Origin of the sequence: Azospirillum melinis (assembly GCF_013340935.1) — a bacterium.
In the GTDB taxonomy this organism is placed as follows: domain Bacteria; phylum Pseudomonadota; class Alphaproteobacteria; order Azospirillales; family Azospirillaceae; genus Azospirillum; species Azospirillum melinis.
Map to the genome: position 1 here is coordinate 1 of NZ_WHOS01000026.1, position 57,122 is coordinate 57,122.

General features: G+C 67.1%; 51 protein-coding genes and 3 tRNA genes (1 of these 54 running past the window's edge). 33 read left to right on the forward strand and 21 right to left on the reverse strand.

The genetic code is table 11. The features are described 5' to 3' along the window. Positions 1-225: 225 nt before the first annotated feature. Positions 226-2,553: a hybrid sensor histidine kinase/response regulator gene (locus GBZ48_RS19295; protein ID WP_343049603.1), complete on the reverse strand. Its 2,328-nt coding sequence runs from the start codon at positions 2,551-2,553 to the stop codon at positions 226-228. A gap of 199 nt (positions 2,554-2,752) precedes the next feature. Between GBZ48_RS19295 and GBZ48_RS19300 the strand changes: the two genes are divergently transcribed. Continuing rightward, positions 2,753-3,331 (forward strand): hypothetical protein, encoded by a 579-nt coding sequence (locus GBZ48_RS19300; protein ID WP_174472489.1) that lies wholly within the window; start codon positions 2,753-2,755, stop codon positions 3,329-3,331. Positions 3,332-3,335: 4 nt separating this feature from the next. Here GBZ48_RS19300 and cbiB read toward each other — a convergent pair whose 3' ends face one another. Beyond that, positions 3,336-4,298 (reverse strand): adenosylcobinamide-phosphate synthase CbiB, encoded by a 963-nt coding sequence (gene cbiB, locus GBZ48_RS19305; protein WP_174472490.1) that lies wholly within the window; start codon positions 4,296-4,298, stop codon positions 3,336-3,338. A gap of 65 nt (positions 4,299-4,363) precedes the next feature. Here cbiB and cobD point away from each other — a divergent pair, with 65 nt between their 5' ends. The 4 genes from cobD to GBZ48_RS36950 all read left to right on the forward strand — a co-directional run bounded on the left by cobD (position 4,364) and on the right by GBZ48_RS36950 (position 8,701). Then, positions 4,364-5,497, forward strand: a complete 1,134-nt coding sequence (cobD, locus tag GBZ48_RS19310; protein ID WP_246307310.1) for a threonine-phosphate decarboxylase CobD — start codon at positions 4,364-4,366, stop codon at positions 5,495-5,497. A 295-nt stretch (positions 5,498-5,792) separates the two neighbouring features. Next, a complete protein-coding gene (locus GBZ48_RS19315) occupies positions 5,793-7,094 on the forward strand; it encodes a GGDEF domain-containing protein (RefSeq protein ID WP_246307311.1) in 1,302 nt (433 codons plus the stop codon). Positions 7,095-7,195: 101 nt separating this feature from the next. Beyond that, positions 7,196-7,501 (forward strand): STAS domain-containing protein, encoded by a 306-nt coding sequence (locus GBZ48_RS19320; protein ID WP_174472491.1) that lies wholly within the window; start codon positions 7,196-7,198, stop codon positions 7,499-7,501. Positions 7,502-7,504: 3 nt separating this feature from the next. Next, positions 7,505-8,701, forward strand: a complete 1,197-nt coding sequence (locus GBZ48_RS36950; RefSeq protein WP_174472492.1) for a SpoIIE family protein phosphatase — start codon at positions 7,505-7,507, stop codon at positions 8,699-8,701. Here the strand turns inward: GBZ48_RS36950 and GBZ48_RS19330 are convergent. Both GBZ48_RS19330 and GBZ48_RS19335 read right to left on the reverse strand, forming a co-directional pair. Continuing rightward, a complete protein-coding gene (locus GBZ48_RS19330; RefSeq protein WP_246307312.1) occupies positions 8,664-9,632 on the reverse strand; it encodes a response regulator in 969 nt (322 codons plus the stop codon). The genes GBZ48_RS36950 and GBZ48_RS19330 overlap by 38 nt on opposite strands. Positions 9,633-9,705: 73 nt before the next feature. Beyond that, positions 9,706-13,074, reverse strand: a complete 3,369-nt coding sequence (locus tag GBZ48_RS19335) for a response regulator (RefSeq protein ID WP_425486004.1) — start codon at positions 13,072-13,074, stop codon at positions 9,706-9,708. Between the two features lie 490 nt (positions 13,075-13,564). Between GBZ48_RS19335 and GBZ48_RS19340 the strand changes: the two genes are divergently transcribed. After that, entirely contained in the window at positions 13,565-14,374 is an 810-nt protein-coding gene (locus tag GBZ48_RS19340) for a substrate-binding periplasmic protein (RefSeq protein WP_246307313.1), read from the forward strand. A 111-nt stretch (positions 14,375-14,485) separates the two neighbouring features. Then, on the forward strand, positions 14,486-15,112 hold the full coding sequence (locus tag GBZ48_RS19345) for a glutathione S-transferase family protein (RefSeq protein WP_174472493.1): 627 nt from the start codon (positions 14,486-14,488) through the stop codon (positions 15,110-15,112). A 49-nt stretch (positions 15,113-15,161) separates the two neighbouring features. Here GBZ48_RS19345 and GBZ48_RS19350 read toward each other — a convergent pair whose 3' ends face one another. The 3 genes from GBZ48_RS19350 to GBZ48_RS19360 form a co-directional block, all read right to left on the reverse strand. Beyond that, positions 15,162-15,488 carry a DUF1244 domain-containing protein gene (locus tag GBZ48_RS19350; protein WP_149233625.1) on the reverse strand — a complete coding sequence of 109 codons (327 nt, stop codon included), beginning with the start codon at positions 15,486-15,488 and terminating at the stop codon, positions 15,162-15,164. A gap of 133 nt (positions 15,489-15,621) precedes the next feature. Next, on the reverse strand, positions 15,622-16,860 hold the full coding sequence (locus GBZ48_RS19355; RefSeq protein WP_174472494.1) for a DUF2478 domain-containing protein: 1,239 nt from the start codon (positions 16,858-16,860) through the stop codon (positions 15,622-15,624). 48 nt (positions 16,861-16,908) lie between these two features. Next, on the reverse strand, positions 16,909-17,151 hold the full coding sequence (locus tag GBZ48_RS19360) for a sulfurtransferase TusA family protein (RefSeq protein ID WP_209798139.1): 243 nt from the start codon (positions 17,149-17,151) through the stop codon (positions 16,909-16,911). A gap of 203 nt (positions 17,152-17,354) precedes the next feature. Here GBZ48_RS19360 and GBZ48_RS19365 point away from each other — a divergent pair, with 203 nt between their 5' ends. Further along, entirely contained in the window at positions 17,355-18,395 is a 1,041-nt protein-coding gene (locus tag GBZ48_RS19365; protein WP_174472496.1) for an SDR family oxidoreductase, read from the forward strand. A 107-nt stretch (positions 18,396-18,502) separates the two neighbouring features. After that, complete coding sequence (locus GBZ48_RS19370; protein WP_174472497.1) at positions 18,503-19,753, forward strand: Hsp70 family protein; 1,251 nt, start codon at positions 18,503-18,505, stop codon at positions 19,751-19,753. Positions 19,754-19,792: 39 nt separating this feature from the next. Here the strand turns inward: GBZ48_RS19370 and apbC are convergent, their stop codons facing one another. Further along, a complete protein-coding gene (gene apbC, locus GBZ48_RS19375) occupies positions 19,793-20,959 on the reverse strand; it encodes an iron-sulfur cluster carrier protein ApbC (protein ID WP_174472498.1) in 1,167 nt (388 codons plus the stop codon). Positions 20,960-21,131: 172 nt separating this feature from the next. Between apbC and hflK the strand changes: the two genes are divergently transcribed. The 3 genes from hflK to GBZ48_RS19390 all read left to right on the forward strand — a co-directional run bounded on the left by hflK (position 21,132) and on the right by GBZ48_RS19390 (position 25,185). Beyond that, positions 21,132-22,385 (forward strand): FtsH protease activity modulator HflK, encoded by a 1,254-nt coding sequence (hflK, locus tag GBZ48_RS19380; RefSeq protein WP_174472499.1) that lies wholly within the window; start codon positions 21,132-21,134, stop codon positions 22,383-22,385. 13 nt (positions 22,386-22,398) lie between these two features. Beyond that, positions 22,399-23,334, forward strand: coding sequence for a protease modulator HflC (gene hflC, locus GBZ48_RS19385; protein WP_174472500.1), 936 nt, complete (start codon positions 22,399-22,401; stop codon positions 23,332-23,334). Positions 23,335-23,706: 372 nt separating this feature from the next. Beyond that, entirely contained in the window at positions 23,707-25,185 is a 1,479-nt protein-coding gene (locus GBZ48_RS19390) for a DegQ family serine endoprotease (RefSeq protein WP_425486005.1), read from the forward strand. A gap of 90 nt (positions 25,186-25,275) precedes the next feature. On the opposite strand, the gene GBZ48_RS19395 is transcribed toward GBZ48_RS19390, so the two are convergent. After that, positions 25,276-25,449 (reverse strand): hypothetical protein, encoded by a 174-nt coding sequence (locus GBZ48_RS19395; protein ID WP_174472501.1) that lies wholly within the window; start codon positions 25,447-25,449, stop codon positions 25,276-25,278. A gap of 524 nt (positions 25,450-25,973) precedes the next feature. Between GBZ48_RS19395 and GBZ48_RS19400 the strand changes: the two genes are divergently transcribed. Continuing rightward, the gene (locus tag GBZ48_RS19400; protein ID WP_098739703.1) at positions 25,974-26,663 is read left to right on the forward strand and encodes a LuxR C-terminal-related transcriptional regulator; all 690 of its coding nucleotides are present in this window, start codon (positions 25,974-25,976) and stop codon (positions 26,661-26,663) included. 147 nt (positions 26,664-26,810) lie between these two features. Here GBZ48_RS19400 and GBZ48_RS19405 read toward each other — a convergent pair whose 3' ends face one another. Next, positions 26,811-28,211, reverse strand: a complete 1,401-nt coding sequence (locus tag GBZ48_RS19405; protein ID WP_174472502.1) for an ATP-binding protein — start codon at positions 28,209-28,211, stop codon at positions 26,811-26,813. Beyond that, complete coding sequence (locus GBZ48_RS19410) at positions 28,208-28,909, reverse strand: response regulator (RefSeq protein WP_098739701.1); 702 nt, start codon at positions 28,907-28,909, stop codon at positions 28,208-28,210. The genes GBZ48_RS19405 and GBZ48_RS19410 overlap by 4 nt, the downstream gene beginning before the upstream one ends. Before the next feature lie 168 nt (positions 28,910-29,077). Here GBZ48_RS19410 and GBZ48_RS19415 point away from each other — a divergent pair, with 168 nt between their 5' ends. After that, on the forward strand, positions 29,078-29,353 hold the full coding sequence (locus GBZ48_RS19415; protein WP_246307315.1) for a hypothetical protein: 276 nt from the start codon (positions 29,078-29,080) through the stop codon (positions 29,351-29,353). 21 nt (positions 29,354-29,374) lie between these two features. Here GBZ48_RS19415 and GBZ48_RS19420 read toward each other — a convergent pair whose 3' ends face one another. Together GBZ48_RS19420 and mbfA are read right to left on the reverse strand one after the other, a co-directional pair. After that, entirely contained in the window at positions 29,375-29,887 is a 513-nt protein-coding gene (locus GBZ48_RS19420; RefSeq protein WP_098739700.1) for a MarR family winged helix-turn-helix transcriptional regulator, read from the reverse strand. Positions 29,888-30,000: 113 nt separating this feature from the next. Then, positions 30,001-30,957 (reverse strand): iron exporter MbfA, encoded by a 957-nt coding sequence (mbfA, locus tag GBZ48_RS19425; RefSeq protein ID WP_174472503.1) that lies wholly within the window; start codon positions 30,955-30,957, stop codon positions 30,001-30,003. Between the two features lie 305 nt (positions 30,958-31,262). Here mbfA and tpiA point away from each other — a divergent pair, with 305 nt between their 5' ends. From tpiA to GBZ48_RS19475, 10 genes are all read left to right on the forward strand, one after another. Further along, on the forward strand, positions 31,263-32,018 hold the full coding sequence (gene tpiA, locus GBZ48_RS19430; RefSeq protein WP_174472504.1) for a triose-phosphate isomerase: 756 nt from the start codon (positions 31,263-31,265) through the stop codon (positions 32,016-32,018). Positions 32,019-32,205: 187 nt separating this feature from the next. After that, positions 32,206-32,538 carry a preprotein translocase subunit SecG gene (secG, locus tag GBZ48_RS19435; RefSeq protein WP_174472505.1) on the forward strand — a complete coding sequence of 111 codons (333 nt, stop codon included), beginning with the start codon at positions 32,206-32,208 and terminating at the stop codon, positions 32,536-32,538. Between the two features lie 221 nt (positions 32,539-32,759). Continuing rightward, positions 32,760-34,391, forward strand: coding sequence for a CTP synthase (pyrG, locus tag GBZ48_RS19440; protein WP_174472506.1), 1,632 nt, complete (start codon positions 32,760-32,762; stop codon positions 34,389-34,391). A gap of 165 nt (positions 34,392-34,556) precedes the next feature. Continuing rightward, entirely contained in the window at positions 34,557-36,389 is a 1,833-nt protein-coding gene (locus GBZ48_RS19445; RefSeq protein WP_174472507.1) for an autotransporter domain-containing protein, read from the forward strand. A 74-nt stretch (positions 36,390-36,463) separates the two neighbouring features. Next, a complete protein-coding gene (locus tag GBZ48_RS19450) occupies positions 36,464-37,159 on the forward strand; it encodes a dienelactone hydrolase family protein (RefSeq protein WP_174472508.1) in 696 nt (231 codons plus the stop codon). A gap of 127 nt (positions 37,160-37,286) precedes the next feature. Then, positions 37,287-38,114 carry a 3-deoxy-8-phosphooctulonate synthase gene (kdsA, locus tag GBZ48_RS19455; RefSeq protein ID WP_174472509.1) on the forward strand — a complete coding sequence of 276 codons (828 nt, stop codon included), beginning with the start codon at positions 37,287-37,289 and terminating at the stop codon, positions 38,112-38,114. A 115-nt stretch (positions 38,115-38,229) separates the two neighbouring features. Then, positions 38,230-38,673, forward strand: coding sequence for a DUF192 domain-containing protein (locus GBZ48_RS19460; RefSeq protein WP_343049605.1), 444 nt, complete (start codon positions 38,230-38,232; stop codon positions 38,671-38,673). Between the two features lie 92 nt (positions 38,674-38,765). Beyond that, the gene (locus GBZ48_RS19465; protein ID WP_174472510.1) at positions 38,766-40,412 is read left to right on the forward strand and encodes an efflux RND transporter periplasmic adaptor subunit; all 1,647 of its coding nucleotides are present in this window, start codon (positions 38,766-38,768) and stop codon (positions 40,410-40,412) included. After that, complete coding sequence (locus tag GBZ48_RS19470) at positions 40,402-41,133, forward strand: ABC transporter ATP-binding protein (protein ID WP_281362444.1); 732 nt, start codon at positions 40,402-40,404, stop codon at positions 41,131-41,133. The genes GBZ48_RS19465 and GBZ48_RS19470 overlap by 11 nt, the downstream gene beginning before the upstream one ends. Further along, positions 41,130-42,362, forward strand: a complete 1,233-nt coding sequence (locus GBZ48_RS19475) for an ABC transporter permease (protein WP_174472511.1) — start codon at positions 41,130-41,132, stop codon at positions 42,360-42,362. Before GBZ48_RS19470 ends, GBZ48_RS19475 begins: the two co-directional genes overlap by 4 nt. Here the strand turns inward: GBZ48_RS19475 and GBZ48_RS19480 are convergent. Further along, positions 42,331-42,735 (reverse strand): hypothetical protein, encoded by a 405-nt coding sequence (locus tag GBZ48_RS19480; protein ID WP_174472512.1) that lies wholly within the window; start codon positions 42,733-42,735, stop codon positions 42,331-42,333. The two genes, GBZ48_RS19475 and GBZ48_RS19480, sit on opposite strands and share 32 nt — an antisense overlap. A gap of 155 nt (positions 42,736-42,890) precedes the next feature. Between GBZ48_RS19480 and GBZ48_RS19485 the strand changes: the two genes are divergently transcribed. The 3 genes from GBZ48_RS19485 (at position 42,891) to GBZ48_RS19495 (ending at position 43,481) form a co-directional block, all read left to right on the forward strand. Next, positions 42,891-42,968 (forward strand) — tRNA-Pro (locus GBZ48_RS19485). 75 nt (positions 42,969-43,043) lie between these two features. Next, positions 43,044-43,340 carry an ETC complex I subunit gene (locus GBZ48_RS19490; RefSeq protein WP_109050332.1) on the forward strand — a complete coding sequence of 99 codons (297 nt, stop codon included), beginning with the start codon at positions 43,044-43,046 and terminating at the stop codon, positions 43,338-43,340. A 64-nt stretch (positions 43,341-43,404) separates the two neighbouring features. After that, positions 43,405-43,481: transfer RNA gene (locus GBZ48_RS19495), tRNA-Arg, on the forward strand. A gap of 76 nt (positions 43,482-43,557) precedes the next feature. Here the strand turns inward: GBZ48_RS19495 and GBZ48_RS19500 are convergent. The 5 genes from GBZ48_RS19500 to GBZ48_RS19520 form a co-directional block, all read right to left on the reverse strand. Then, positions 43,558-45,249: a methyl-accepting chemotaxis protein gene (locus GBZ48_RS19500; RefSeq protein ID WP_174472513.1), complete on the reverse strand. Its 1,692-nt coding sequence runs from the start codon at positions 45,247-45,249 to the stop codon at positions 43,558-43,560. 207 nt (positions 45,250-45,456) lie between these two features. Next, positions 45,457-45,532 (reverse strand) — tRNA-Lys (locus GBZ48_RS19505). Between the two features lie 140 nt (positions 45,533-45,672). Further along, positions 45,673-46,236: a pantetheine-phosphate adenylyltransferase gene (gene coaD / locus GBZ48_RS19510; protein ID WP_109050033.1), complete on the reverse strand. Its 564-nt coding sequence runs from the start codon at positions 46,234-46,236 to the stop codon at positions 45,673-45,675. Between the two features lie 23 nt (positions 46,237-46,259). Beyond that, positions 46,260-49,061, reverse strand: a complete 2,802-nt coding sequence (gene gyrA, locus GBZ48_RS19515; RefSeq protein WP_174472514.1) for a DNA gyrase subunit A — start codon at positions 49,059-49,061, stop codon at positions 46,260-46,262. Between the two features lie 137 nt (positions 49,062-49,198). After that, positions 49,199-50,557 carry an MATE family efflux transporter gene (locus tag GBZ48_RS19520; protein ID WP_174472515.1) on the reverse strand — a complete coding sequence of 453 codons (1,359 nt, stop codon included), beginning with the start codon at positions 50,555-50,557 and terminating at the stop codon, positions 49,199-49,201. Between the two features lie 304 nt (positions 50,558-50,861). Between GBZ48_RS19520 and GBZ48_RS36360 the strand changes: the two genes are divergently transcribed. Together GBZ48_RS36360 and GBZ48_RS19530 are read left to right on the forward strand one after the other, a co-directional pair. Continuing rightward, entirely contained in the window at positions 50,862-51,047 is a 186-nt protein-coding gene (locus tag GBZ48_RS36360; protein ID WP_098739779.1) for an entericidin A/B family lipoprotein, read from the forward strand. Between the two features lie 49 nt (positions 51,048-51,096). Next, a complete protein-coding gene (locus tag GBZ48_RS19530; RefSeq protein ID WP_014247578.1) occupies positions 51,097-51,285 on the forward strand; it encodes a hypothetical protein in 189 nt (62 codons plus the stop codon). 69 nt (positions 51,286-51,354) lie between these two features. Here the strand turns inward: GBZ48_RS19530 and GBZ48_RS19535 are convergent, their stop codons facing one another. Then, positions 51,355-53,340, reverse strand: coding sequence for a lytic transglycosylase domain-containing protein (locus GBZ48_RS19535; RefSeq protein ID WP_211105813.1), 1,986 nt, complete (start codon positions 53,338-53,340; stop codon positions 51,355-51,357). A 36-nt stretch (positions 53,341-53,376) separates the two neighbouring features. Between GBZ48_RS19535 and dapA the strand changes: the two genes are divergently transcribed. Genes dapA through GBZ48_RS19550 form a run of 3 tightly spaced genes read left to right on the forward strand, consistent with a single transcriptional unit; the run spans position 53,377 to position 55,783 of the window. Further along, complete coding sequence (dapA, locus tag GBZ48_RS19540; RefSeq protein WP_174472517.1) at positions 53,377-54,252, forward strand: 4-hydroxy-tetrahydrodipicolinate synthase; 876 nt, start codon at positions 53,377-53,379, stop codon at positions 54,250-54,252. Positions 54,253-54,282: 30 nt separating this feature from the next. After that, positions 54,283-54,756, forward strand: a complete 474-nt coding sequence (gene smpB / locus GBZ48_RS19545; protein ID WP_042704640.1) for an SsrA-binding protein SmpB — start codon at positions 54,283-54,285, stop codon at positions 54,754-54,756. A gap of 4 nt (positions 54,757-54,760) precedes the next feature. Then, on the forward strand, positions 54,761-55,783 hold the full coding sequence (locus tag GBZ48_RS19550; protein WP_174472518.1) for a methyltransferase: 1,023 nt from the start codon (positions 54,761-54,763) through the stop codon (positions 55,781-55,783). Positions 55,784-55,842: 59 nt separating this feature from the next. Here GBZ48_RS19550 and GBZ48_RS19555 read toward each other — a convergent pair whose 3' ends face one another. Continuing rightward, complete coding sequence (locus GBZ48_RS19555; protein ID WP_174472519.1) at positions 55,843-56,826, reverse strand: aldo/keto reductase; 984 nt, start codon at positions 56,824-56,826, stop codon at positions 55,843-55,845. Positions 56,827-56,921: 95 nt separating this feature from the next. Here GBZ48_RS19555 and GBZ48_RS19560 point away from each other — a divergent pair, with 95 nt between their 5' ends. After that, positions 56,922-57,122, forward strand: the start of a protein-coding gene (locus tag GBZ48_RS19560) for a TetR/AcrR family transcriptional regulator (protein WP_174472520.1). Its footprint extends 450 nt past the window's final position; only the first 201 of its 651 coding nucleotides appear in the window; it begins with the start codon at positions 56,922-56,924; its stop codon lies beyond the right edge, outside the window.

Below are 57,122 nucleotides of genomic sequence, written 5' to 3' on the forward strand. Positions count from 1 at the left end.
GGCGGCGCGGAGTTGGAAAGCGCAGGTCTCGCCGGCGCGGATCAGGGAACGGCGCAGCATCACGGTCCGTGGAAGAGAAGGGGGCGGCGACGGGCGGGGGCCGCCGGGAGGCTCGGTCGGGCGGCGGATGCTAGTCTTCCGGCCGCCGGCCCGTCCAGGGGTGCTTCGGTGCAGTCGGGCGCTTTTTCGCACTCTGCCGCCGGTTCGGGTGGAGGATCTGCCGCCTTATGCAGCGGTGGTCAGGATCTCGCGCAGCATCGGGGCGGAGACGGGCTTGTGAATCAGCCGGTGGCCGCTGCGCTGGACCTCGGCGATGCGGGCGGGGTCGGTGTCGCCGGTCAGCACCACGGCGGGAACGCGCACGCCGCAGACGCCGTAGATGTCGCGGATCGCCTCCACCCCCGTCCGTCCTTCGCGCAGGCGATAATCGGCGACGATCATCGCCGGCTGCCGGCCGAGGTTCAGCAGCGAGGCGATGGCCTCGTCGGCGGAGACCGCGGCGACCACCTCGTATCCCCATTCCTCCAGCATCGCCCGCATGCTCAGCAGGATGATGGTGTCGTCGTCGACGACCACGATCAGCCCCTTGGCGTCCGGCAATTCGGCGGGAACCCGCACAGGCTTCGGGATCGGGCGTGGAACCGCTGTCGGCACATCGAGGAAGAAGCCGCTGCCGCGTCCGGGAGCGGATTGCACCGTTACCCCATGCTCCAGCAGCCCGGCCAGGCGCCGCACGATGGCGAGCCCCAGCCCAAGTCCCTTGCGGCGGTCGCGCTCCGGATTGGCGAGCTGGGTGAATTCTTGGAAGATGTCCTGGGTCTTGTCGGCGGGGATGCCGATACCTTGGTCCAGCACCGCCAGCCGCAACGCGCCGCCACGGTGCCGGCAGCCGACCAGGATGTCGCCGCGTTCGGTGTAGCGGATGGCGTTCTCGATCAGGTTGCGCAGGATGCGCTCCAGCAGGGCGGGATCGCTGCGGGTCCAGGCGGATGTCGGGACATGGCGCAGAGTCAGGCCCGACTCGGCGGCGCGGACGCGGTATTCCTCCGCCAGCCGCTCCAGCAGGGGACCGAGCGCGAAGTCGGTGACGCTGGGCTTCACCACCCCGGCATCAAGGCGGGACACATCCAGCAGGCTGTCCAGCATCACCCGCAGCCCGTTCAGCGAATCGGTCATGCTGGCCAGCAGGGGAGCGGCCGGATGATCCTCCAGCTTGTCCGACAGGGCGTGGGCGAAGAAGAACAGCGATTGCAGCGGCTGGCGCAGGTCGTGGCTGGCGGCGGCCAGGAACTTGGTCTTGGCGCGGTCGGCGCGCTGGGCATCGTCGCGGGCCTGCAAGGCCTCGACCCTCGCAGCCTCCGCCTCGTCGCGGGCGCGCAGGATCGCTTCCTCCGACGCCCTGCGGGCGGTGATGTCGCGCATGATGCCGGTGTACATGCGGCGCTTGCCGACATGCCATTCGCCGACCGAGAGGTCAAGCGGGAAGCTGGTTCCGTCTTTGCGCAGCCCGTCCACCTCGCGGCCAATCCCGACGATCCGCCGCTCTCCCGTCCGGCGGTAGCGGTCGAGATACCCGTCATGGGCGCTGCGGTACGGTTCCGGCATCAGCATGCTGATGTTGCGCCCGATCACCTCCTCGGCCAGGTAGCCGAAGGTCTTCTCCGCCGCGTGATTGAAGGACTCGACGATGCCCTGGTCGTCGATCAGGACGATGGGGTCCACCGCGGTGTCGACGATGGCACGGTAGCGCGCTTCCTGCTCCGCCGACCGTTCCGCCTGCTGCCGGCGGTCGAGCAGCGACGACAGCATCGCCAGCGACAGCAGAAGCAGCGTTCCCATCCCGGTCATGATCGCCAGCAGGGACGAGGACAGCGCGATGCCCTGGCCGGAGTGGGACGCCGCATGGGGAAGGGCGGTCCGGTTGGCATCCGCGCTTCCGACGGACGCGGCGCTCAGTTCCGTTATCGGTTCCATACCGGCTGCGGCCATGCCGGTGTAGTGCATCGTGACCACGCCCAGTCCCAGCAGCACGGCGCCGGCGGCGCGTTGCAGCGGGCGGCTGTTGCGGAAGGCCAGCCATAAGGCCGCGGTGGAGGCGACGATGGCGACGATCACCGAAACAGTGACCAGAACCACGTCATAGGACAGGTCCATGTCCATGCGCATGCCCGCCATTCCCACATAATGCATGCTGACGATGCCGAGCCCGGTCAGGGTCCCTGCGATCGGCAATTTAAAATAGTTGGTATGGCGGCTTCGCGCTACCGCAAACAGGCCGGCTCCCGAAACGCCGACGGCCAGCACGAAGGACAGCGCGGTCAGCCCGGCGTCATAACCGATGGGCATGTCGCTGCGGTAGGCGAGCATGCCGATAAAATGCATCGACCAGATTCCGGCACCGAGCGCCAGCGCCGCACCGGCCAATCGCCGTTTGTCGCCCGGCCCATTTCCGGTCGCGTTCCGCAGGTCCGACGCGAGGGATTGGCCCGCCGTGCCGCCGCGGGAGTGATGGGCGAGATCCAGCGCCACATAACCGCCGAACACGGCGATCACATAGGATAATGCGACGAGGAGGGGGTCGTAATGGCCTGGCACGGTCGATTCGGCTGTTGTGTGGGGTCGTTCGGGGAGGGAGCAGACTCGATTGTGCGTTTAGAGAAACAATTTGGGTGAAGGTGCCAGCCCCTTCCCACGAACGAAAGGCTCGCCTTCGTGGTAGAAGGGACCTAAGACCTCCGGCAGAATATTTCCAATGAACAGCACTCCCCCACCCGGGGCGCAGAACCGTCCCGCCTCCCCCGAACCGCCGTCGCCGCGCAGTCTGCTGTCCCGCCTGCTGCGTCCGGTCGCGACACTGTTCGCGGTCGCGTATTTCCTGCTGGACGCGCTGGCCTATTGGGTGGTGCGGCCGGTCGCCCGCCGGATCGCGCGGCTGCCGCTGTTCGCGCGATTCGGGCAATGGGCGGCGAGGCTTGGACCTTATCCGTCGCTGGTCCTCGTGCTGGTGCCTTTGGCCCTGCTGGAGCCGGCGAAGCCGGTCGGCGCCTGGCTGTTCGCAACAGGCCGCCCCATGGCCGGCGCCGCCGTGATCATCGGGGCGGAACTGGTCAAAATCACCCTGGTGGAGCGGCTGTTCCACATCGCCAAGCCGAAGCTGCTGACCATCGGCTGGTTCGCCTGGGGTTATGTGCGGGTGACGGCCTGGATCGCCTGGCTGAAGGAAACCGCTCCCGTCCGCGCCGCGCGCAGGCTGCTGATTGCGGTCCGTCAGTTCGCGCGCCGGGTCGGCCGGCGCCTGTCCTTGATGGTACGGCGGGCGGGGCGGGGGTGACCGGTCACCCCAGCACGGTCAGCACCAGCGCCCCGGCGATCAGCAGCACGCAGGCGCGGCGGTAGAGCGCCAGTGCCCGGCCGATGTCGTCTGGCGTGGCGGCGGTGCGTCCCGCGCCGAGCCAGACATCCTCGATTCGGGTGTCGCCATAGACCCGCGGCCCGCCCAGCCGCAGGTCGAGTGCACCGGCCATCGCCGCCTCCGGCCAACCGGCGTTGGGGGAGCGGTGGCGGTGGGCGTCCTGCCTCACCGACGCCCAGGCCTGCCGCGCGTCCGCCCCTCCCGTCATCCAGGCGGCACCCACCAGCAGAAGGGCGGTCAGGCGCGATCCCGGCAGGTTGACCAGATCGTCCAGTCGTGCCGCCGCCCAGCCGAAGGCTTCGTGCCGCGGGGTGCGGTGGCCGATCATGCTGTCCGCCGTATTGATCGCCTTGTAGAGCGCCAGACCCGGCAACCCGCCCACCAGCAGCCAGAAGGCCGGCGCCACCACCCCGTCGGAAAAATTCTCGGCAAGGCTCTCGATGGCGGCACGGGCGACGGCGGGTTCGTCCAGCGTGGCCGGGTTGCGGCCGACGATCATCGATACCGCCTTGCGCGCGCCCTCCAGCCCGGCGGTGCGGAAGCCCTTGGCGACCGCCGCCACATGATCGTGCAGGCTGCGCTGAGCCAGCAGGGTGGACGCCAGCGCCGCCTCGACCAGCCAGCCGAAGGGCAGGAGCCGGCAGGCCCAGGCCACCGCCACAGCGACTCCGCCCACCGTCAGCAGAAGCACCAGCACGGCCAGGACGCCGAACGCCTTGCGGCGGTCGAAGCTGTCCGTCTCATGGTTGAGTGCACCGTCCAACTGGGCGATAAGCGCTCCGATCCATACGACCGGGTGACGGATGCGGGCGTAGAGTGGATCGGGATAGCCGACAGCCGCCTCGATGATCAGCGCGGTGGCGAGCAGGAAGGGATGCAGCGGCACGGCAGGGACGTTCCAGGATTGGGGCGGCCCGCTGGCCGCGCGATGGGAAAATGAGGAGCGCGATCATGGCCGAAGACAGCCCGGCGACCAAGCTGCACATGGCGGATGTGCTTGGGGCGGATGTGCTTGGGGCGGGTCCGCTTGGGGCGGGCCCTCAGGGGCAGGGTGACGCGACCGGCGGCGCCCTTCTGCACGGCGGCGACCTGGACGGTGCCCGCGCCGCCTTTCCCGGTGCGCCGCTACCGTGGGTCGATCTGTCCACCGGCATCAACCCTTGGCCCTATCCGCTGCCGCCGGTGCCGCAGGATGCCTGGACCCGGCTGCCCGGCCGGAGCGAAGAGGCGGCGCTGCGCGCGGCGGCGGCCGATTGCTATGGCGCGCCATCGGCGGAGCTGGTTGCCGCGGCATCGGGTTCGCAAGCGCTGATCCAGCTGTTGCCGCGACTGCGTGCGCCGGGCAGCGTGGCCGTGCTGGGGCCGACCTATGCCGAGCATGCCCGTTGCTGGGCGCTGGCCGGCCATGACGTGCGGATGGCGGCGGACGTGGCGGAGGCCGACATTCTGGTCGTCGTCAACCCCAACAACCCCGATGGCCGGCGCTGGCCCGTCGCCCGGCTGCTGGAGCTTGCCGCGGCACAGGCCGCGCGCGGTGGCTGGCTGGTGGTGGACGAGGCCTTCGCCGATATGCGGCCGGAAGACAGCACCGCTGCGCATGCCGGCCGGCCGGGGCTGGTCATCCTGCGCTCCTTCGGCAAGTTCTTCGGGCTGGCGGGGCTGCGCCTGGGCATAGCGCTCACCCCGGCCGATCTGGCGGCGGCATTGCGCGAGGCCATCGGACCCTGGGCCGTGTCCGGTCCGGGGCTGAGCATCGCCACGGCGGCCCTCGGCGACCGCGGCTGGATCGCTGCCACGCGCAACCGCCTGACCAGTGCCGCGGCAAAGTTGGACCGGCTGCTGGCGGGGGCCGGATTGCGGGTGGTTGGCGGGACGGACCTGTTCCGTCTTGTCGAGGACGATCGGGCACCGGCGCTCTATCGTGCTTTGGGCGAGTCCGGGATCCTGGTGCGCCGGTTCGAGCACCGGCCGGATTGGCTGCGATTCGGACTGCCGGGAGACGATGCGGCATGGCGTCGTCTTGATGACGCGCTTGTCCGGAAACAAGTTTGGGCGATGCAACCTTGTAAAATGTCCGCATCTTGAACAATCGCCGAAAATTTTATACGCTCAACCGTTCTTAGAAGTCCGGCCCTTCCAGTTCGACCTTGTCGGAAACCACCGGCGCTGCGAGGAATCAAAAGTCAATGAGACACTCTCGGCCATGCCGGTTCCGGGTTGCATGGCAATGATCTCAGGCCGTGATGCGCATGACGGACGCGATGCCGCGTTGTCGATCCTCGATCGCCTTCCGGTCGGGGTTTGCGTCGTCGCGGCTTCGGGGATCATTCATCATGCGAATCCGGCGCTCCATACGCTGCTGGCCTGCGAACCGGGTGGTTTGCCGGGACGCAGCCTGTGCGAGTTCGGGCTGGACACCTGCGATGGCGGCGGTCCGGTCGCCGATCCGGCGCGGGCGCACCGGGCGCTGCGGAACGACGGTACCGTCTGCCGGGTGACGGTGGCTGAGGCACCCTGGACCTCGCTTCCGTCCGGCGCGAAGGCCGAAGGAGGGGCGGAAAGCCTGCGGCTGGTGACGGTGACGGTGACGGACGTCGATGCGGTGTATCGGCAGACAGTGCTTGCGGACGACGATGAATCGCAGGCCGGGAGTCCGGCTGCCGGCACGCTGCTGGAATATGGCGGCAATGTCGGGTACGAGGCACCGGTTCTTGTGGCGAAGGGTGCGACCCGCTTCCCGGCCAAGGATGCTTTCCGTGACGAGTCGGGCATTGCCGGTGTCACCCGGGATTTGGATGACCTGCATCCGAACGAGGGGCGGCTTGAAGCCATCCTCGAACAGAGCCCTATCGGCGTTTCGGTGTCCCGCCGCGACGACGGCTGTATCATTTTCGTCAACACCCGCTTCGCCGAGCTGATCGGCCTGCCGCGCGAGAAGCTGATCGGCAGCCGCGCCCGTGATTACTACCTCGACAGCCACCAGCGCCTGCGCGTGCTGGAGCGGCTGCGCGGCGGCGGCGGCGTCACCAACATGGAGGTTCAGTTCAGGCGGGCCGACGGGTCGCCCTTCTGGACCCTGTTCACGGTGAATCAGGCGGTGATCCAGGGCACGGCGGTCAATCTGGCCTGGATCTACGACTACACCGAACGCCGCAGCATGGAAGAGGCGCTGCGCGACATGGCGTCGCGCGATCCGTTGACCGGCATTTTCAACCGGCGTTCCTTCATGGACATGGCCCGCGCCCAGCTGGCCCGCGCCCATCGCTTCCACGAGCCGCTGTCGGTCTTCGTCCTCGACGTTGACCATTTTAAGCGCATCAACGACAGCTTCGGCCATGCCACCGGCGACGATGCGTTGCGCATGGTGGCGGCCGGCTGCCAGGCCATCCTGCGGGAATACGACATCCTCGGCCGGTTGGGTGGGGAGGAGTTCGTGGTGGTCCTGCCCGGTGCGACCGCCGATGAAAGCCGCGTGGTGGCCGAACGGGTGCGCCGCCATCTGGCCCGCATGCCCATCGAGGCCCCGGACGGCACCTTCCGTCTGACGGTCAGCATCGGTATCGCCGGGCTGGAGGGGGCGACCGACACGCTGGAACGGGCGATCCATCGTGCCGACCTCGCGCTTTATCGCGCCAAGCATCTCGGCCGCAACCTTGTAGCGGTGTTTGAGCCTGGAATGTAGCCTCAAGGCTGGTTCCTGTTCTTCGCTATGCTATCCTGGGTCGTGGGGGCGCTCCGATACCCGTGCCGTCCGGTTGACGGCTGGCAACGTGGGACGTGGCGATGGACTACACGGTGCATGACAGCGGCAACCTGCGCGAACTGGAGATGCGCGGACAGATCACCTTCGAAGCCGACTCCGATTTCCGGGCTATCCTCGCAGGATGGGAGAAGGCAGGCATCGCGGATTGCGTCCTCAACCTGTCTGCCGTCGATTACATGGATTCCGCGGGGCTGGGGCTTCTGGTGATGGCGAACAACGCTGCCAGGCAGTCGGGCATCACCTTCCGCCTGAAGCATCCGCGCGGTCAGGTCCGCGACCTGATCGAGATTTCCGAGTTCCACACCATCATTCCCTGCGAGTTCTGAGCGGTGAGCGGCGGTCCGCCGGTCGTCATCGGCCATCCTCGCCCATCCGCCACCGGGCCACTGAGCGATGTCCTGGGCCGGCTGGGGGTTCGCCGCGTCACGGTGGTGGACGGCGACGGGCTGGTGCAGGCCGTTGCCGATGCCTCGGCCGAGCCCCCTCAGCTTCTCCTTCTGCATGACGGGCTGCCCGGCTTTGGCCCGCATCTCCTGGTGGGATTGCGGGAGATGGCGCGGCTGCGCGACGTGCCCATCCTCGTCCTTGGCCGATTCGCCAGTGGCTCCCGCCGGGCAGAACTGATGCGGGCAGGGGCGACCGACCTGCTGGCGCGTCCGCTGACCCTGGCGGAACTGTCTGCCCGCCTGTCGGTGTATCTTGAGAAGCGCCGCCTCGACCGCTCCCTTCAGGAGGTTATCCGCAGCCTGCACAGCTACCATCACGGCGCCATGCAGCGGATGGCGCTGGCGCGGCAGATGCAGTTGGGACTGCTGCCGGACGCCGCTGCCTGCCGGTCGTTGGAGGGGCGCTATGGCATCGCGATGGACAGCCACTTCGAATCGAGTTCGGAGTTGGGCGGCGATCTGTGGGGGGCGCGTCCGCTCGATGACCGGCGCTTTGCCCTGTTCCTGTGCGACTTCACCGGCCACGGGGTGGCGGCCGCGCTGAACACCTTCCGGCTGCACACGCTGCTGGCCCGCACCGACCTGCCGGCCGACGATCCGGCCGAGACGTTGCGCACGCTGAACGGTCTGCTGGTCGGGCTTTTGCCGGAGGCGCAGTTCGCCGCGATGATCTATGCCGTGGTCGATGTCGGTGCCGACAGGCTGGTCTATGCCACCGCCGGCGCGCCGAAGCCGCTGATCCGCCAGAGGGACGGCGGGCTGGGGGTGGGGCCGATTTGCGGTTTGCCCTTGGGCTTGGCGGGCGAGGCGCGATACCGCAACCACTGCCTGGATTTCCCGCCCGGCTCGACTCTGCTGCTGTTCAGCGACGCGCTGTACGAGGCGCGTGGCTGGGACGGCGAAATGTTCGGCTATGACGGCGTGACCGATCTGGTGCAGGGGCTCGGCGACGATGGGCTGGAGCGGCCGCTGGGCCGTATGCTCGACCGCTATTTCGCGACCGTGCCCCGGCTGCTCGCCGACGATCTGACGGTGCTGTGGATCAGTCGGAGCGTCCGTCCGCGGTCCGGTCCAGATTGACGATGCCGACCACGCGGTTGCCGTTGCCGACAAAGGTGAGCTGGTCGAAACCGACCATGCGGGCCAGCGCGATGCCGCGGCCGTGGGTGGCATCCGACTGCGAGGCATCGACCGACAGGTAGCGGTTGAAATCGAAGCCGGACCCCATGTCGGTGACGGTGAAAATGACGCGGCTGTCGGTGCGCTCCACATGCAAGGTGGCGTATTTTTCACGATGTTCGGCCGAGGCCAGCCGCGCCTCGATCTCGCGCGCCAGCATGCCGCTGGCCTTCAGCCGCCCCTTCGCCTCGAATCCGATGCCGAGGTTGCCGTGTTCCACCGCGTTCACCAGTATCTCCGACAGGCCGAAGGTCAGGCTGTGAGCGGTGGCGGCGACCGACGACAGGGTGATGGCAAGATTCTGCGCCTCCTGCGGGGTGCGGAAGCGGAAGCGGCCGTCGCGCAGCAGGCCGATGGCGTCGGAGCGTGACCGCAGGTCGCCTTGCAGGCTCTTCAGCCTTCCGGTGGTCTCCTCCGCAGCACGGACGACGGAGCGCAGCAGGGCGCCGTCATAAGGCTTGATCAGGTAATAGAAAACGCCGGCACGGATCGCCGCGGCGATTTCGGAACTGCTGTCGGAGATGGTCTGGACGATGACGGGGATGTCGGCCAGATGCGGCGCGCGCTTCATCCGCTCGTATAGTTCCAGCCCGTCGCCGTCTGACAGCCGGCGGTCGAGCAGCACGACATGGATTGTCGATCCGCTGGCCGACAGGATCTCCCAGGCCTGCGCCTTCGTCTCCGCCTCCAGCGTTCGATAGCCGATGCGGGACAGATAGCCAGCGACGATGGCGCGGGTCATTTCCTCGTCATCGACGACCAGAGCGGTGACGGCATCGGCCATGGTCGGCGTGTACTCCAGCGGTTCGGGGCGCGATTGGGGAAATTCCATGGCATTTTACTGAAAACGCCGCAATCGCACAATCACCGGCGGCACTGCGTCGCAGCATTGCCAGTTGTGGACATCAATCGGCAGTCGTGACAAGCGCCACAGCTGCTTTCCGTGCCGCCGACAGTTCATCGGCGACGCGTTCGCCCGCAGTGGCGGTCAGGGCGTCGAGGTCGCCACGGCGGGCAGCGTCGACCAGATGATGGGCGGTCTCCGCCATCCGGTCGAAGCCGACATTTGCGGCCGAGCCCTTCAGGATGTGGGCTTCCCGCTCGATTCCGGTGCGGTCGCCGCGTGCAATGGCCGCGCGCAGCAGATCGAGATGCTGCGGGCTGTCGCCGAAGAAGGTTTCGAGAAGCAGGGCGAAGCCGTCCCTGCCCAGCGCATCGCGCAGTTCCTCGATCTTCTCGGTGTTGACGGTGGCGGGTCCGGAGTCCGCCTTCGGTGGCGAGGCGGCTTGGCCGGCGTCGTCGCTCTTGTCGTCCGCGGCCGGAGGGAGGAAGCGGGCGATGGTGTCCAGCAGCTTGCGGGCGTTGATCGGCTTGGACAGATAGTCGTCCATGCCGGCCTCCAGACAGATGGCGGCATCGCCCTGCATGGCATTGGCGGTCAGCGCCACGACGGGAATCCGGGCCACCGCTCCAGACAGCCGGCGGATCCGCCGCGTCGCCGCCAGCCCATCCATCACCGGCATCTGGACATCCATCAGGACGAGGTCGTAGGGCCGGGCGGTCACCGCCTCCACCGCCTCCTCGCCGTTGAACACCGCTTCCGCGCTGACGCCGGCCCGGCGCAGCAGGGCCAGCGTCAGCTGCTGGTTGACCGGATTGTCTTCCGCCACCAGAACGCGGACACGCGGCGTCGGCTGGCCGTTGGGGGCCGGATCGATTTTTGCGGCAGTCGGTCGCACCGCTGCGGGGCTGTCGATCCGATGCGGAATGACATTCCCAGTGACCGGACCGCTCCCCGGCGCAGCATCGGGCCAGGACGCAGCCGGGGCACCCGCCAGCGACAGCGCAGGCCGTTCCAGCAGGCGGGCGAGGCATTGGCACAGGGTGCTAAAACGGATCGGCTTGGGCAGGTGGGTGTCCACCGGCGCCGGCTCCTGCTCCTGCCCTTCCAACCTTTGCGAGGAGGCGAGCGCCAGCCGGATGCCGGCCAGTTCCGGGATCGCGCGGATACGCCGTGCCACCTCCGGTCCGGTCAGGCCGGGCATGCGGTGATCGAGGATCGCGGCATCGAAGGGCGCGCCGAGACGGGCGGCGGCGACCAGCCGGTCGAGCGCCTGCTCTCCGGTCTCCGCCGTCTCGACGACGATGCCGAATCCGTCGATCTGCCGGGTCAGCAGATCGCGGTTGACGGCGATGTCATCGACCAGCAGAAGGCGGCGCCCCGCCCAGTTGCCGATGGGGGCCGGCGGATGGGCGCTGCCGACACCGCGCTTCAGCGGGACGGACACCCAGAAGACGCTTCCCGTCCCCGGCTCACTGTCCACGCCGATCCGGCCGCCCATCAACTCGGCCAGCCGCTTGCAGATCGCCAGCCCCAGACCGGTGCCGCCATGGCGGCGTGCGGGAGACGAATCGACCTGGGTGAACATGGCGAACAGGCGCGGCCGCTCCTCCTCCGGGATGCCGATGCCGGTGTCGCGCACCTCGAACCGGACGCGGACGCCGTCTTCGGCCTTGCCGGCATCGGGACCGTCCGCCTCCTGCCGCTCGTCGGGCTCCTCGCTCAACAGGATGGTGACGCTGCCGGTATCGGTGAACTTCACGGCGTTGCCTGCAAGGTTCAACAGGATCTGCCTCAGCCGCCCGGCATCGCCCAGCAGGGGGCCGCGCAGCCCCGGCGGCACGAAGCTGGCGAGGTCCAGTCCCTTGGCAGCGGCGCGCGGCGCCAGAATTTCCGCGACGCTCTCGACCATCGGCACCAGTTCGAACTCTCCAACCTCCAAATCCAGCCGGCCGGCGTCGATTTTCGAGAAGTCGAGGATGTCGTTGATGATGACCAGCAGCGATTCGGCGGAATCGCGGATCGTCTCGGCATAGGTGCGCTGTTCGGCTTCCATCGGCGTGTCGAGCAGCAGCCCGGCCATGCCGATCACCCCGTTCATCGGGGTGCGGATCTCGTGACTCATCGTCGCGAGGAATTCCATCTTGATGCGCTGGCCGTCCTCCGCCCGCTCCTTGGCGTCGCGCAACGTATGCTCCAGCCGCTTCTCCTCGGTCAGGTCGCGCAGGATGGCGGCATAAAGCGGGCCGGCGGCGGTCTTCACCAAGGCCATGGAATAGGCCAGTGGGAAGCTGTCCGTCCGGTCACCGGCATCGTCGGTCGCCACACGCAGCGCCATGGTCTCGCCGCGGGTGGCAAGGTCCATGGCGCGGCCGCCGCGGGCGATCTCTTCCAGCGCGCGGGAAACGTCGGCCCGTTTGTCGGTCGGCAGGAAATCCTCCACCGGCCGGCCGACAAGCTCGCCCGGTGCGCAGCGGAAGATGGCATGGGCGGCCGGGTTGGCCGCTTCGATCACGCCGTCCGGCCGCGCGGTGACGATGCCCTCCGCCGCGGTATCGACGATGGCGGACAGGCGGGCATTGGTCTCTTCCAGCTCCTTGCCCTGTTCGCGCTGTGCCGCAAGGGAGCGGGCCAGCAGCAGCCCGAACAGGCTGAGCAGCAGGATCATGCCGGCGGACAGCAGCGATGCCATCCGCAGATTGTCGCGCCAGGGGGCCAGAACCGTGTCTGTGCGCACGCTGACCGTCAGGACCAGCGGCCAGACCGGGGTCGTCCGGTAGGCGACGATTCGCGTTCCCGGGCCGGCGCCGACATCCGTCCCGGAATGGCGGAACACGCCATATTCCACCTGCGGCAGATAATGGCGGAAGAGCGGGGTGGCGGCGAAGGATTTGGCGATCTCGTCCCCGGTCTGCGGCTGGACGGTCAGCAGCGTGCCGTCATAGCGGTACAGCGCGATCCGGTCGCCCATTCCCCCGCCGGTGCCGCCCTGTACCGCCCGGTACAGGCCCTGGAAGTAATCCGGATTGACGGTGGCGACGACGACCGCCTGCAGCGTGCCGTCGGCCTCGCGCAGGGCACGGCTCATCGGCAGCAGCCAGCGGCCCGACCGTTCGCCTGCCGGGGTGCGGTCGATCAGGCTGCGTCCCGGGCGCGGATCGCCGATCACCAGCCCGTTGCCCTGGGCGGCCGCTTGCAGGCGGAACACGTCCAGTTCCGTCAGGTAGGTGGCGGCGGGGTAAGGACCTTCGGTGGTGGCGACGATCCGGCCGGTGCGGTCGAGCAGGGTCAGCCCGCGCAGGTGGGGCGACCGGCGCAGCCGGTCCGTCAGCATGGCCGTCACGTCGGGACCGGGTGCGCCGTCCTCCCCCGTCCAGTTGGCGTCCGACAGCGCATCGACGATGGAGGACAGGGTCACATCGACCGATTGCACCGTGCGGGTGGTCGAGACCTCCAGCGCCGCTGCGAGGCTGGCGAGGCTGGCCTCGGCCGAGTCGAGGGCCGCCTGGCGCGCGGTGATCAGCTGCTGGCCCTGGTTGATCAGCAGGGCGAAAACCGCAAGAAGGGCGAAGGCGATGATGCCGCCCCGCTTCTCGAAGAGACCCTTCAGATCCGCTTTGACTGGGGACGGGGACAGGGCGTTCGTTCCGGACGGTCAGATGTGGTGGAGCGACCAAGCCGCAGGGTGCATGGGTCCGAAGCCGTCCGTCATCTGCGGTCCGCGGTCGGATCGCAGTCGGATCAATGCGCTGGGCCCAAGCTCTTGGTCGAAGTTTGCGCCTGGGACAATAGCAGCTACACACACCCGACGCCAAGCATCCGCTGCCTTTGCGAACCGGTCGATGATAAGATACCGCTGCGGTTTTGCGATCTTGCTTCCAGGTCGCAAAGAACAGAGATGGTTGGTTAACGAAAGGTGTGACATGGCGACGCGCGGCTTTTGGGCGGTCAGCTTCTCAATTCTGTCGGTTCTGTCGGTCGGAATCGTGGCGCCGACCATGGCGGCGGACGGGAGACTTCAGAAAATTGCAGAACAGAAGCAACTTCGTGTCTGCTCGTGGCCCGATTACTATGCGATCTCGTTCCGGAATCCACGCACCGGCGCGCTGGAGGGGCTGGATGCGGAGTTGGCGCAGGAATTCGTCAAGGATCTGGGCGTTCGCCTGACGGTGGTGGAAAGCAGCTTTCCCCGTTTCATCGAGGATTTGCTGGCCGACCGCTGCGACATAGGCATGTTCGCCATCGGCGCCACCCCGGCAAGGGCGCAGCATGTCACCTTCAGCCAGCCCTATCTGCGCAGCGGCATCTATGCGGTGACCACCCAGACCAACAGCGGCATCCAGCGGTGGGAGGATCTCGACCGCACCGGCAATGTCGTGGTGGTGCAGAAGGACACCTACATGGACGGCTACGCCCGCTCCGCTATGAAGGCCGCGCGCATCGTCGCCGTGACCCGCCCGCAGGAGCGGGAGGAGGAGGTGCAGTCCGGCCGTGCCGACGCCTTCCTGACCGATTATCCCTATGGACAGCGCATGCTGGCCTTCCACCCCTGGGCGCGGCTGATCGTGCCGGACGTGCCGGTCCAGCCGACCCCCTACGCCTATGCGGTAGCGCCGGGCGATGCAGCCTGGTTGGACCGGGTCAACGCATTCGTTGCGGCGATCAAGGCGGATGGACGGCTGGAGAGCATCGCCGCCCGCTACAAACTGACCCCGATCGTGGCGCGGGACTGAGCCGCGTTGCATGAATGCGGCAGCGGGATAAATCCGGTCTAGGATGAGTGGAGAGGGCCATCCATCAACCCATCCATCAGCAGGGCCCATCCATCAGCAGGGATTACGTCGATGATTCTGATCGGACAGTATGATTCGCCCTTCGTGCGCCGCGTCGCCGTTGCTCTGCGCCTCTACGGCATGGCTTACGAGCATCGGCCCTGGTCGGTCTTTTCCGACGCGGCGGAGGTCGCACGATTCAACCCGCTGAAACGGGTGCCGACGCTGGTTCTGGCGGATGGCGAGGTGCTGATCGAAAGCGGCGCCATCCTCGATCATCTGGACGAGATCGCCGGACCGGACCGCGCGCTGATCGCCCGCCAGGGGACGGAGCGCCGACGGTCGCTGAAGCTCTCAGCGCTGGCGACGGGATTGGCCGACAAGGCGGTCAGTCTTGTCTACGAACGCGTCCTGCACAAGGAACGGTCCGATCTGTGGATGGAGCGCTGCACCGGCCAGATCGGTGCCGTTCTCGACGTGCTGGAGGCCGACCGCGCCGCCGCTGCCGGTCCCTGGTGGTTCGGCGACCGCATCGGCCATGCCGACATCGCCGCCGGCTGCGCCCTGCGCTTCGTCGGCGAAGCCCACCCGGCCGTGTTCGACCGCTCCCGCTGGCCGACGCTCGCCGCCCATTCCGACGCCTGCGAGGCGATGGCTGAGTTCAAGGCGGTGGTGCAGCCCTTTTCGGTGAACGCCTGAGGCGTTGCCCCCTTCTGCATGCATCGGCGCGGGAAGGGGGCATGCGGCCTTACCGGTGGCCGCTGATCTCGGCGTGCAACGGCTTGGTATCCTCGAACGTCTTCTGCTGTTCGGGGGTGGCTTCCTTCTGGTGCTTCTGCTTCCATTCGGAATAGGGCATGCCGTAGACGGCGATGCGGGCATCCTCGTCGGACAGTTGGACGCCGCGTTCCTTGGCGGCGGCCGCGTACCATTTCGACAGGCAGTTGCGGCAGAAGCCGGCGAGGTTCATCAGGTCGATGTTCTGCACGTCGGTGCGCTTGCGCAGATGTTCGACCAGACCGCGGAAGGCGGCAGCTTCCAGTTCGATGCGGGTCTGGTGGTCCAGATCGGCCATGGGGTCTCAACTCCTCCGGTATTCTTGTTCAGTTATAGCTCCATGCGTTTAATATGAAACGCATGGAGCTATAGCTTTAAGTTTGACGATCGGATTCACGCGTCAAATCGAGTCCGATTTTACGCGATCCGATCTAAGAGTGGGGTGGCCGGTGCAGCGTGACCATCCGGCCATAGGGATGAAAATCGCGCGAACCGCCACCGCCGGCGATGGTGCGTACCACCGCCTCGCGGTCGATGGCGACGAAACCGGCCAGCGACTGAATCCCGTAATCGAACAGGCGCGGGGTCAGCGGCGTTCCGGGGCCGACCATCGCCACCTCCGCTCCCGCCGAAACCCGCAGCAGGCGGGGCAGGGTGCGGTTGGCGAAGGCCGACGCCGTGATGGCCACCGCATCGGCGCCCGGCAGCAGCCAGTCGCAGGCGGCCTCGGGGTACTCGCCCTCCTGCGGGTTCATGTCGATCACCTTTGCGCGGGGCAGGCGGCGGGCAAGCTGCGGGAAGCCGCCGATCACCACGACCCGGCCCTCGACCGAGGCGAACAGGTCCAACCCGTTGCCGGGGACGCCGGTCACGTCGGGCCGGTTGTAATGCGCGTTCAGGGCGGCGACGCCGACGGCGATCTCCAGCGGATCCCAGGACTGAGCGGCCATTGCGGCAAGATCGCGCAGGCCCCGCCCGGTCCAGCGCTGCGCATTGTCCTCTGCGGCGCCCTCTGCCGCCGGCGCCTGCCTCGCGGCGACGCCGAGGCCATCGGCGGTTTCCACCAGCACCCATTTGTCGCCGGTGACGACGCGGCGGACATCGGCATCGGCGACGCCCTGCACCAGATCCTGGTACATCCGCTGCGGCCCCCACCAGCGCCAGAGCGCGTTGGCCACCGGGGAGAGCAGGTCGCAGAAGCCGCCGGTCGCGGTCTGCCATTCGTTGAGATAGCGGCTGCCGACGCTGGTCAGCACGGGAATGCCTTCGGCGATGGCGGCCAGCATCTCGTCCGACAGGCCGTCGCCATGCGATTCAAGCCCGGCGAACTTGTTGACCACCAGCAGGTCGACGCCCGCCGCGACGGCGTTGCGGATCGCCTGGCTGGCTTCCGCCACGCCGGTCGGATCGACGCGGCAGGACTGCGATTCCCGGCCCAGCCTCTGGGTGATGTCATAGGCGTGGCCGGTGGCGACGTCGACCAGTTCCATCCGCTCGGCGCAGTCGTCGCCCGGCCCGTGGTTGCGCTGGACCAGTCCGCCGACACGGAAGCCGCGCCGCTTCAGCTCCGCCGAAAAGCCGTCCAGCAGCGTGTCGACACCATGGGAGCCGGGTCCATGGATGACGGCGCCGGGACGCAGGGACGGCAGAATGGCTGGGGAAAGCGGCATCGGGGCAGGGACCTTTCGCGGGACGGCGGACGGGCGGCGATGGACGCCTCAGACGCCGCGGCGGATTCGGTAGACGAAGACCGTCTTGTGGATTTCGTCGGGCTGGGTTTCATGCGACAGCAGCGCGTTGTCGGTCGTGTTGCAGAAATGCCTGAAGTCGATGACGGAGGCTGGATCGGTTGCGTAGACCACCAGCTCCTCCCCAGCCTCCATCCCGTTCAGCAGGGCGCGGGTGCGCAGGATGGGCAACGGGCAATGCAGCCCCTTCACGTCAAGCTCTCTCGCCGGCACCGCGCCCGCTCCACACTGGTTGAGGACAAAATCCTTACTCGACATGTGACTGTAGCCGGTTCGCCTCCGCATCTCCAGACCGGCGGCGGGGGGCCGCATGCGCCGCGGTCGACCCTCGTCCGAAATTTTCCGGTCCCTGCGCTGTTGTACGGCGCAATCGCAAGGAATTTGCCCCGAGAAACTTTGACGAAAGGACTGCGGTCATGGCGAAGCGGCCGGGCAGCGATATGAGCGACAAGGTGGTTGTCATCACGGGCGCCTCCAGCGGCATCGGTCGGGCGACCGCGCTGGAGTTCGCCAGCCAGGGGGCCGCGGTGATCCTGGCCGCCCGGCGGATGGCGGCCCTGCACGAGGTGGCGGAGGAGTGCATCGAGGCCGGCGGCCGCGCCATGGTGGTGCCGACCGACGTGACCGACCAGCGCGCGATGCAGGCTCTGGCCGACCGTGCCGTCCAGGCTTTCGGCGGCATCGACGTCTGGGTGAACAATGCCGGCGTCATCGCCTTCGGCCGTTTCGAGGACATCCCCGACGAGGTGTTCGAGCAGGTGGTGCGCACCGACTTCTTCGGCATGGTCCATGGCTGCCGCGCCGTGCTGCCCCATTTCCTCGACCGCGGGGAGGGCATCGTCATCAACACTGCGTCGATGGTGTCCAACATCGGCCAGCGCTATGCCACCCCCTACACCGCGGCGAAGTTCGCCGTGCGCGGCTTCTCCGAATCCCTGCGGCAGGAACTGGTGGACGAGCCCGACATCCATGTCTGCATGGTCATGCCGGCCTCCATCGACACCCCGCTGTGGCAGCATGCCGCCAACTACACCGGCCGGGCAATCAAGCCGCTGAACCCGATCCACCCACCGGAGGAGGTCGCCGCAGCCATCCTGTCGCTGGCGGCCAATCCCCAGCGCGAGCTGTTCGTCGGCGCCGAGGGGCGTCTCGCCGCCGTTGGCAATGCCATGGCGCCGCAGATGACCGAGCGAGCGCTCGCTCACACCATTGAGCGCGACATGTTCCAGAACCGCTCCGCCCCCGACACCTCGGGCGGCGTGCTGACGGCCATGCCGGAATATCAGGGCGCCAGCGGCGGCTGGATGGAGCGGCAGCCGGAGCACGGCAGGGGTAAAGGCCGGGGCAGGGAGGAGGGGCGGGGGCGTGCCTTCTCCTGGACCAACCTGACCCTGTTCCTGCTGCCGGTGGTGCTGGCCAGCCGCCCTCTGGCGGGCAGGACGATGCGCCACATGTGACGATTGATCGGCAGGGCGCTTGATCCGGCGGTCCGGAGCCGTTATACGCTCGCCCCTTTTCCGGTGCGGCGGCTGGCCGCACCGGTCATCCGGGCAGGAGGCGGGACATGACGGCGTGCGGGCTCGATTTCGGCACCTCGAACACGACGCTGGGCGTACAGGATGCGGACGGCTTCCGGCTGCTGGCGCTGGACGGCACGCGGACGACCCTGCCGACCGCGGTGTTCTTCGACTTCGAACATGACCGGACCACCATCGGCCAGGCCGCCATCGACGGCTATGTGTCCGGGGTGGAAGGGCGGCTGATGCGCTCGATCAAGTCGATGCTCGGCACCGACCTGATCGATGCCGATACCGCACTCCGCAAGGGCCGCATCAGCTTCCGCGCGGTGATCGGCACCTTCCTCGATCTGGTGAAGAAGCGGGCGGAGGAGGCGCTGGGCGGGGAACTTGGCGACGTCGTGGTCGGCCGCCCGGTCCATTTCGTCGATGGCGACCCGGCCGGCGATGCCGCGGCGGAAGAGACGCTGGGCCAGATCGCGCGGGCTGCCGGCTTCCGCAACGTCTCCTTCCAGTTCGAACCCATCGCCGCCGCTCTCGATTACGAGCAGCAGGTGGCGGGCGAGGAACTGGCGCTGATCGCCGACATCGGCGGCGGCACCTCCGACTTCTCGGTCGTGCGCATCGGGCCGGCGCGGCGCGGCAAGGCCGACCGGGCCGGCGACATCCTGGCCAACGACGGCATCCGCGTCGGCGGCACCGATTTCGACCGCGACCTCAGCCTCGCCACCGCCATGCCGGAGCTGGGGCTGGGCAGCGCCATGAAGCGCGCCGGGCTGCTGGCACCGAAGAGCATCTATTTCGATCTGGCCACCTGGTCGAAGATCAACTTCCTCTACACCGCCAAGGCGATGGCCGAGCTGGAACGCCTGCAACGCGATTCTGCCGAACCGGAGAAGATCGAGCGCCTGATCGGCGTGGTCGAACACCGCCAGGGCCATGCGCTGGCGATGGCGGTGGAGCGCACCAAGATCGCCCTGTCCGACCATGAGGCGACGCAGTTGGCGCTGGATTGGGGCGACGGCGATCTGTCGCTGGCCGTCGACCGTCCGGCGCTGAACCGCGCCACCGGCTCGCTGGCGGCGCGCATCGGCACGCGCATCCGCGACTGTCTGTCCGATGCAGGCGTGACCGCCGACCGCATCGACGCGGTGTTCCTGACCGGCGGCTCCACCCTGCTGCCCCAGGTCCGCGCGGCGATCCTGGCCGAGGCGCCCGGCGCGCGGGTGGTGGAAGGCAACATCTTCGGCTCCGTCGGCCTGGGGCTGACGGTGGAGGCGTTGCGGCGCTACGGATGAACGGAACGGGGTGGGAGGTGACCTCCCACCCCTGACCGGTCACTGCACGACGATGCGCGGCGCCGCACGGCCGCCGGTGCCGCCGCCGATCTTCTCCCACAGGCGCGTTGCGATCCGGCGATAGGCCTGGGCATGCTCGGAGTCCGGCTGCGACACCACGATGGGCTGGCCCTGGTCGGAGGTCTCGCGGATCGACAGGTGGAGCGGGATCTCGCCGAGGAACTCCATGCCCAGATCGTCGGCTTCCTTGCGGGCGCCGCCGTGGCTGAAGATGTCGGTGCGGTGGCCGCAGTTGGGGCAGCAGAAATAGCTCATGTTCTCGATGATGCCCAGCACGGGCACATCGACGCGGCGGAACATGTTCAGCCCCTTGCGGGCATCCAGCAGGGCTATGTCCTGCGGTGTGGAGACGATCACCGCACCCGCAAGCGGAACCTGTTGGGCCATGGTCAGCTGGGCGTCGCCGGTGCCCGGCGGCATGTCCACCACCAGCACGTCGAGGGTGCCCCAGTTCACGTCGCGCAGCATCTGCTGCAACGCGCTCATCACCATCGGTCCGCGCCAGATCATCGGCGTGTCCTCGGCCACCAGGAAGCCCATGGACATCACCTTGACGCCGAAATTCTCCATCGGCTCCAGGCGCTTGCCGTCGGGGCTGTTCGGCCGGCCGGCGATGCCCATCATGCGCGGCATCGACGGGCCGTAGATGTCGGCATCGAGCAGGCCGACCTTCAGCCCGTTCGCCGCCAGCGCCAGCGCCAGGTTGGCCGAGGTGGTCGACTTGCCGACGCCGCCCTTGCCGGACGCCACCGCGACGATGGCCTTCACACCGGGGACCAGCGGCTTCTGCGGATCGTTCTGCGGGGCACCGCCATGGGAGTGCCCGTGGGAATGACCATGCGAGTGGCCATGCCCGCCGTGCGAGTGGCCCTGCTGCGGCGCCGCCTGGGGGGCGGCGCGGTGGGCGGTGAGCACGGCGGTGACCGAAAGGACGCCGGGCAGGGCATCGACCGCCTTTTCGGCGGCGTGGCGCAGGGGTTCGGCCTGCGCGCCGCGCTTGGGGTCCACTTCGATGGAAAAAGCGACATGCCCGTCGCGCACCACGAGGCCCGACAACATGCCCAAACTGACGATGTCGCCGCCCCGGTCCGGGTCGATGACGGTCTTCAGCGCCTGCATGACTTGAGCTTCGCTGATCTGCGCCATGGTTGAAAACTCCGCTGTCTTCCCGATATTGGCGGATATCCGTTGGTGGAATCCTTGCCGAAGGGTATGGGGGACTATAGGACCGACGGACGAGATCGGTAAAGGGATGCGCGGGGCTTAAGCCATTGCGCTTCCACATGATGGGACGAATCGCAGAGGGGGACTGAGTCGGATGCCGTGGAACAATCAAGGTGGGGGCGGAGGTGGCGGCCCCTGGGGTCCCCCGCCGGGCAACAACGGCCCGGGCAACCCGTGGGGCCGTCCCCAGGGCGGAGGAAATGGCGGCGGTGGCGGTGGCCCGCAGCCTCCCGACCTTGAGGATCTTCTGCGGCGGAGCCAGGACCGCCTGCGGCGTGCCATGCCCGGCGGCTTCGGCAGCGGCCGCGGCGTGGCGCTGGTCGCCGGCGTGCTCGGCCTGATCTGGCTCGCCAGCGGCATCTACCGCGTCGAGGCGGACGAGCAGGGCGTCGTCATGCGCTTCGGCGAGTGGACCCGCACCGAACAACCCGGCCTGCGCTATCGCCTGCCGTCGCCGATCGAGACGGTGCTGCTGCCCAAGGTGACTCGCGTCAACCGCATCGAGGTCGGTTACCGGTCCTCCGTCGGCGGCGGCCGCAACGACCGCGACGTACCGGACGAGTCGCTGATGCTGACCGGCGACGAGAACATCGTCGACATCGACTTCACGGTGTTCTGGGTCATCAAGGACGCCGGCAACTTCCTGTTCAAGATCCGCGAGCCGGAAGTGACGGTGAAGAAGGCCGCCGAAAGCGCCATGCGCGAGGTCATCGGCCGCACCGACCTGCAGCCCGCCCTGACCGAGGCCCGACAGCAGATCGAAACCTCGACCCGCCAGCTTCTCCAGACCATGCTGGACGAGTATCAGGCCGGCATCGAAATCACCCAGGTGCAGTTGCAGAAGGCCGATCCGCCGCAGCCGGTCATCGACGCGTTCAACGACGTGCAGCGTGCCCGCGCCGACCGCGAACGCGCCCGCAACGAGGCGGAAGCCTACCGCAACGACATCATCCCGCGCGCCCGCGGCGAGGCGGAGCGGCTGGTTCAGGAGGCTTCCGCCTACCGCGAGCAGGTGGTCAGCCTGGCGCAGGGCGACGCCGACCGCTTCCGCAAGGTTTACGAGGCTTATGCGCTGAGCAAGGACGTCACGTCCAAGCGCATGTATCTGGAGACCATGGAGGAGATCTTCCGCGGCCGGAACAAGATCATCGTCGAGGGTTCGGCGCAGAACGTCGTTCCCTATCTGCCGCTGAACCAGCTGGCCCCGAATGCCACGCCGGTTCCGCAGCAGCAGGCGCCGCGCCAGGCCCCGTCCAACCAGGGCGGCAACCAGGGGGGCGCGCGGTCCGGCACGCAGACGCAGCCGCTGTCCGCGCTGCCCCAGAATCCGTCAATGTCCGGCCAGTGAGGAGGATCGCATCATGAAACGCACCCTCGCCATCGCCGGTATCGCCATCGTCGCCCTCGGCGTCGTCGCGTCGTCCGCCCTGTTCACCGTCAACGAGGCCCAGCAGGCGCTCGTCCTGCAGTTCGGCGAGCCGCGCCGGGTGATCCAGGATCCGGGCCTGAAGGTGAAGATCCCGTTCATCCAGGAGGTCCGGCTGCTCGACCGCCGCGTCCTCGACCTCGACCCGCCGGTGGAGCAGGTCATCCTGGCCGACCAGAAGCGCCTGGATGTCGATGCCTTCGCCCGCTACCGCATCCACGATCCGCTGCGCTTCTACCAGACCGCCGGGACCGAGGCGGTGGCCGAAACCCGCCTGAACTCCATCGTCAATTCGGCCCTGCGCCGCGTGCTCGGCAACGTCACGGTGCTGGCCGTCCTGTCGGACGAACGTGCCCGCATCATGACCGACATCAAGGGGCAGGTGAACGACGAGGCCAAGCGCTTCGGCATCGAGATCGTCGATGTCCGCATCCGCCGCGCCGACCTGCCGGAGGAGACCAGCCAGTCGATCTTCGCCCGGATGCGCTCCGAACGCGAACGCGAAGCGTCCGAGGCCCGCGCCCAGGGTCAGGAGCAGTCGCAGCAGATCAAGTCGCGCGCCGAACGCGAGCGCACGGTCATCATCGCCGAGGCCCAGCGCGATGCGCAGATCCTGCGCGGTGAAGGCGACAACAGCGCGTTGAAGCTGATCGCCGATGCGACCTCGCAGGACCCCGCCTTCTACGGCTTCTACCGGTCGCTTGAGGCCTATCGGAAGTCGCTGAACGGCAACGACACCACCATGGTGCTGTCGCCGACCGGCGAGTTCTTCCGTTACTTCAACGGCGCCGGCCCGCAGGTCGGCGGTGGTGCTCCCGCACCGGCTCCGGCAGCGGCTCCGGCCCCCGCGCCGGCCGCTCCGGCGCAGTAACGCCGCGCCACAGGTTCGAAACCGCTTGCGGCCGGATTGGGGTTTTTCCCCGGTCCGGCCGCAGTGCTGTCGGGCCGGGCGAGCCGGTGGAGCGACGGTCCGCAGCAAGAGTTCAAAAGAAAACTCCGGCCTTAAGTTTTCCACTGGTGCCGACTGGACCGGCACGCCATCTTGCGGCCATACTCTTGGCCCAACACATATATGGCCCAGAACTGGGCGGCCGCTCCCGTCCATGGAATCGGCCGGACGTCTGGTAGGGAGAGCACGTTGATTCGCATACCCAACTTCGAACCCGCCACGCGCGGTGCCGTGGCCGAGGCCCGGCCTCGCAAGGCGGGCGTCCGGCCGCTGGTCGCCGCAATCGTCTGGGGCATGACGTCGGTCATGGCCGGCGGCGCCGTGATGGGCGGCATCGCTGCCGCGCCGGCCCAGGCCCAGGCGGCGACGCCGAACCGCAATGCGCCCGGCAGCTTCGCCGATCTGGCGGAAAAGCTGCTGCCGGCGGTCGTCAACATCTCCACCAGCCAGAACGCGCCGCAGCGTCCGCAGGGCCAGCGGCCGGAGATCCCGCAGTTCCCGCCGGGCTCGCCCTTCGAGGATTTCTTCAAGGACTTCTTCGACCGCCAGCAGCAGCAGGACCAGCCGCAGCGCAAGGCGACGTCGCTCGGTTCCGGCTTCATCATCGACGCCAAGAACGGCTATGTGGTCACCAACAACCACGTCGTTCAGGACGCCGACGAGATCACCGTCATCCTGCAGGATGATACCAACATCAAGGCGGAGCTGGTCGGCAAGGACAGCAAGACCGATCTTGCCCTGCTGAAGATCAAGACCAGCCACCCGCTGGTCGCCGTGCCCTTCGGCGACAGCGACGCCATGCGCGTCGGCGACTGGGTGCTGGCCATCGGCAACCCGTTCGGCCTGGGCGGGTCGGTCACCGCCGGCATCATCTCGGCGCGTCAGCGCAACATCGACGCCGGCCCGTACGACGATTTCCTCCAGACCGACGCCTCGATCAACCGCGGCAATTCCGGCGGCCCGATGTTCAACCTGAACGGTGAGGTCATCGGCATCAACACCGCCATTTTCTCGCCATCAGGCGGGTCGGTCGGCATCGGCTTCGCCATTCCGTCCAACCTCGCCAAGCAGGTGGTGGCGCAGCTGAAGGACTATGGCAAGACCCGCCGCGGCTGGCTGGGTGTGCGCATCCAGGCGGTCACGCCGGAGATCGCCGAAAGCCTGGGCCTGCCCGGCCACAAGGGCGCGCTGGTCGCCTCCGTCACCCCCGATGGCCCGGCCGCCAAGGGCGGCATCCAGGCCGGCGATGTCGTGACCAAGTTCGACGGCCGCGAAATCGACGAGATGCGCCGCCTGCCCCGCGTCGTCGCCGAAACCTCCATCGACAAGGCCGTTCCGGTCGAAGTGTGGCGCAAGGGCAAGTCGCAGACCGTCCAGGTCAAGGTCGGCGAGCTTGAGGCCGCGGAGGAGCAGGGTCTGCTCGCCGCCGGTCCGGACGAGAAGCAGCAGCCGAAGGACAAGGCCCCGGCCCAGAAGCCGACCGAATCCCTCGGCATGAAGCTGACCGCCATCACCCCGGAACTGCGCCAGCAGTACGAGATCAAGCCCGACATGAAGGGCGTGGTCATCACCGACGTGGTGAGCAACTCCACCGCGGCGGAAAAGGGACTGCGCGCTGGCGACGTCATCATCGAGGTCGGCCAGGAAGAGGTCCGCAAGCCCGAGGACGTGACCGCCAAGGTCCAGAAGGCCAAGGAGCAGAGCAAGAAGTCGGTGCTGCTGCTGGTCGATCGCAAGGGCGATTTGCGCTTTGTGGCGATCCCGCTCAGCTGATCGCCCGCGGGCAATGAAGAAGGGCGCTGGCGGGAAACCGCCGGCGCCCTTTTCGTTTGTGGACAGTGGGAGAAGGAGCTTGCTGCGCGCCTATGCTCCGTCCAGCAGCATCGCCAGGGCGACGACGCCGGCGAGCAAGGCGCACAGGGTGGCGACGATGGCGAGGCTGCGCAGGTACTGGAGGAATTCGCCCTGTTTCCAGGCACTGCGTCCCAGCAGCACAAGATAGCCCGCCATGGCGGCGGCGATGATCTGCCAGCCCATCCTGTCCTCATCCTCTCTCCGCTTGGTGGCGGAAGCCGGTCGAAATGCGCATGCGCGGCCGGGCAAGGTCAAGGCTACGACGATGGCGGCAGCCTCTTCTATGCCGAAAGTACGGATGATCCATTCGGGGTATCTGTTGGCGTCATCCCGTCGGCAGTGATCGGAGCAACCCGGTGTGAGAATTTTGCGGCATTGATTGCTTAGGAGATACGCTCATACGCAAATAAGTGGTGGTTAACAAAACAGTTAACGCCTTTGCGCATAACAATGTTCGCTGCTGTGATATCTTTGGATCCGGAAATCTTGGAGAGGCTTTGCGCATATGCCCAATGCGTTCTTCTTTTAACTCCGGAGAGTGGTACCGTAGGACACGACACGGGGGTAACCTCCCCCTAAATAACGGCCTGCCGAAGCTATCGAGGGGTAATCGCCGAATCGCCAATGCGTCGGGACCTTCCTCTGTACAACGGCCTTCATCCTGGCCACGACGTCATGACGATCGACTAAAATTGCGGGAGCGGACGATGGACTCAGTGCGCGCTTTTCTTATCGACTCGAACAAGCTGTTTCGCGAGGGGCTGAAGCGCCTGCTCGACGATTCGCCCTTCCAGATCGTCGCCGAGGCGGGAAACCTGCGGGAGGCGCTGGGTTCGGTTGAGAACGGCATTCGGCCTCAGCTGGTCCTTCTTGACCTGCAGAATGGCGGCGACGAGGAAGCCGACGGCATGCGCCGCCTGCGCGCCCTGCTGCCGGAAACCCGGCTGGTCATCCTGACCAGCGACCTGTGCACCCGCCGCCTGGCGAACGCGCTGGAAGCCGGTGCCGACGGCTATCTGATGAAGGACCTGTCGTCCGACGCGCTGGCACAGTCGCTGAAGCTGGTGATGATGGGCGAGAAGGTGTTCCCGACTCATCTGGCGGCTCTGCTGATCTCCGGCCGGGTCAACGGCAACGGCACCGAGATGCCGGTGTCGCGCAAGGGCCTGTCGCAGCGCGAAGTGCAGATCCTGCGCTGCCTGTTGAACGGCGACAGCAACAAGATGATCGCCAACCATCTGAACATCACGGAAGCCACCGTGAAGGTTCACCTGAAGAGCCTGCTGCGCAAGATCAACGCTTCCAACCGCACCCAGGCCGCCATCTGGGCGCTGAACAACGGCATCGGCGGCGAGCTTGCCGGCGCCAATGTCGTCGCGGCGGCGGCGAACCAGTAACCCCGCGCTCGTCCATTGCCCCCGTTCCCACCTTTCCTGCCTGCGCTTTACTGCTCGTAGGGAGGGTGGGGGACGAGGCCGTCATTGCATGACATGAATTGCCCGCCTGAATGAAGGCGGGCTTTTTCATGGCATCACCTCATCGGATCAGATCGGCAGCCGGATCACCGCGCGCAGGCCGCCGTAAGGGCTGTCGTCCAGCGTGATGTCGCCCCCGTGGCTGCGCGCCACGTCGCGTGCGATGGTCAGCCCCAGGCCCGAGCCGCCGGTGTCGAGGTTGCGGCTGCTGTCGACGCGGAAGAAGGGCTTGAACACGTCATCGCGCAGATAGGCAGGAATGCCGGGACCGTCGTCGTCCACGGTGATTTCGATCACGCCGTCCTTCCGGTCCGCCTTGACCCAGGCGGTGCCGGCATGACGGCCGGCATTGACCAGCAGGTTGGCGATGCAGCGGCGGACCGCGTTGGGCCGCAGCGGAAGGGACAGCCCCTCCGGTGCGGTCAGCGTCACCTCGGTTCCCTCGCGCCGGGCACCGACGGCAACCTCGTTCAGCAGGCGGGTCAGGTCGGTCGGCTGCACCGCCTCGGTCCCCTCGCCGCGGGCGAAGGCGAGGTAGCCTTCGATCATCTCCTCCATCTCGGCGACGTCGGCCTTCAGTTCCTCCACCTCGGGGTCGAGGTCGGGATCCTCGATCATGTCGAGCGCCAGCTTCATCCGGGTCAGCGGCGTGCGCAGGTCGTGGCTGACGCCGGCCAGCATCTCGGTTCGCTGGTTGATCTGGCGCTGGAGACGCTCGCGCATCAGCAGGAAAGCGGAAGCCGCCTGCCGCACCTCCGTCGCCCCCTCCATCTTGAAGTTGGAGACGTCGCGTCCCTTGCCGAGAGCGTCGGCGGCAATCGCCAGCCGCTTGATCGGCCGGATCTGGTTGCGCATGAACAGGATGGCGACGGCGAACAGCACGATGGCCGACCCGACCATCCACAGGATGAAGATGTAGCTGGTGGGTGTGAACAGCCGGCGTTCCGGCGACATCACCGACAGCACGCCGTCGGCCATCTGCACCCGGATCTCGTACCATTCATGGGCGACGCGGGTGTTTATCGTGAAGGGGCGGCCGACCCGCTCATCCAATGCCTTGCCCAGCGTGCGTTCCAGCAGGCCGCTCAGCTGGCGGCGCTGGTCCGGCAGAACCTGCTCGGGCTCCAGCGTGACGATCAGGTCGGTGGTGCGGGCGGCGGTCGCGAGAGTCCAGTCGCGGCCGTCCTGCGACGGGTCGCGTTCCAGCATGGCGATGACGGTGGCGATATCGCCGGCGACCGCATAGGCCAGCCGGTTCGTCACCGTGTCCCAATGGCGGTCGTAGAAGATCCAGGTCGCCACCGCCTGGGCCAAAATCACCGGCGTGACGATGATCAGCAGGGAACGGCCAAACAGGGTGCGCGGCAGGAATCTCTTCAGGAACGGCGTGCGCCGCCGCCGTTCGGCCCGGCGGGCCGCCGCCCGCCTGGCCGCCGCGTTGTCGGCTCCGGCCTGTCCGCTCGCCGTCACGGATCGGGCCTCAGCACATACCCCTCGCCGCGGACGGTGTGGAGATAACGCGGCTCGCGCGGGTCGGCCTCGATCTTGCGGCGCAGGCGTGTGACCTGGACATCGACGGTGCGGGCGTTGCCGGCGACCTTGCTGCGTTCGGTCAGCTCGTCGCGCGTGAAGGTGATCCCGGGCGAGGTGGCGAGGATGCGCAGCAGGCTGGCCTCCGCCGTGGTCAGGCGGATCACCTCGTCTCCCTGGCGCAACTCGTCCCGGTCGGGCAGGTAGGTGAGGGGACCGAGCCGGACCGGAGCCGCCGGCGGGGCCGTCGGTTCCGGCGGGCGTGCCGCCTGCCGGCGCAGGATGGAGTTGATGCGCAGCAGCAGCTCGCGCGGGTTGAAGGGCTTGGCGAGATAGTCGTCGGCCCCGGCCTCCAGCCCGGCGATGCGGTCGTCCGGCTCGTCGCGGGCGGTCAGCAGCAGGATCGGCAGGTCCCGCTCGCGCCGGAGCGATTCGGTCAGCGACAGCCCCGATTCGCCCGGCATCATGATGTCGAGCACCAGCAGGTCGAAGGCCAGCCCGCCCAACTGTGCCCGCGCATCGGCGGCGTCACGGGCGGTGCTTACCAGAAAGCCGTTGCCGGCGAGGTATTTGCGCAAGAGTTCGCGCAGGCGGGTGTCGTCGTCGACGACCAGGATGTGGGGCTGATCTTCGGTCATGGCCGGACTATAACGCGGCTCCCCGCAATCGACATAGAGGTGCCTGTCGAACATATCTTGGGTATGCATGGCGGGCAGTCGTGTAAGCGCTTGGCCGTTTTGGCCTTGATCCGTGTTAACCTCCATGTGCCCTCCGCTGAGGGCCGAGAGACACGAGGAGCGATCACGATGGCCGACCACCACAGGTCCAACGACCCCCGGGACCTGGACGCCCAAGACCTCGCCGACATGACCCGTGCCTTCCTGGCGAAGGGCGGGAACATCGTTCAATGCCCACCGGGCGCTTCTGAAAACGTGGTGTACCGCAAGGGCGGCTTCCGCCGCCGCAATCCCAACGAGGCGAAGACGGCCGCTGAAAAGCCGGCCGACGGCGCAACCGAAGCAAAGCCGACCGAGGCCCAGACCGCGGCTCCGGTGGAGACTATCGAATCGAAGGCGGGCTGATCCGCTTCGGCGTTTTCCGGGTCAGCGTTTGACGGCAAGACGGGCAGGGGGAACGGGCGGAGCGAATTTCGCCCGGTCCTCCTCGTCCAGCATGCCCATCATCACCTTGCGGAAACCCTCCACCGCCTCGGCCCCCGCCATGCGATAGGCACGGGCGATGCGCTGACGCTGGGTCTCGGACAGCTGGCGTTCCAGCTCCACACCCTTTTCCGTCAACTCCAGCAGCCGCTGCCTTCGGTCGCGGGCACCGGTCTGCTGGTCGATGAAGCCCTGCCGGACCAGTTCGCCCAGCACGCGCGACAGGCTCTGCTTGGTGATCTTCAGGATCGCCAGCAGTTCCGACACCGTGATCTTCGGATAACGGCCGACGAAGTAGATCACGCGGTGATGCGCGCGGCCGAAGCCGATTTCCGCCAGAATTTCGTCCGGTTCGGCGGTGAATTCGCGATAGGCGTAGAAAAGCAGCTCCATCCCGGTGCGGAGTTCCTCCTCGCGGAGGAAGAGCTGGTTCACGCCCGCTTTAAGGTCAGCCATGGCGACGCGGTTGGTTCGATTTGTTCTAATTAGGACAGTAACTCAGACATAAACAATCGTGCGTCCGGTTACAAGAACAAGCTCGTTCCAGGAACCGGCTTTTCCTCCCACGCTCAGGCGCTGCCGATCAGGATGCCGGTGCCGAAGACGAGCAGCCCGCCGACCACCACCTGGAAGGCGGCGGACAGCAGTGGGGTGTCCATATAACGGTTGCGGATCCAGGCGATGACGGCCAGTTCCACCGCCACCACGGCGATGGCGACGGCGGTCGCTGTCCAGAAATGCGGGATCAGATAGGGCAGGGCGTGGCCCAGCCCGCCCAGCGTGGTCATGGCACCGCAGACCAGACCGCGCAGCCACGGGCTGCCGCGCCCGGTCAGCGACCCGTTGTCGGACAGCGCCTCGGCGAAGCCCATCGAGATGCCGGCGCCGATGGAGGCGGCCAGACCGACCAGAAAGGTCTCGTGGCTGCTTTGGGTGGCGAAGGCAGCGGCGAACAGCGGGGCCAGCGTGGACACCGACCCGTCCATCAGCCCGGCCAGACCCGGCTGGACGATCTGCAGGAGGAACAGGCGCCGTTCCGATTCGTGCTCCTGTTCCCGCACCTGGGGGGAGACGTATTTCGCCTCCAGCCGCTCGGCCTTGGCCTCGTGCCGCCGCTCCTCCTCCGCTAGGTCCCCCAGAAGCTGGCGGATTGCGGTGTCCTGCGACCGTTCGGCGGCGCGGGTGTAGAAGCGCTTGGTTTCCGCCTCCATCAATTCTGCCTGCCGCCGCACGGTGTCGAGCCCCAGCGGGCGGGTCAGCCAGACCGGCTTGCGCTCGACGAAGCCCTTCACGTCCTGGCGGCGGATCAGCGGGATGTGGTCGCCGAATCGTGCCTGGAACAGTTCCAGCAGCCGATGACGGTGTCCGCTTTCCTCCGATGCCATCGCGCGGAACAGCTTGGCGGTGTCGGGATAATTGTCGGCAAGACCATGGGCGAACTCGTCATAGATGCGGCTGTCCTCCTCCTCCAGCGCGATGGCGAGTGCCAGCAGCTCCTTTTCCGTCAGGTCCGAAAAATTCTTCATGGTGATCAGGCCTTCGCCGAGGGGAGTTGGTGCGTTGCAAATGATGCTATTCCGGAAAGGGGTATCCGCAACATGGCACTTCGTATGGTTCGGCTCTGCCAAGGATGTGATCCGGCTTTGCCGGAGGGCCGCTGGCCGGCTTCCGCCGGGGGACTGCTACAAGATGTCTCTTATGGCTTTCGGAGGGCGATGTGCCGGTCGGGTGAGTGGAAATTCCGCAACGGGCTTGCTATGGGCTTTGGTCACGAGAGGCCAAGAACGTTCCACAAGTTCCCATATAAAGCCGAGACAAGAAGGAAACGACCATGACCGCCAACCGGAAGCTGATCGCCGGAAACTGGAAGATGAACGGGTTGAAGGCCGACGCGCTGGATCTCGCCTCCGACCTCGCCGGTCGGCTGAAGGGCGCCGGGCCGGTCGCTTTCGACATGCTGGTCTGCCCGCCCTTTCCGCTGCTGTTCCCGGTGGGCGAGGCGATCGCCGACAGCCCGCTGGCGCTGGGCGGCCAGGATTGCGCGCCGAAGACGTCCGGCGCCCATACCGGCGACGTGGCGCCGACCATGCTGAAGGACGCCGGCTGCCGCTTCGTCATCCTCGGCCATTCCGAGCGCCGCGCCGACCATGGCGAGAGCGATGCCGTGGTGAACGCCAAGGCGGTGGCCGCCCACAAGGAGGGACTCGTCGCCATCATCTGCGTCGGCGAGACCGAAGCGCAGCGCGATGCCGGCCAGGCCAACGCCGTGGTGTCGGGGCAACTGGCCGGCTCCATCCCCGCCGGGGCGACGGCCGACAACACCGTCATCGCCTATGAGCCGGTATGGGCCATCGGCACCGGCAAGACCGCGACCCCGGACGATGTGAAGGCTATGCACGCCCATATCCGCGCCGAGCTGGACGGGAAGATCGCCGGGTCCGCCAAGGTCCGCATCCTCTATGGCGGCTCGGTCAAGCCGAGCAACGCGGCGGAGCTGATGGCGGTGGAGAATGTCGACGGCGCCCTGGTCGGCGGTGCATCGCTGAAGGCCGACGATTTCTGGGCCATCGGCACCGCCTGCCGCTGACGCCGGCCCTTCCAGGCGGCATGGCGCCCATCGGTGTCAGCCATGCCGCCAATGGATAAGGCGCAGGTATTTTGGCGCTGGCATATCGCGCGATGGCGCGGTACAAACAATGGGCGCGCGCCACGGGCCCTTAAGACGGCCTGTGGCGCGCTATTCGATTTTTGGGATGGTGTGGGGTGAGCATCGCATGGAATCGGTGATTCTGGTCATTCACCTGCTGATCGCCGTCGGGCTGGTCGGTGTGATCCTGATCCAGCGGTCGGAAGGCGGCGGGCTCGGCATCGGCGGCGGTACGATGGGCGGCATGATGAGCACCCGCGGCACGGCTAACCTGCTGACGCGGACCACCGGCATTCTGGCGGGCTGCTTCTTCGCCACCAGCATTGTGCTGGCGATCCTGGCCGGCGGCCACTCGCGCCCGGCGTCGATCATCGACACGCTGCCGGCCAGCCCGGCGGCTCCGACGGCCCCGGCCCAGCCGGCCGCTCCGGCCCAACCCGCGCCGCCGGTGTCCCAGTAACGGGACGGTTTCCAGCGCACGGGTGCGAAGCGGACAGTGAGGCGGCCTCCCCGAAGCCGCCTCTTTCTTTTGAGGGCTGATTGCGGCCGATGCCGTGGCGGCTCTCCGGGGACTGGAACATTCGCTCCTATCGGGGACATGGAAACTCCATCCCCTACGGGGACATGCCAAATCCGTCCCCTCTGGGGACATGGAACAGCTCTCAAGCTCTTCGGACGGACATGACTCGCTACATCTTCATCACCGGTGGCGTCGTTTCTTCGCTGGGCAAAGGTCTGGCATCGGCGGCGCTTGGGGCGCTTCTCCAGACGCGCGGCTACAAGGTGCGGCTGCGCAAGCTGGACCCGTACCTGAACGTCGATCCCGGCACGATGAGCCCGTATCAGCACGGCGAGGTCTTCGTGACCGACGACGGGGCCGAGACGGACCTTGACCTCGGCCATTACGAGCGCTTCACCGGCGTGTCGGCCCGCAAGGGCGACAACATCACCACCGGCCGCATTTACTCCACCGTGATCGCGAAGGAGCGTCGCGGCGATTACCTGGGCGGCACCGTCCAGGTCATTCCGCACATCACCGACGAGATCAAGGAGTTCATCCGCGCCGACGCCACCGACGAGGACTTTGTCCTCATCGAGATCGGCGGCACGGTGGGCGATATCGAGTCGCTGCCCTTCCTGGAGGCGATCCGCCAGTTCGGCAACGAGGTCGGCCAGGAGAATGTGCTCTACATCCACCTGACGCTGCTGCCTTACATCCCGACCGCCGGCGAGCTGAAGACCAAGCCGACCCAGCATTCCGTCAAGGAACTGCTGAGCGTCGGCATCCAGGCCAACATCCTGCTGTGCCGCGCCGACCGTCCGATTCCGGAGAACGAGCGCAAGAAGATCGCGCTGTTCTGCAACATCCGTCCGGAGCGGGTGATCGCGGCGCTCGACGTCGACTCGATCTACCAAGTGCCGATCAGCTACCATGAAGAAGGCTTCGACACCCAGGTCCTGAGTTATTTCGGTCTGCCGACCGACAAGGAGCCGGACCTGTCGCGCTGGACCCGCATCATGGATCGGGTGCGCAAGCCGCAGGGCGAGGTCACCATCGCGGTGGTCGGCAAGTACATCAGCCTGCTCGACAGCTACAAGTCGCTGGCCGAGGCGCTGACCCATGGCGGCATCGCCAACAACGTCAAGGTCAACCTCGACTGGATCGATTCGGAGATCTTCGAGGATGACGATGCGGCGGTGAAGCGGCTGGAAAACGTCCATGGCATCCTGGTGCCGGGCGGCTTCGGCTCCCGCGGCACGGAAGGCAAGATCCGGGCGGCCCAGTTTGCGCGTGAGCGCAAGGTGCCGTACTTCGGCATCTGCTTCGGCATGCAGATGGCGGTGATCGAAGCCGCCCGCAACATGGCGAAGATCGAGGATGCCGGCTCCACCGAACTGGGCAAGCCGGGCAACCCGGTCGTCGGCCTGATGACGGAGTGGATGCGCGGCAACACGCTGGAACGCCGTGCCGAAGTCGGCGATCTGGGCGGCACCATGCGTCTGGGCGCCTATCCGGCCAAGCTGCTGGACGGCAGCAAGGTCGCCGAGGTCTACGGCACCACCGACATCTCCGAACGGCACCGTCACCGCTATGAGGTGAACGTGTACTACAAGGAACGTCTGGAGCGCTGCGGCATGAAGTTCAGCGGCCTGTCGCCGGACGGGGAACTGCCGGAGATCGTCGAGATCCCCGACCATCCCTGGTTCATCGGCGTGCAATTCCACCCGGAACTGAAGTCCAAGCCGTTCGAGCCGCACCCGCTGTTCACCGCCTTCATCAAGGCGGCCATCGATCAGAGCCGGTTGGTCTGACCTCTTCAGATCGACCGTCCTCGGCTACGGAAGCCCCGCCCTCACCGGCGGGGCTTTTTGCTGCCGGCGACCTTCCCCATACGTCAGGTGCCTTGCGCGCCGGATACCCTTGTGCGACGATCCTCTGAAAATCGGACAATAAAACAATCTGATCGGGGAAGGGCCATGAATCGCGTCAGGATCGCTGCGCTCGCCACCTGTCTGACCGCGGTCGCCGCGGTCCCGGCCGCTGCGGCGGATTACTCCTCCACCATCTTCTTCGGCGACAGCCTGACCGACAGCGGCGCGTTCCAGTCGCTGCTCCCCGTCGGCGGCAAGTTTACCACCAACCCGGGTCCGGTGTGGGCGGAGACCGTCGCCGGGGCGCTCGGCACCTCCGCCACCACGGCGGCGGCGCGGGGCGGCACCGACTATGCGGTCGGTGGGGCGCGGGTGAACACCTCGGTCGGCTTCCCCGCATCCGGTCCAACCGCGCTCGCCCCCAGCGTGGCGACGCAGATCTCCGGTTATCTGGCCTCCAGCGGCGGCCGGGCCGACCCCAATGCGCTCTACACCGTCTGGGGTGGGGCGAACGACATCTTCACGGCACTCAACAACCCCGCCACCGCCCAGGCGACAGTGACTCAGGCCGCCAGCGATCTGGTGATGCAGGTGGCGCGGCTGCGCGCGGCTGGCGCGCGCACGATCCTGGTTCCGACGGTGCCGGACATCGGATCGACTCCGTTCGGACGGGCGCAGGGCTCAGCCGCGGCGGCACAGATCACGCAGCTGGTCAGCGGCTATAACCAACTGGTCACGCTGGGGCTGGCGAATGCCGGCGTATCGGTCATTCCCATCGACACCTATTCCCTGCTGCGGGCGGCGGTGGCAGACCCGGCGGCCTTCGGCTTCACCAACGTGACCGGCACCGCCTGTACCACCAGCAGTTCTCTGCTCTGCACCTCCGGGACGTTGGTGGCGCCCAACGCGGCGCAGACCTACCTGTTCGCCGACGGCGTCCACCCGACCACGGCCGGGCATCGTGCCGTGTCGGACTTCGTGCTGAACGCGCTGACCGCCCCCGGCAATGTGGCGCAGCTTGCCGAATCTCCGATCCACACCCGCGACCGGCTGACCTCCACCATCCTGGCCCAGGCGGCGACCAGCCTGTGGAGCCGCAAGCCCGGCACCAGCGGTGCCTGGATCAGCGGCGGGGTCGGCCGGCTGACCAGCGACCGCACCGGCGACCCCGGTGCCGGCGGTCAGGCGGAGGTGCGCGGCACGCCGCTGTCGGTCAGCGTCGGCATCGACAAGCGCTTCACCGAGAACCTCCTGCTGGGCGTGGCCGGCACGGCGTCGCATTACCGCGGCAGCTTCTCCACCGGCGGCGACTACAAGCAGCGGGAATATGTGCTGAGCGGTTACGGCGTCTACCGCATGGGCGGTGCCTTCGTGAACGGCGTCGGCTCCATCGGCTTCGCCGATTACGACCTGCGCCGTGGCGTCAGCATCAACGGCACCGATCACTCCACCAGCGGCAACACCGAGGGCATCAATGCCTCCATCGGTGCCGAGGGCGGCTATGAGTTCATGACTGGCGGGCTGACCCACGGTCCGGTGCTGGGCCTGCGCTACCAGCATGTCGAGGTGGAGGGATTCAGCGAGGACAACAGCCTGTTCGGCTTCACCTACCGGTCGCAGACGCATAACTCGCTGGTCGGCAGCATCGGCTACCAGGCGGCCTATGATTTCGGCAGCGTCCTGCCCTATGCCAAGGTGACGCTGAACCGGGAGTTCAAGGACGACCAGCGGACCATCACGGTGGAAAGCCGCAGCATTTCCACGCTGGCCTACGACGTGGCGGTGGCGAAGCCGGATCGCAGCTATGTCGACCTGACGGCCGGCGCCTCCTTCAAGCTGGCGGAGTCGGTGACCGGCACGCTGGGCCTGAATGCCCGGCTGGGCGAGGAGAACCGCCGCGATTACGGCGGCTTCGTCGGCGTCAGCGTCGGTTTCTGACGAAAGGCGGGGTGACCGGGAGCAACTCCGCTCCATATCAGGGGCGGATTTGCCAACGGGAGGATGACAGGGCCATGTCAGACGTGATGATCGATGCCGCCGATGGCGGCCGTTTCTCAGCCTATGTCGCCAAGCCCACGGTGGCCCCCGCCGGCGGGCTTGTGGTGATTCAGGAAATCTTCGGCGTCAACGCGGTGATGCGCGAGATGTGCGACTGGTACGCCTCGCAGGGCTTCCTGGCGGTGTGCCCGGACCTGTTCTGGCGCCAGCAGCCGGGCGTGCAACTGACCGACAAGACGCAAGAGGAATGGAACCAGGCCTTCGCCCTGCTGAACGGCATGGATCAGGACAAGGCGGTGGACGACCTCAAAGCAGCGCTGGCTTGGGTGCGTGGTCAGGACGGCTGCACCGGCAAAGCCGGCAGCGTCGGCTACTGCCTGGGCGGTCGGCTGGCCTTCATGATGGCGACGCGGTCGGACGCCGATGCCAATGTCGGCTATTACGGCGTCGGTCTGGAGGGGCTGCTGGGCGAAGCGGGGAAGATCGCCAAGCCGCTGTTGCTGCACATCGCGGAGAACGACAAGTTCTCCAGCCCCGAGAAGCGCGATGCGGTGGTCGCCGGGGTGAAGGACAACAAATGGGTGACTGCCAAGGTCTATCCGGGCATGGACCATGCCTTCGCCCGACCGGGCGGCGAGCATTACGACCGCGATGCGGCCGACGAGGCGAACCGGCTGACGGTGGAGTTCTTCCGGACGCATCTGGCCTGACGCCAGCGCCGTTGACCGATTCCCTGAATAGTGGGATGCAAGGGTCTTCCGACCCTTGCCCGAACCCCTGTCGGGTGAGCGCGGGAGGGCGTCGCCCTCTCGCCTCGATTTGTTTTGGAGCACTCCGATGACCACGCCGCGCGCCGTTCAGGTCGGCGACCTGACCATTGCCAACGACCGTCCCTTCGTCCTGATCGCCGGCCCCTGCCAGATGGAAAGCCGCGACCATGCGATGGAGACCGCGTCCGCGCTGGTGGAGATGACCCGCGCGCTGGGCATGGGGCTGATCTACAAGTCGAGCTTCGACAAGGCCAACCGCACCTCCATCACCACCGCGCGCGGTCTGGGCATGGACAAGGCCCTGCCGATCTTTGCGGAAATCCGCGAGCGGTTCGGCTGCCCGGTCATCACCGACGTGCATGAATCCACCCAGTGCGCCCCGGTCGCCGAGGCGGTGGACGTGCTGCAGATCCCGGCCTTCCTCTGCCGCCAGACCGACCTGCTGATCGCCGCCGCAGAAACCGGCCGCGCGGTGAATGTGAAGAAGGGCCAGTTCCTGGCACCGTGGGACATGAAGAATGTCGCCGCCAAGCTGGTCGCCTCGGGCAACGAGCGCGTGCTGCTGTGCGAGCGCGGTGCCAGCTTCGGCTACAACACGCTGGTGTCGGACATGCGGTCGCTGCCGATCATGGCGGAGACCGGCTTTCCGGTGGTGTTCGACGCCACCCATTCCGTCCAGCAGCCGGGCGGGCAGGGCACCACCTCGGGCGGCCAGCGGGAGTTCGTCCCCGTCCTGGCCCGCGCCGCCATCGCCGTCGGCGTCGCCGCCGTCTTCATGGAGACGCACGAGAATCCCGACTGTGCTCCGAGCGACGGCCCGAACATGGTCCCGCTGACGGACATGCCGGCCCTGCTGGCCAAGCTCCAGGCCTTCGACCGTCTGGCGAAGTCCTAAAACAGGCTTAATTTGGCTGAGGCGGGGCGCCGTGCTTCACTGGCGCCTCTCCCGCATCCACGGGTCAGGTCAGCCTTCGGGGACATGCATGATGGTCGGTCGGAGTTTTCGGGGTGTGGTGGCGGCACTCCTGCTGCTGGTGGTCGCCTTCCCGGCACTGGCGCTGGAGACTTTCCAGAAATCCAAGCTGACCGTCGAGACGGCCGGCGGCGGCAAGTTCCGCTTCGACATCGAACTGGCGTTGACGCCCGGCCAGCAGGCACAGGGGCTGATGTTCCGCCAGTCGATGGCCGCCGATGCCGGGATGCTGTTCATCTACGACCGGGTGCAGCCCGCCAGCTTCTGGATGAAGAACACCCTGATCCCGCTCGACATGCTGTTCATCGCTGCCGACGGCCGCATCGTGAACATCCATGAGCGGGCGGTGCCGGAATCGCTGGACTCCGTCAATTCCGACGGCCCGGTCAAGGCGATTCTGGAACTGAACGGCGGCATGGCCTCGCGGCTCGGCATCCGTCCCGGCGACCGGGTGGTTTCCCCCGACATCGCCAAGCCGTAAGTCCCGACGTTGAAAGACGGCCCGCCGCCCATGACTTTCGCGTAAACTCGCCCAGATTGATCGCGCGGGCATGAGCGGCGCGGAGGGGCGCGATGGCCAAGGGAGCAGGCAGGCAGGCGGCGATCTTTCTCGGACTGGCGCTCAGTGCCGCGGCCGGCCTGTCCGCCTATGTCGTGCTGGCGCGGGCCGAGCCCGGTCCGTCCTATCGTCTGGCGCGGGTGGAGCAAGGCCCGCTGGTCAGCGCCATCACCGCCACCGGCACAATGAGCGCGCTGGTGACGGTGGAGGTCAGTTCCCAACTCTCCGGCCAGATCGCCGAGCTTTATGCCGATTTCAACAGCCGGGTCACCAGTGGGCAGATCCTCGCCCGGCTGAACGGCGACCAGCTTGCCGCCCGGCTCGCCCAGGCCGGTGCCGATGTCGATTCGGCCAAGGCATCTCTAATCCAGCAGCAGGCCCTGCTCGACAAGGCGCGGGCCGATCTCGCCAATGCCAACGCCAGCATTGCCAATGCCGATGCGCAGATTGTCCGCGCCGACCTCGCCCAGCGCGATGCGGAGCGCGATCTGCGGCGGCGGCGCGATCTGCAGGGCCGCGGTGTGGTCGCCGCCGCCGATCTGGAAAAGGCGGAAACCGCTGCCCACAGCGCCCAGGCCCAGCTGATCGCCGCCCGCGCGCAGAAGCGGCAGGCTGAAGCGGCCGAGGCATCCGCCGAAGCTTCACTGGCGGTCGCCGGTGCCCAGGTGGAGGTCGCCCGTGCCCAGGTGGCCCAGCGCGAGGCGGCCTTGCAACTGGTCCGTGTCGATTTGAACCGCTCGGTGATCCGGTCGCCCATCGACGGCGTGGTGGTGAACCGGGCGGTCAGCAGCGGCCAGACGGTGGCGGCCAGCCTGTCGGCGCCCACGCTGTTCACCATCGCCCAGGATCTGCGGCAGATGGAGGTGCTGGCCAACATCGACGAGGCCGACATCGGCCGGGTCCGCGAAGGCATGGCGGTGCGTTTCACCGTCAACGCCTTCCCCGGCGACAGCTTCACCGGCCGGGTGGCGCAGGTGCGCCTGGCGCCGAAGGAGGACCAGACCGTCGTCACCTACATCGTCGTCATCACGGTGGAGAATCCGGAACTGCGCCTGCTGCCCGGCATGACCGCCAACCTGCGCATCACCGTGGACGAGCGGCCATCGGCGGTGAAGCTGCCGAATGCGGCCCTGCGCTTCCGTCCGCCGGGCGTCGAGTCCTTCGCCGATGCGCCGGCGCCGACCACCGGTGGCCTGAATGGCGGCCGCGGCGCCGCGGCGCTGGAGGCTGCCGCCAAGCGGGTGACGGACGGGCTGAAACTGGACGAGATCAAGCGGCGCGACATCGCCGCCCTGGTCGCCGAGGCCCGCGAGCGCTTCGCAGCACTGGATGCGGAAGGCGGCGATCCGGAACGCCGCAGAGTGGAGGCCAACGCCATCCGCACCGCGACGCTGGAGCGGATGGCCGGACTGCTCGACCCGGCGCAGCGCGACCGCTTCGAGTCGCTGGTCGATCCCGGCCGGGCAGCCGAGGCCACACGGACCGTCTGGGTACCCAGTCCCGGTAATGGGAGTCCTGTCGGTGTGCCGGTGCGGCTTGGCATCGGCGACGGCAGCTTCACCGAGGTGGTGTCCGGCGACCTGCGGGCGGGGCAGGAGGTCATCACCGGCATCCTCGCCTCCGACCGCGACACCCGTCGGGGACCGCGCCTTGGCTTCTGAACCGGCCGAGCCTCTGATTACGGTCGAGCGCCTGACCCGCCATTACCGCATGGGGCCGCAGATCGTCCATGCGCTGGACGATGTCTCCGTCGTGATCCACCGTGGCGAGTTCGTTGCGGTGATGGGGCCATCCGGGTCCGGCAAATCTACCTTCATGAACCTGCTGGGCTGCCTGGACCGTCCGGACTCAGGCACCTACCGGCTGGATGGGCAGGAGGTGGCGGGGCAGGAGGGCACCGGACTATCCTCCGACGCGCTGGCGGCGGTGCGGAACCGCAGCATCGGCTTCGTTTTCCAGTCCTTCAACCTGCTGCCGCGGCAGACGGCGCTCGACAACGTGATGCTGCCGATGGTCTATGCCGGCGTCGGCCATGCCCAGCGGGTCGAGCGGGCACTGACCGCACTCGATTCGGTGGGGCTGCGTGAGCGGGCAAGGCACCGGCCGACTCAGCTCTCCGGCGGGCAGCAGCAGCGTGTCGCCATCGCCCGTGCGCTGGTCAACGACCCGCTGCTGCTGCTGGCCGACGAACCGACCGGGGCGCTCGACACCGTCACCAGCCTGGAGATCATCGGCCTGTTCCAGCGGCTGAACCGCTGCGGCATCACAATCGTGCTGGTGACGCATGAGCCGGAGGTGGCGCGCTTCGCCGGCCGTGTCCTGAACTTCCGTGACGGCCGGCTGATCGACGACGTGAACCAGACCCCGGAGGCCGCGGCATGACCGCCTGGGACGCCCTGCGCGCCGCGCTCGATTCGCTGCGGGCCAACCCGCTGCGCAGCGCCCTGACCATGCTGGGCATCGTCATCGGCGTGGCTGCCGTGATCGCCATGGTCGCGGTGGGCGCCGGTGCGCGCGATCAGGTGCTGCGCCAGATCGCCAGCCTGGGCACCAACCTGATCATGGTGGGGCAGGGCAGCATTGCCCGGGGCGGTGTGAAGCTGGGCGCCGGCACAGCCTCATCCCTGACGGAGGACGATGCGCTGGCGGTACTGTCGGAGATCCCCGGCGTGGTGGTGACGGCTCCGTCGGTGCGCTGGGGATTGCAGATCGTCGCCGGCAACCAGAATTGGGGCACCGTGCTGTTCGGCATCACGCCCGACTATATGGATGCCCGCGACTGGAGTGTTGCGACGGGGCGCGGCCTGTCGGACGAGGATGTGGCGCAAGCCAACAAGGTCGTGGTGCTGGGCCAGACGGTGGTGCGCAACCTGTTCGGCGGCGGCGACCCCATCGGGGAGCCGGTGCGGGTCTTCTCCACCCCGCTGACCGTCGTCGGCGTGCTGGCGGAGAAGGGGCAGAACACCCAGGGACAGGACCAGGACGACGTCATCTTCGTGCCGCTGTCCACCGCTAAGCGCAACATTCCGGGAATGGCAAAGAGCAACCCGCGCTTCATCCACACCATGGTGGTGAAGATGCGCGACGGCACCGACATGGCCGAGGCCCAGGCGCAGATCCGCGACCTGCTGCGCCAGCGCCACCGGCTGGTTGCCGGCCAGGACGACGATTTCTGGATGCGTGACCTGTCGGAGGTGTCGGCGACCCGTGATGCCTCGTCACGCGCCCTGTCCTTCCTGCTGGCCGCCGTGGCGGCGGTCTCACTGCTGGTCGGCGGCATCGGCATCATGAACATCATGCTGGTGTCGGTGACCGAGCGCACGCGGGAGATCGGGTTGCGGATCGCCATCGGGGCGCGGCGGCGCGACATCCTGGTGCAGTTCCTGATCGAATCGACCACCCTGTCGCTGATCGGCGCCGCCGTCGGCGTGGCGCTCGGCATCGGCACCGCCATGGGCGTCGCGGCTCTGGCCGGATGGCCGACGCTGATCCAGACCGACTCGGTCGTTCTGGCAGTGGTGGTCAGCGGTATCGTCGGTGTGTTCTTCGGCCTGTACCCCGCCAGACGGGCTGCCCGCCTCAACCCGATCGAGGCGCTGCGGCACGAATAGCCGCGAGGTCGGCCTTCACCTCGCCCGTCAGCACGACCAGCGGTGCCTTGCTGCGCGCCAGCCATAGCGCCAGCCGGCCGACCCAGACCACTTCCCGCGGAACCGCCAGCAGCGCCGGCTGCCGTTCCGCCACCACGCGCGCCAGGGCGAGGGGGGATGTGGCGGCATGGCGCTTGGCAAGGTCGATCTGCCCGACGGTGGGGTCCAGCTCGGCGCGCAGCGGTCCTCCGCCCATCGGCGCCACTACATCCACCGCAGCGCCTGCTCGCTGCAGTTCGTGGGCGAGGTCGATGGCGGAGCGGCGGTCAGGACGGTCGGCAAGGTCTGGCTGGAACAGGATGATGGCGAGTGGTGCAGGGGTGAGTGATGGCAACGAAACGGATCCGGAACGGTGTTGACGACAGGCTGTTGAGCGACCGAATGCCGCAGCGAACGACCGGCAGGGCAGGCGGGATGGAAAAGACCGCGAAAGCGGTGCGCCCTCCGCTTGCCGTGGGCGTGGCGTTCGTGTATCTCACAACGCGGCGACGGGGCGTAGCGCAGTCTGGTCAGCGCGCCAGTTTTGGGTACTGGAGGCCCCCGGTTCGAATCCGGGCGCCCCGACCATCGCCAGAGGACAAATCCGCGTCCAAGCCATGGAGCCAGGACGCAACGGCAGGCATTTGGGGAGACGAGCGAGCCATGAACGTCCGGATCTATCAGCCGAGCAAGACGGCCATGCAATCCGGCCGGGCTAAGACTCACCGTTGGATGCTGGACTACGAGATCGAGACGCCGCGCCGTCCGGAACCGCTGATGGGCTGGACCAGCTCCGGCGACACCCTGAACCAGGTGCGCTTGTCCTTCGAGACCAAGGAAGAGGCCATCGCCTTCGCGGAGCGCGAGGGTTGGAGCTATACCGTGCAGGAGGCTGCGGTCCGCCGCGTCCGTCCGCGCAACTACGCCGACAACTTCCGCACCGACCGCCCGCGCTTCTGATAGCCTATGCGACAGCCGGTATCGGCCCGAGTCGCGACCGGCATCCGGGGAGAAACCGGGATAAGGCCCCATAGCTCAGTTGGATAGAGCAGCCGCCTTCTAAGCGGCAGGTCGCTGGTTCGAATCCAGCTGGGGTCGCCATCTCGGCAGTCCGTTTCAGAACAACAAAAAGCCCCGCTTCGGCGGGGCTTTTTGTTTGCGGCCGGGAGGCTGGCGCTCAGGCTGCCTTGATGTCGCCCAGGAAGGTTTCAACATCCCGGCGCATCAGTTCAGCCTGCCGGGACAACTCGCCGGCGGCGGTCAGCACCTGACCGGCGGCATTGCCGGCCTCGCCCGCCGCCTGCGTCACCTGGACGATGCTGCCCGTCACTTCCTGCGTTCCAGCCGCAGCCTGCTGGACATTGCGCGAGATCTCGTTGGTTGCGGCACTCTGCTCCTCGATGGCGGCGGCGATGGCGGTAGTTATGTCGTTGATGCTGCCGATGGTGCCGCCGATGCCGGTGATCGCCGTCACCACGCCCTGCGTCGTCTGCTGGATGGCGCCGATCTGGCTGGCGATCTCCTCCGTCGCCTTGGCCGTCTGGCCGGCAAGGCTCTTCACCTCGCTGGCGACCACGGCGAAGCCCTTGCCGGCCTCACCCGCACGGGCCGCTTCGATGGTGGCGTTCAGCGCCAGCAGGTTGGTCTGGCTGGCGATGTCGGTGATCAGGCCGACCACCTCGCCAATTTTCTGCGCGGCTTCGGCGAGGCTGCGGACCGCATCGCTGGTCTGGCCGGCCTCGCTCACCGCCTTGCCGGCGATGTCGGCGGAGCGGGCGATCTGGGTGCCGATCTCGCGGATCGAACTGGCCATCTCTTCGGTGGCGGTGGCGACGGTCTGGACGTTGGCGCTGGTCTGTTCGGCAGCCGACGCAACGACGGTGGCCTGGGTGCTGGTCTGCTGCGCCATTGCCGACATGCTGTGCGCGGTGGCGTCCAGCTCCGATGCGGCGGCTGCCACGGTGCGCAGGGCGGTGGTCGATGAATTCTCGAAACCGGTGAGCAACCGTTCGATGGCTTGGGCGCGGCGCATCTTGGCCTGCTGCTCTGCGGCTTCGACGGCGGCGAGGCGGTCGGCCTCGATCATGTTGTCCTTGAACACTTGGACCGCGCGGGCCATCGAGCCCAACTCATCCCGTCGCTCCGTGCCAGCGATTTCGACGCTCATCTCCCGGTTTGCCAGCCGGCCCATGGTTCCGGTCAGGGCATGGATCGGCTTCACGACCGCGGTCAGGATCAGCAGGGCGGCACCCACGCCAAACATCGCCACCACGAGTATCGCAGCGGCGATCCAGTTGCGGGAGACGACGTAGATCTTGGCCCCGTTGTCCGCCGCCTTCACCCCCTCGACGCGATTGAAATTCACCAGCTCTTCCAGAATTGCCATGGCAGTGCGGAATTCCTGTCGCGACTCGCCGATGAACAGTCCGGAGATTGCCGCCGTGTCGTTCTTGCGCGCGAGAGGGCGCAACTTGTCCCGACTGATGGTGAAATAGCGATTGAGTGACTCGACGAGCTTTCGATAGGTCTCCGTTTCCCAGCCCGGTGTCAGCAAGCTCTCATACACGGCGCGCTTTTGTTCTATGGTGCGGATGGTTTTTTCCAGGCTTTCCTCTTCCTTGCGGATTTCGGTCTCGTCCTGCACGGCGATCAATGCGCCTTCGCCGGTCCGGTAGGAATAGAAGGTCGAATAGAGATCGGAAACGGCGACGACCGATGGCAGCCAATTGTCGCGAATCTCCGCCGCTTCGTCATTCACAGATGACATGCGGTTGATCGCAAACAGGCCAAGCAGCGCAGTGCCGATCAAAAGCACCGAGAAAGCCGCAATTACCTTTGTGCGGACAGACGCGTTCATCAACCGATCCATGGCTAAACCCTTCAACCTCTAACCATTGTGAGTCTTAATAGAATCACAGGAAGGTTAAATTGGGGCTTACCCTTATCGATTTCCCTTCATGGCCTCCGAAGGAAAATGTCGGAAAGTGGTCTGATTTTTATGATCCACGACTCGAAAAGCCACGCTTGTGTGGCCTCTGAGAAATCGTTGAGCGTGCTTGGTAGAAATTTGAAGTTATGGTGATCCGGGTGGGATTCGAACCCACGGCCACATGATTAAAAGTCACGTGCTCTACCGACTGAGCTACCGGATCATCCAGAGCGGCGGTGGGAAACTGACCCCCGCCGGGAAGTGGGCGCACCATAGAAAGACGCGCCCGAAAGGTCAACCATGGGCTTGATGGCAGATGCAGGATTTTGCGATCAAGCCCCATCAAACCCATGGCTTCGGGGATCAGGTCTGGCTGGTCGTCGGGACAGTGCCGTTGCCCGCCTCCAGAGCGAAGCGTTCGGCCAGCCGTTCGGCGACACGGGCCGAGACGAAATGGCGGATGTCGCCGCCCAAGCGCCCGATCTCCTTCACGAAGCGCGAGGAGATGAACTGGTGTTTCTCCGACGACATCAGGAAGATCGTCTCGACCTTCGGGTTCAGACGGGCATTCATGCCCGCCATCTGGAATTCATATTCGAAATCCGAGACGGCGCGCAGGCCGCGGATGATGACGCGGGCGTTCATCTCGATGGCGAAATGCATCAGCAGATTGTCGAACGCCCGCACCTCTATGCTGGCCCCGCCGGCATTCAGCGCGGCCACATCCTCGCGAACCATGGCGACCCGCTCGTCCGTGGAGTAGAGCGGCCCCTTGCCGGCATTCCGGGCGACGCCGATGATCAGGTGGTCGACCTGACGGGCGGCGCGCTGAATGATGTCCATGTGACCGTTGGTGATCGGATCGAAGGTGCCTGGATAGACACCGATTCGACGACCCTTGCTGGTCTCGGTCTGGCTGGTCGCCATGGGTTCCCCTTTAGGCCCGTCCGTTATTCGTTCGGCCCGGTGGTGCCGCCGGCATCGCCGACCGACCCGACCGAACCGTTGGCGTCACCGCCGTCCTCGACCCCAGTCTCCCCGACGCCGTTTTCACCCACGCCATTCTCGCCTTCTTCCTCGGCGATGGTGGCGACGGACACCACGCGCTCGTCCGCCCCCACGCGGAACAGCGTGACGCCCAGCGTCTTGCGGCCCGCCACCCGCACGTCGTGCAGAGGCATGCGGATGACCTGGCCGCCGTTGGTGACCATCATCACCTGATGGTTCGATTCCACCGGGAAGGCGGCGACGATGGAGCCGTTACGCTCACCCATCTCCATGTTCCAGATGCCCTGGCCCCCGCGTCCGGCAGTGCGATACTCGTAGGACGAGCTGCGCTTGCCATAGCCGCGGTCGGAGACAGTGAGAATATACTGTTCCTTTTGTTTCAATTCTTCGTACCGCTCCTGCGACAGGGTGACGCTGTCGGTCGGCACCTCGTCCGCCTCCGGAGCGGCCTCGCCCTCCATCTCCAGCCCTTCGTCGCGCTTCATCTTGAAGAAGGCGGCGCGTTCCTCGGGCGTGGCGTCGACATGGGCCAGGATCGACAGCGACACCACTTCGTCCCCGTCGGCCAGCTTGATGCCGCGCACGCCGGTGGAGGTGCGGCCGGCGAAGACGCGCACGTCGTCCACCGGGAATCGGATGCACTTGCCGCCGCGGGTCGCCAGCAGGATGTCGTCGGTTTCCGAGCAGGTGTGGACGCCGATCAGCCGCTCGCCTTCCTCCTCCAGCTTCATGGCGATCAGGCCGTTCGAGCGGATGTTGGCGAAGTCGGACATGCGGTTGCGGCGTACGTTGCCCTTCGACGTGGCGAAGACGACGTGCAGATCGGACCAGGCGGCCTCGTCTTCCGGCAGCGGCAGGACGGTGGTTATCGTCTCCCCGTCGATCAGCGGCAGCAGATTGACGAAGGCCTTGCCGCGCGCCTGCGGGTTGCCCAGCGGCAGGCGGTAGACCTTCAGCTTATAGACCATGCCGCGGTTCGAGAAGAGCAGCAGCGGCGTGTGGGTGTTGGCGACGAACAGATCGCTGACCGCATCCTCCGCCTTCATCGACATGCCGGAGCGGCCCTTGCCGCCGCGCTTCTGCGCACGGTAGGTCGACAGCGGCACCCGCTTCACATAGCCGGACTGGCTGACGGTGACGACCATGTCCTCGCGCTGGATCAGGTCCTCGATGTCGGCCTCGAACTCCAGATCCTGGATCTCAGTGCGGCGCGGCGTGCCGAACCGCTCCTTCATCTCGACCAGCTCGTCGCGCAGGATCCCCATCAGCTTCGGCCGGTTGGCGAGCGTGGCGAGGAAATCGGCGATCTGGTCGGTGACGTCGGTCAACTCGGCGCCGATCTTGTCGCGCTCCAGCCCGGTCAGGCGGTGCAGGCGCAGGTCGAGAATGGCGCGCGCCTGGACTTCCGACAGCCGGTAGGTGCCCTGTTCGCTGACGCCACGGCCCGGCTCGTCGATCAGTTCGATCAGCGGGCCGACGTCATGGACCGGCCACTCGCGGTTCATCATCTCCTCGCGCGCCCAGACCGGATCGGGGGCGCTGCGGATCAGTTCGATCATCGCATCCAGGTTGGCGACGGCGACCGCCAGACCGACCAAGGTGTGCGCGCGCTCGCGGGCCTTGCCCAGCAGGAACTCTGTCCGGCGGGTGATGACCTGCTCGCGGAAGCGGACGAAGGCGGTGATGATCTGCAGCAGATGCATCAGCTCCGGACGGCCGCCGTTCAGCGCCAGCATGTTGACGCCGAAGGAGGTCTGGAGCTGGGTGTGGCGGAACAGCTGGGCCAGCACCACGTCGGGAACCGCGTCGCGCTTCAGCTCGATCACCACGCGCACGCCGTCGCGGTCGGATTCGTCGCGCAGGTCGGCGATGCCCTCGATCGTCTTGTCGTTCACGACCTCGCCGATGCGCTCCATCAGCTTGGCCTTGTTGACCTGATAGGGGATCTCGGTCGCGACGATGGCGGTGCGGTCCTTGCGCACCTCCTCGAAGTGGGTCTTGGCGCGCAGGATAATCGAGCCGCGCCCGGTCTGCAGCGCCGCCCGGCTGCCCGACCGGCCGAGGATCAGGCCGCCCGTCGGGAAATCAGGGCCGGGCACATGTTCCATCAGCTCTTCGAGCGTGACGTCGGGGTTGTCGATATAGGCGCAGCAGGCGTCGATCACCTCGCCCAGATTGTGGGTCGGGATGTTGGTCGCCATGCCGACGGCGATGCCGCCGGCGCCGTTCACCAGCAGGTTCGGGAAGCGGGCCGGGACGACGGTGGGCTCACGGCCCGAATCGTCGTAGCTGGCCTGGAAGTCGATGGTGTCCTTGTCGATGTCGTCCAGCAGCGCTTCCGCCGCCTTGGCCAGACGCGCCTCGGTGTAGCGCATAGCCGCCGGCGGGTCGCCGTCCATCGAACCGAAATTGCCCTGGCCGTCGATCAGCGGCAGGCGCATCGAGAAGTCCTGCGCCATGCGGACCATGGCGTCGTAGATCGCGCTGTCGCCGTGCGGGTGGTATTTACCCATCACATCGCCGACGATGCGCGCCGACTTCTTGTAGGGCTTGGTCGAGTCGTACCCGCCCTCCTTCATCGCGTAGAGGATGCGCCGGTGCACCGGCTTCAGCCCGTCGCGGACGTCGGGCAGGGCACGGCTCACGATCACGCTCATCGCGTAGTCGAGATACGATTTCCGCATCTCGTCTTCGATGTTGATCGGCGCGATGTCGGAGGCGGGAGGAAGGGGCGTATTGCTCAAGCAGGACACTCATTCTTCGAATGCGCCGCCGCTTAACGAATCCGCGGCAGTCACTGGCCTTGCGGGCCGAAGGTTTTGCCTAAGAAATATAGCAACTCTCGCAATTGCACACAACGATTCGGGGCTGAAAAGCCGCCTCAACGCCGGCTCAGATACGCGAATCGGAGCGAGAGGATGGTGACCGATACCAAGCTGGCGATCAGGATTCCCTCGAACAGCCCGTGGGCACCGTGGCCGAGGCCGAAGACCAGGAAGGCCGACACCGGAATCATCACCACCGCGTAGGAGAAGAAGTGCAGCGCCGTCGGGATCCAGGCGTCGTGCCGGCCGCGCAGTGCGTTCGCCATCACCGTCTGCCCACCGTCGGCGATCAGGATCCAGGCGGTGAAGGCGATCAGCGGCACCACCGCCTCCAGCAGCTGTGGATCGTTGGAGTAGATGGCGCCCAGCGCGTCGGGCATGCTGCGATAGAGGATGCCGACGCAGGCCAGGATAGCGCTGGTGACGCCGAGGCCGGTCCAGCCGGCCAGCGCCATGTCGCTGCGGTCGCCGCGGCCATAGGCGACGCCGACCCGAACCGCGGTGGCCGAGGCTAGGCCGACCGCGGCCATGAAGGGCAGGGCGGTCAGGTTCAGCCCGACCGTGTAGGCACCCAGCGCCAGCGGGGAGATCATGCCGGCGAACAGGCCGAGCCCACCGAAAGCCCCGCTCTCCACCCCGATGCTGAGCCCGGCGGCATAGCCGAGGTGACGCTGGCGCGCGGCACCGCTCCACCAGTCGGCGACGGGCAGGCGAACCTGCCAGCGCTCATGGTCTCGCATCCACCAGACATAGGCGACGAGCCCCAGCCCCATGGCCCAGCGCACGATGGTGGTCGCCCAGGCGGAGCCGACCGCGCCCAGCGGCTCCAGCCCGACATGGCCCCACACCAGCGCCCAGGCCAGTGCCGCATTGACGATGTTGCCGATCACCATGGCGACCATGCCCGGCCATGGGCGCTTGATGCCCTCCAGGAAAAAGCCGGTGGTGATGTACAGCATCATGCCCGGCGCGCCGAGGCCCAGAACCGCCAGCACATGGGCGCCGCCGGCAGACATCTCCGCGGTCTGGCCGCCCGCCTGGAAAAGCGGCACGCCCAGCAGCGAGACCAGGGCGAACAGCACCCCCAGCAGCAGCGCATAGGGGACCGACCGCCGCCATGCCCGTCCGCAGTCGGCATCGTTGCCGGCGCCGAAGGCGTGGGCGGTGATCATCACGGTGCCCATCAGCAGACCGACCCCGGTGCCCACCATGATGTTGCCGGGCAGATGGGCCAGCCCGTAATAGGCCAGCTCCTGGGCGGAGAAACGGCCGACGATGGCGGTGTCGACCGCCATCATCACCATCAGGCCGGCGCGGGAGACGATGACCGGCGCCGCCAGCCGCAGCAGTTCGCCGATGTGTGCGGCAAGGCGCGCGCGCAACGGCTCCGGGGCGGGGAGGATGGCGGTGCTCATGACGAAACCTGTGGTGGAAGAGGGTGGTGTCGCGGCCTGTGCCGTGCTGCCGGACCGTAAGGCTTGACCGGAAAGCGGGCAGACTGCGCAAAAGCTGGTCATCTTGCCCGGTGGGCGTACCGCGTCAAGGTTTTCGGGCGCCTCGAAAGGACCGTTGCATTCACTGCATGGCGGCGAGGTGGGGTGCGGAACCAAGCCGCTGTCATTCCGTTGTCAGAAACAGAGACGAACGACACCCCGGCCATCGCCCAATCGCAATCGCTCATTTCTTTCTCCCAGCCCCACCCCAGACCGGAGAGACACCATGCAGCACGCCAAGAACCGCCGGCAGCGCGCCACCGCCCGCGCCATCCCGTTCCCCGCGCGCGAGATGGTGATCCTGACCTTTCTGATGGCGCTGGCGGCCATGCTGACCGGCTGCAACACGGTCGAGGGGGCCGGGCAGGACGTCCAGGCCGGAGGCCGGGCGATTGAACGGACGGTCGACTGACGCGTTATCCCAGGGCCACCCCCATGCACCCTCGCGAAGGAGTTCCCGTATGAGCGAACCGCAGAAGCCGTCTACCCCCGGCGAGATTCCGCCGCCGTCCAACCCGAATCCGCCGCAACCCGACCGGCCGACGACGCCCGATCCCTATCCGGTGCCCGACAACCCCGGCATCCTGCCGGAAGTTCCTCCGCCGGCCGACGAGCCGATGCCGGGCATGCCCAACCCGACGACGGCGTGACGGCGTCGCTGTAATGTAAAGGACCGGGGGAGGGGGCCTTTTCGCCGCTTCCTCCCCAACCCGAACCGCTTATCGCCGCAGATCCTTGTCCAGGTTCGGCTCGGCCCGGTCGCCGTTCAGACGGGCGCGATAGACCTGCACCGCCTCCAGCACGCGCTGGACATAGTTCCGGGTTTCGGAGATCGGGATCAATTCGATCCAGTCGACCACGTCGATGGTCTCCGTGCGGGGATCGCCATAGGTCTGCAGCCACTGGCGCACCCGGTTCGGACCGGCGTTGTAGCCGGCGATCGCCAGCACCCACGACCCGTTGAAGCGGTCGATCAGTTCGGCCAGATAGGCCGACCCCAGCGTGACGTTGTAGCCGGGGTCGGAGGTCAGCCGCGCGTTCGTGTGCTTCAGCCCCAGCTTTCCCGCCACCAGCTGCGCCGTCGTCGGCATCAGCTGCATCAGCCCGCGCGCACCGGCGGACGAGACGATGGTGGGGTTGAAGGTGCTTTCCTGCCGGATGATGCCGTGGATCAGCGCCAGTTCCGGTGCGGCCGGCCGGGCATCGATCATCGGATAGCCGGCCTCGACCAGGAACACCTCGTTTTGGGCGGCGTCCTTGGCGGCTGCCACCGCCAGATCGCGGCGGCCGACGTCGCTGGCCAGACGGGCGGTAAGCACATAGTCGGCGGGCGTCTTGGCATCCAGGCTCAGGCGGCGGACGAACCCGGTCACCTGATCGGACCCATTGCCACCGATCTCCGCCAGCAGGCGGGCGACGCGCACCACCTCGCGCCTGTTGAAGGCGGCCGTCTCGGCGCTGGACACGGTCGGCGGCGTCGGCAGGGTCACCGCACCCCCGGAGACATGGCGGAAAGCCAACTGGCCGTAGAAAGTGGTGGGGTAGGTCGCCGCCTTGGCGTACCAGTCGCGCGCCGGTCCGGTCTGGCCCAGCGCCTCCGCGGCACGGCCGCACCAGTAGGCGCCGCGCGCCTTGCTGATCGGCGCAGTGACGGAGCGGTACAGCTTGTGGAAGTGGGTGAAGGCTTCCGACGGCTTGTCCAGGAAGCGGAGCGCCAGGAAGCCCGACAGGAACTCCGCATCGGCGAAGGAACTGCCTTCGCTCATGCCGTTGGCGCTGACCAACCGGTAGGCGAGGTTGTAGTCGCCGCGCTCCATCGCCCGGCGGGCCAGCAGATGCCGCTCCGACCACCAGGATTGCGGGCGGCCCATGTCGGTGCCGGCCTGGGCGATGATTTCCAGCGCGCCGGCATCGTCGCCCTTGCGCCGCAGGTAGCGGGCGCGGTCGAACATCAGGCCAGGATCGTTGAGCAGGCTGGGCGGTACGCGCGACAGGATCGCTTCGGCGCCCGCGCTGTCGCCGTCCAGCGCGATGCGCGCCTCGATCAGCGCGTCATAAGCCTCGTCGAAGAAGGGCAGCATCCGGCGGACCGGAGCCTCCTGCTTGGCCCAAAGCAGCCGGTCGATGCGCGCCTTGTGGTCCTGCTGGCGCAGATAGGGCGTGTAATGGGAGAGGAAGGTGGCTTCCTCGTCGGCGGTGAAGGTGGCGTCGGCCCACTGCTTGCGGATCAGGGTGGTCGCACGGTCCACGCTGCCGGTCGCGATCAGCGCGTCGGCATAACGGACGAAGCCGTCGTTGGTCTGCGGCGGGCTCTGTCGGAACCACTCCACCACGTCGGCCGGCGGGATGTCGGGCATCGCCATTTCCGCCTGACGGCGCAGCGCCGCCATGTTCGGCCAGTCCGGATTCTCGCGGATGAAGGCGGCGATGTCGGTGAAGCTGCCACCGCCCGGGTTGGCGAGCGCGATCCAACGCAGAACCTTCGCCGGTAACGGGTCTTGCGCGTTCGACGCCGAGGCCAGCGCCTCCGAAAGACGCTCGTCATTGGCGAGCCTGAAGGCCTCGCGGTAGAGGACGATGTCCTGCGGGCTCAGCGCCGCGGCGGGAAGGGCGCCGGGAAGCGCCGCGAAAAGGGTGAGGAGACCCGCAAAAACAGAGGTCCGGGCGCTCTTGCCGAGGGCGGCGGGGAGGGATAATGTGCGCAACTCTTTTTTCCAGCTAAGCCGACTGAGGAGGCAGCCATGTTCCACGGTTCCATCGTCGCCCTTCTGACTCCGTTTAAGGGCGGGAAAGTGGACGAGAAGGCCTTCCAGTCCTTCGTGGAGTGGCAGGTCGCGCAGGGCACGCACGGTCTTGTGCCCTGCGGCACCACCGGCGAGTCGCCGACCCTGTCTCACGAAGAACACAACCGCGTCGTGGAGCTGTGCATCGAGGCGGCCGGCGGCAAGGTTCCGGTGATGGCCGGAACCGGTTCCAACTCGACCGACGAAGCCATCGCCCTGACCCGCCATGCCAAGCAGGCTGGCGCGCAGGCGGCGCTCGTGGTCACGCCCTACTACAACAAGCCGTCTCAAGAGGGTCTGTACCAGCATTTCAAGGCGATCCATGACGCGGCGGATTTGCCGATCTTCATTTACAACATTCCGGGCCGCAGTGTCGTGGATATGTCTGTGGCGACGATGGCGCGGCTTGCAAAGCTGCCCAACATCGTCGGCGTGAAGGACGCAACCGCCGATCTGTCCCGCCCGTCCCGTCTGCTGCAGGAAGTCGGCCCCGACTTCATCCAGCTGTCGGGCGAGGATGCCACGGCGCTGGCCTTCAACGCGCAGGGCGGGGTGGGCTGCATCTCCGTCACCGCGAACATCGCGCCGGCGCTGTGCTCCGCCATGCAGACCGCCTGGGCGAAGGGCGACCTGAAGGAGGCCTTCCGCCTGCGCGACGTGCTGTCGCCGGTCCACGACTCGATGTTCGTCGAAACCAGCCCTGCGCCGGTCAAGTTCGCCGCCAGCCTGCTTGGCCTCGGCAGCGACGAGGTGCGCCTCCCGCTGGTTCCGGCGACCGAGACCGCCCGTACCGCCGTGCGTGGAGCCATGACCAAAGCCGGCCTGTTGTCCTGAGTGACGGAACGGGCCGTATAGGAGAGAGACTTGGCGACGCGCGAGGAAGCAAAAAAATATGCGGCGCAGAACCGCCGCGCGCGGTTCGACTTCTTCATCGATGATGTCCTCGAAGCCGGGATCATGCTGACCGGGTCGGAGGTGAAGTCGTTGCGCGGCGGCCGCGCCAGTGTGAACGAGGCTTATGCCGGCCTGAAGGGCGGGGAGCTGTACCTGTTCAACGCGTACATCCCCGAATATCTCCAGGCCGGCCGCATCGATCAGCATGAGCCGAAGCGTCCGCGCAAGCTGTTGGTCCGCCGCCGCGAACTGGACAAGCTCGCGGCCGGGATCAAGCAGAAGGGCGTCACGCTGGTGCCGATGTCGGTCTATTTCAACGACCGCGGCTATGCCAAGGTCGAGATCGGCCTCGCCACCGGCAAGAAGAAGCATGACAAGCGCGAGAGCGAGAAGGAACGCAGCTGGCAGCGCGACAAGGCGCGGCTGATGCGCGACAAGGGTTAATCCGGTGGCACGCCTCGACAATCGGGCCACGGACCGCGACTCCACCGTCGCCGCCGTGGCTGCCGAAGCCCTGTCCGACATCCGGCCGCAGGGCCGGATTCTCGTCGCCTTCGACAGCGACGGCGCCATCGCCGACGCGCTCCGCGATGGCGGTGCGGACGTGGTGGTGTGGAACCGTCTCGCCACAGGCGGGCAAGCCGCCACCCCCTGGCCGGCGGAGGGGCCGTTCGACGGCGCCGTGTTGCGCCTGCCGCGCGGCTGGGCCGGATTCGAGATGGCCTTGCATGCGCTTGCCTCCCGCCTTGCCCCCGGTGCCCCGCTGTGGATCACCGGCGGCAACGATGAAGGCGTGACCAGCGCCGCGAAACATCTGGACGGGCTGACGGAAGAGCCGGAAACGCTGATCATCAAACGGCGCGCCCGGCTGCTGCTGACCCGGCGCACCGATGCACCGGCCAAGGGGGCTCTGGAGGATTGGCGGCAGACCGTCACCCTCACTCTGCCTGACCGGACGCTGGAGCTGGTGTCCTATCCCGGCCTGTTCGCCCACGGTCATCTGGATGCCGGCACCGAATGCCTGCTGAAGGTGCTGCCCGAGGTGGCGGCCGGCACCCGCGTGCTGGATTTCGGCTGCGGCGCCGGGGTGATCGCACGGGCCGTGCGTGAACGCCAGCCCGACGCGCCGCTGACCCTGCTGGACATCGATGCGGTGGCCTTGCACGCCGCCCGTCAGAATGTGCCGGACGCCGAACTGGTGCTGAGCGACGGCTTGACCGGCCTGGGCACCCGCGACCGTTTCGGCCTGATCCTGTCCAACCCGCCGCTCCACCGCGGCAAGGACGAGGATTTCGGCATGCTCGACGCGCTGGTGGCGGGGACGAAGCAGTATCTGAAGCTGCGCGGCACGCTGGTGGCGGTGACGCAACGGACTGCCGGCGTCGGCAAGCTGTTCAAGGCGGCGTTCGGGCACAGCGACATGCTGACGGAAACCACCCAGTTCCAGGTCTGGTCGGGAACGCCGAAGTAGCACGTGTAGGATATGGGAGGCGGCAGACCATGCCGCCTCCCATCGTCCGTCATCGCACCTTACACATTCACTCCGCGCATCCCCTCCGCGGTGTAGCGGTCCCCCGCTGCCGCGCCCGGCGGAAGCGCGTCGCTCAGCGCCTTGACCTCGGCATCGGTCAGCATCACCGCTGCGGCACCGACATTCTCCTCCAGATACTTGATCCGCTTGGTGCCCGGGATCGGCAGAATGTCCGGGCCCTGGGCCAGCAGCCAGGCCAGTGCCACTTGCCCCGGCGTACAGCCTTTCTGCGCCGCAAGTGCCTTGACCTGTTCGACCAAGGCCAGATTGCGGTCGAAATTGTCGTCGGCAAAGCGTGGTGCCACGCGGCGGAAGTCGTTCTCGGCGAACTGGTCGGGGCTGCTGACCGCCCCCGTCAGCATGCCGCGGCCAAGCGGTGCGTAGGCAACCAGCGAAATGCCGAGGTCGCGGCAGGCCGGCAGCACCGCAGCCTCCACATCGCGGGTCCACAGCGAATATTCGCTCTGCACCGCGGCGATGGGGTGGACGGCGTGGGCTCGGCGCAAGGTCGCCGCGGACACCTCCGACAGGCCGAGCGCCCGGACCTTGCCCGCCTTGACCAGATCGGCCATGGCGCCGACCGTCTCTTCCACTGGGATGTCCGGGTTGATGCGGTGTGCATAGTAGAGATCAATGGTCTCCACCCCCAGCCGCTTCAGCGAAGCGTCGCAGGCCTGGGCCACATAGGCCGGGCTGGTATCCACCCGGCGGGAATACTCGCCTGGCTGGCGGACGATGCCGAACTTGGTGGCGAACGTCACCCGGTCACGCTTGCCGTCCAGGAAGCGCGCGAGCAGCGATTCGTTGTGTCCGCTGCCATACATGTCGGCGGTGTCGTAGTGGGTGACGCCAAGCTCCAACGCCCGCTCCAGGGTGGTGAGCGACTGGGCATCGTCGGTCGGGCCATAGAACTCCGACATGCCCATGCAGCCGAGGCCGATTTCGGAAACCGAGAGAATGCCACCGATGTTGCGCTGTTTCATCGCTTTACCCCTCCCGTGCCGCGGCCGGGCGGATTACCCTGGGAGCCTGCGGCAACAACTACACTACACTGTGCAGTGTACTTCGAGGGTGGGGAATGTCAACGTCTCAGGCGGGGGGGGGCTCGCGCGGTTCGGTCAAACGGGAAGCGGTGGTGGAGGCGGCGACGCGCGCCTTCCTGACACATGGCTACGAGGCTTCGTCGATGGACGCCATCGCCGCCGACGCCAACGTGTCGAAGCGCACCGTCTACAATCATTTTCCCGGCAAGCGGGAGCTGTTCCAGGCCGTTGTGTCG

Bases quoted from the DNA above. Each gene is read 5' to 3' on its own strand.
- GBZ48_RS19300 (WP_174472489.1), top strand. From the start codon at position 2,753: ATGAACAGCACTCCCCCACCCGGGGCGCAGAACCGTCCCGCCTCCCCC.
- cobD (WP_246307310.1), top strand. From the start codon at position 4,364: ATGGCCGAAGACAGCCCGGCGACCAAGCTGCACATGGCGGATGTGCTT.
- GBZ48_RS19320 (WP_174472491.1), top strand. From the start codon at position 7,196: ATGGACTACACGGTGCATGACAGCGGCAACCTGCGCGAACTGGAGATG.
- GBZ48_RS19330 (WP_246307312.1), bottom strand. From the start codon at position 9,632: ATGGAATTTCCCCAATCGCGCCCCGAACCGCTGGAGTACACGCCGACC.
- GBZ48_RS19340 (WP_246307313.1), top strand. From the start codon at position 13,565: ATGGCGACGCGCGGCTTTTGGGCGGTCAGCTTCTCAATTCTGTCGGTT.
- GBZ48_RS19345 (WP_174472493.1), top strand. From the start codon at position 14,486: ATGATTCTGATCGGACAGTATGATTCGCCCTTCGTGCGCCGCGTCGCC.
- GBZ48_RS19350 (WP_149233625.1), bottom strand. From the start codon at position 15,488: ATGGCCGATCTGGACCACCAGACCCGCATCGAACTGGAAGCTGCCGCC.
- GBZ48_RS19355 (WP_174472494.1), bottom strand. From the start codon at position 16,860: ATGCCGCTTTCCCCAGCCATTCTGCCGTCCCTGCGTCCCGGCGCCGTC.
- GBZ48_RS19365 (WP_174472496.1), top strand. From the start codon at position 17,355: ATGGCGAAGCGGCCGGGCAGCGATATGAGCGACAAGGTGGTTGTCATC.
- GBZ48_RS19370 (WP_174472497.1), top strand. From the start codon at position 18,503: ATGACGGCGTGCGGGCTCGATTTCGGCACCTCGAACACGACGCTGGGC.
- apbC (WP_174472498.1), bottom strand. From the start codon at position 20,959: ATGGCGCAGATCAGCGAAGCTCAAGTCATGCAGGCGCTGAAGACCGTC.
- hflK (WP_174472499.1), top strand. From the start codon at position 21,132: ATGCCGTGGAACAATCAAGGTGGGGGCGGAGGTGGCGGCCCCTGGGGT.
- hflC (WP_174472500.1), top strand. From the start codon at position 22,399: ATGAAACGCACCCTCGCCATCGCCGGTATCGCCATCGTCGCCCTCGGC.
- GBZ48_RS19390 (WP_425486005.1), top strand. From the start codon at position 23,707: ATGACGTCGGTCATGGCCGGCGGCGCCGTGATGGGCGGCATCGCTGCC.
- GBZ48_RS19395 (WP_174472501.1), bottom strand. From the start codon at position 25,449: ATGGGCTGGCAGATCATCGCCGCCGCCATGGCGGGCTATCTTGTGCTG.
- GBZ48_RS19400 (WP_098739703.1), top strand. From the start codon at position 25,974: ATGGACTCAGTGCGCGCTTTTCTTATCGACTCGAACAAGCTGTTTCGC.
- GBZ48_RS19410 (WP_098739701.1), bottom strand. From the start codon at position 28,909: ATGACCGAAGATCAGCCCCACATCCTGGTCGTCGACGACGACACCCGC.
- GBZ48_RS19415 (WP_246307315.1), top strand. From the start codon at position 29,078: ATGGCCGACCACCACAGGTCCAACGACCCCCGGGACCTGGACGCCCAA.
- GBZ48_RS19420 (WP_098739700.1), bottom strand. From the start codon at position 29,887: ATGGCTGACCTTAAAGCGGGCGTGAACCAGCTCTTCCTCCGCGAGGAG.
- mbfA (WP_174472503.1), bottom strand. From the start codon at position 30,957: ATGAAGAATTTTTCGGACCTGACGGAAAAGGAGCTGCTGGCACTCGCC.
- tpiA (WP_174472504.1), top strand. From the start codon at position 31,263: ATGACCGCCAACCGGAAGCTGATCGCCGGAAACTGGAAGATGAACGGG.
- secG (WP_174472505.1), top strand. From the start codon at position 32,206: ATGGAATCGGTGATTCTGGTCATTCACCTGCTGATCGCCGTCGGGCTG.
- pyrG (WP_174472506.1), top strand. From the start codon at position 32,760: ATGACTCGCTACATCTTCATCACCGGTGGCGTCGTTTCTTCGCTGGGC.
- GBZ48_RS19445 (WP_174472507.1), top strand. From the start codon at position 34,557: ATGAATCGCGTCAGGATCGCTGCGCTCGCCACCTGTCTGACCGCGGTC.
- GBZ48_RS19450 (WP_174472508.1), top strand. From the start codon at position 36,464: ATGTCAGACGTGATGATCGATGCCGCCGATGGCGGCCGTTTCTCAGCC.
- kdsA (WP_174472509.1), top strand. From the start codon at position 37,287: ATGACCACGCCGCGCGCCGTTCAGGTCGGCGACCTGACCATTGCCAAC.
- GBZ48_RS19465 (WP_174472510.1), top strand. From the start codon at position 38,766: ATGGCCAAGGGAGCAGGCAGGCAGGCGGCGATCTTTCTCGGACTGGCG.
- GBZ48_RS19475 (WP_174472511.1), top strand. From the start codon at position 41,130: ATGACCGCCTGGGACGCCCTGCGCGCCGCGCTCGATTCGCTGCGGGCC.
- GBZ48_RS19490 (WP_109050332.1), top strand. From the start codon at position 43,044: ATGAACGTCCGGATCTATCAGCCGAGCAAGACGGCCATGCAATCCGGC.
- GBZ48_RS19500 (WP_174472513.1), bottom strand. From the start codon at position 45,249: ATGGATCGGTTGATGAACGCGTCTGTCCGCACAAAGGTAATTGCGGCT.
- coaD (WP_109050033.1), bottom strand. From the start codon at position 46,236: ATGGCGACCAGCCAGACCGAGACCAGCAAGGGTCGTCGAATCGGTGTC.
- GBZ48_RS19520 (WP_174472515.1), bottom strand. From the start codon at position 50,557: ATGAGCACCGCCATCCTCCCCGCCCCGGAGCCGTTGCGCGCGCGCCTT.
- GBZ48_RS36360 (WP_098739779.1), top strand. From the start codon at position 50,862: ATGCAGCACGCCAAGAACCGCCGGCAGCGCGCCACCGCCCGCGCCATC.
- GBZ48_RS19530 (WP_014247578.1), top strand. From the start codon at position 51,097: ATGAGCGAACCGCAGAAGCCGTCTACCCCCGGCGAGATTCCGCCGCCG.
- dapA (WP_174472517.1), top strand. From the start codon at position 53,377: ATGTTCCACGGTTCCATCGTCGCCCTTCTGACTCCGTTTAAGGGCGGG.
- GBZ48_RS19555 (WP_174472519.1), bottom strand. From the start codon at position 56,826: ATGAAACAGCGCAACATCGGTGGCATTCTCTCGGTTTCCGAAATCGGC.